General features: G+C 70.1%; 55 protein-coding genes (2 of these 55 only partly in view). 25 read left to right on the top strand and 30 right to left on the bottom strand.

The window, feature by feature from the left end:
* Together JTJ31_RS04520 and JTJ31_RS04515 are read left to right on the top strand one after the other, a co-directional pair.
* On the top strand, nucleotides 1-1174 hold the 3' portion of the coding sequence (locus JTJ31_RS04520) for an ABC transporter substrate-binding protein (RefSeq protein ID WP_236019888.1). 407 nt of this gene lie to the left of the window's left edge; only the last 1174 of its 1581 coding nucleotides appear in the window; the start codon falls outside the window, past its left edge; it ends in the stop codon at nucleotides 1172-1174.
* 25 nt (nucleotides 1175-1199) lie between these two features.
* Nucleotides 1200-2108 carry a cation diffusion facilitator family transporter gene (locus JTJ31_RS04515; protein ID WP_207537428.1) on the top strand — a complete coding sequence of 303 codons (909 nt, stop codon included), beginning with the start codon at nucleotides 1200-1202 and terminating at the stop codon, nucleotides 2106-2108.
* A gap of 4 nt (nucleotides 2109-2112) precedes the next feature.
* On the opposite strand, the gene JTJ31_RS04510 is transcribed toward JTJ31_RS04515, so the two are convergent.
* On the bottom strand, nucleotides 2113-2451 hold the full coding sequence (locus JTJ31_RS04510; RefSeq protein WP_207537427.1) for a multidrug DMT transporter permease: 339 nt from the start codon (nucleotides 2449-2451) through the stop codon (nucleotides 2113-2115).
* Nucleotides 2452-2534: 83 nt separating this feature from the next.
* Between JTJ31_RS04510 and JTJ31_RS04505 the strand changes: the two genes are divergently transcribed.
* From JTJ31_RS04505 to JTJ31_RS04495, 3 genes are all read left to right on the top strand, one after another.
* Complete coding sequence (locus JTJ31_RS04505; RefSeq protein ID WP_207537426.1) at nucleotides 2535-3380, top strand: AAA family ATPase; 846 nt, start codon at nucleotides 2535-2537, stop codon at nucleotides 3378-3380.
* A gap of 73 nt (nucleotides 3381-3453) precedes the next feature.
* Complete coding sequence (locus tag JTJ31_RS04500) at nucleotides 3454-4569, top strand: vWA domain-containing protein (RefSeq protein WP_457852399.1); 1116 nt, start codon at nucleotides 3454-3456, stop codon at nucleotides 4567-4569.
* Between the two features lie 242 nt (nucleotides 4570-4811).
* Nucleotides 4812-5438, top strand: a complete 627-nt coding sequence (locus tag JTJ31_RS04495; protein ID WP_207537425.1) for a response regulator transcription factor — start codon at nucleotides 4812-4814, stop codon at nucleotides 5436-5438.
* Here the strand turns inward: JTJ31_RS04495 and JTJ31_RS04490 are convergent.
* The 7 genes from JTJ31_RS04490 to JTJ31_RS04460 form a co-directional block, all read right to left on the bottom strand.
* Complete coding sequence (locus JTJ31_RS04490) at nucleotides 5435-6181, bottom strand: metallophosphoesterase family protein (RefSeq protein ID WP_207537424.1); 747 nt, start codon at nucleotides 6179-6181, stop codon at nucleotides 5435-5437. The genes JTJ31_RS04495 and JTJ31_RS04490 overlap by 4 nt on opposite strands.
* The gene (locus JTJ31_RS04485) at nucleotides 6178-7011 is read right to left on the bottom strand and encodes a diacylglycerol/lipid kinase family protein (protein WP_207537423.1); all 834 of its coding nucleotides are present in this window, start codon (nucleotides 7009-7011) and stop codon (nucleotides 6178-6180) included. Before JTJ31_RS04485 ends, JTJ31_RS04490 begins: the two co-directional genes overlap by 4 nt.
* Before the next feature lie 55 nt (nucleotides 7012-7066).
* Nucleotides 7067-7402 carry a hypothetical protein gene (locus JTJ31_RS04480; protein WP_236019887.1) on the bottom strand — a complete coding sequence of 112 codons (336 nt, stop codon included), beginning with the start codon at nucleotides 7400-7402 and terminating at the stop codon, nucleotides 7067-7069.
* A gap of 242 nt (nucleotides 7403-7644) precedes the next feature.
* Nucleotides 7645-8487 (bottom strand): YihY/virulence factor BrkB family protein, encoded by an 843-nt coding sequence (locus tag JTJ31_RS04475; RefSeq protein WP_207537422.1) that lies wholly within the window; start codon nucleotides 8485-8487, stop codon nucleotides 7645-7647.
* Nucleotides 8488-8561: 74 nt separating this feature from the next.
* The gene (locus tag JTJ31_RS04470) at nucleotides 8562-9353 is read right to left on the bottom strand and encodes a PRC-barrel domain-containing protein (protein WP_207537421.1); all 792 of its coding nucleotides are present in this window, start codon (nucleotides 9351-9353) and stop codon (nucleotides 8562-8564) included.
* Nucleotides 9354-9386: 33 nt separating this feature from the next.
* Nucleotides 9387-9779 (bottom strand): YtxH domain-containing protein, encoded by a 393-nt coding sequence (locus tag JTJ31_RS04465; RefSeq protein WP_207537420.1) that lies wholly within the window; start codon nucleotides 9777-9779, stop codon nucleotides 9387-9389.
* Nucleotides 9780-9832: 53 nt separating this feature from the next.
* Nucleotides 9833-10279, bottom strand: coding sequence for a Dps family protein (locus JTJ31_RS04460; protein ID WP_207537419.1), 447 nt, complete (start codon nucleotides 10277-10279; stop codon nucleotides 9833-9835).
* 84 nt (nucleotides 10280-10363) lie between these two features.
* Between JTJ31_RS04460 and JTJ31_RS04455 the strand changes: the two genes are divergently transcribed.
* A complete protein-coding gene (locus JTJ31_RS04455; protein WP_207537418.1) occupies nucleotides 10364-12070 on the top strand; it encodes an AI-2E family transporter in 1707 nt (568 codons plus the stop codon).
* A gap of 18 nt (nucleotides 12071-12088) precedes the next feature.
* Here JTJ31_RS04455 and JTJ31_RS04450 read toward each other — a convergent pair whose 3' ends face one another.
* The 3 genes from JTJ31_RS04450 to JTJ31_RS04440 are packed head-to-tail and all read right to left on the bottom strand — an operon-like array spanning nucleotide 12089 to nucleotide 16485.
* Nucleotides 12089-14518, bottom strand: a complete 2430-nt coding sequence (locus JTJ31_RS04450; protein ID WP_207537417.1) for a PAS domain-containing protein — start codon at nucleotides 14516-14518, stop codon at nucleotides 12089-12091.
* Nucleotides 14519-14578: 60 nt separating this feature from the next.
* A complete protein-coding gene (locus tag JTJ31_RS04445; protein ID WP_236019886.1) occupies nucleotides 14579-15754 on the bottom strand; it encodes a BaiN/RdsA family NAD(P)/FAD-dependent oxidoreductase in 1176 nt (391 codons plus the stop codon).
* On the bottom strand, nucleotides 15751-16485 hold the full coding sequence (locus tag JTJ31_RS04440) for a class I SAM-dependent methyltransferase (RefSeq protein WP_207537415.1): 735 nt from the start codon (nucleotides 16483-16485) through the stop codon (nucleotides 15751-15753). The genes JTJ31_RS04445 and JTJ31_RS04440 overlap by 4 nt, the downstream gene beginning before the upstream one ends.
* On the opposite strand from JTJ31_RS04440, the gene JTJ31_RS04435 reads away from it, so the two are divergent.
* From JTJ31_RS04435 to trmB, 3 genes are all read left to right on the top strand, one after another.
* Nucleotides 16447-17823, top strand: coding sequence for a D-amino acid dehydrogenase (locus tag JTJ31_RS04435; protein ID WP_207537414.1), 1377 nt, complete (start codon nucleotides 16447-16449; stop codon nucleotides 17821-17823). The genes JTJ31_RS04440 and JTJ31_RS04435 overlap by 39 nt on opposite strands.
* 108 nt (nucleotides 17824-17931) lie before the next feature.
* Nucleotides 17932-19119 (top strand): methionine adenosyltransferase, encoded by a 1188-nt coding sequence (gene metK, locus JTJ31_RS04430; RefSeq protein ID WP_207537413.1) that lies wholly within the window; start codon nucleotides 17932-17934, stop codon nucleotides 19117-19119.
* Between the two features lie 96 nt (nucleotides 19120-19215).
* Complete coding sequence (trmB, locus tag JTJ31_RS04425; RefSeq protein ID WP_207537412.1) at nucleotides 19216-19902, top strand: tRNA (guanine(46)-N(7))-methyltransferase TrmB; 687 nt, start codon at nucleotides 19216-19218, stop codon at nucleotides 19900-19902.
* A gap of 33 nt (nucleotides 19903-19935) precedes the next feature.
* Here the strand turns inward: trmB and rpsO are convergent, their stop codons facing one another.
* The 7 genes from rpsO to rimP form a co-directional block, all read right to left on the bottom strand.
* Entirely contained in the window at nucleotides 19936-20205 is a 270-nt protein-coding gene (rpsO, locus tag JTJ31_RS04420; protein WP_207537411.1) for a 30S ribosomal protein S15, read from the bottom strand.
* 46 nt (nucleotides 20206-20251) lie between these two features.
* Nucleotides 20252-21193 carry a tRNA pseudouridine(55) synthase TruB gene (gene truB, locus JTJ31_RS04415; RefSeq protein WP_207537410.1) on the bottom strand — a complete coding sequence of 314 codons (942 nt, stop codon included), beginning with the start codon at nucleotides 21191-21193 and terminating at the stop codon, nucleotides 20252-20254.
* A complete protein-coding gene (gene rbfA, locus JTJ31_RS04410; RefSeq protein ID WP_207537409.1) occupies nucleotides 21186-21608 on the bottom strand; it encodes a 30S ribosome-binding factor RbfA in 423 nt (140 codons plus the stop codon). The genes truB and rbfA overlap by 8 nt, the downstream gene beginning before the upstream one ends.
* A 159-nt stretch (nucleotides 21609-21767) precedes the next feature.
* Nucleotides 21768-24512, bottom strand: a complete 2745-nt coding sequence (gene infB, locus JTJ31_RS04405) for a translation initiation factor IF-2 (protein ID WP_207537408.1) — start codon at nucleotides 24510-24512, stop codon at nucleotides 21768-21770.
* Nucleotides 24513-24570: 58 nt separating this feature from the next.
* Nucleotides 24571-25272, bottom strand: coding sequence for an RNA-binding protein (locus JTJ31_RS04400; protein WP_207537407.1), 702 nt, complete (start codon nucleotides 25270-25272; stop codon nucleotides 24571-24573).
* On the bottom strand, nucleotides 25253-26788 hold the full coding sequence (gene nusA / locus JTJ31_RS04395) for a transcription termination factor NusA (protein ID WP_207537406.1): 1536 nt from the start codon (nucleotides 26786-26788) through the stop codon (nucleotides 25253-25255). The genes JTJ31_RS04400 and nusA overlap by 20 nt, the downstream gene beginning before the upstream one ends.
* A 1-nt stretch (nucleotide 26789) precedes the next feature.
* Nucleotides 26790-27329, bottom strand: coding sequence for a ribosome maturation factor RimP (gene rimP / locus JTJ31_RS04390; protein ID WP_207537405.1), 540 nt, complete (start codon nucleotides 27327-27329; stop codon nucleotides 26790-26792).
* Nucleotides 27330-27717: 388 nt separating this feature from the next.
* Here rimP and pnp point away from each other — a divergent pair, with 388 nt between their 5' ends.
* From pnp to JTJ31_RS04375, 3 genes are all read left to right on the top strand, one after another.
* Nucleotides 27718-29958, top strand: coding sequence for a polyribonucleotide nucleotidyltransferase (gene pnp / locus JTJ31_RS04385; RefSeq protein ID WP_207537404.1), 2241 nt, complete (start codon nucleotides 27718-27720; stop codon nucleotides 29956-29958).
* A 95-nt stretch (nucleotides 29959-30053) separates the two neighbouring features.
* Complete coding sequence (locus JTJ31_RS04380) at nucleotides 30054-31454, top strand: NAD(P)H-dependent flavin oxidoreductase (protein WP_207537403.1); 1401 nt, start codon at nucleotides 30054-30056, stop codon at nucleotides 31452-31454.
* 75 nt (nucleotides 31455-31529) lie between these two features.
* Nucleotides 31530-32114 carry a hypothetical protein gene (locus tag JTJ31_RS04375; RefSeq protein ID WP_207537402.1) on the top strand — a complete coding sequence of 195 codons (585 nt, stop codon included), beginning with the start codon at nucleotides 31530-31532 and terminating at the stop codon, nucleotides 32112-32114.
* Here JTJ31_RS04375 and JTJ31_RS04370 read toward each other — a convergent pair whose 3' ends face one another.
* The 4 genes from JTJ31_RS04370 to JTJ31_RS04355 all read right to left on the bottom strand — a co-directional run bounded on the left by JTJ31_RS04370 (nucleotide 32115) and on the right by JTJ31_RS04355 (nucleotide 35668).
* Complete coding sequence (locus JTJ31_RS04370) at nucleotides 32115-33986, bottom strand: ABC transporter ATP-binding protein/permease (protein WP_207537401.1); 1872 nt, start codon at nucleotides 33984-33986, stop codon at nucleotides 32115-32117.
* Nucleotides 33983-34624 carry a hypothetical protein gene (locus tag JTJ31_RS04365; protein ID WP_207537400.1) on the bottom strand — a complete coding sequence of 214 codons (642 nt, stop codon included), beginning with the start codon at nucleotides 34622-34624 and terminating at the stop codon, nucleotides 33983-33985. Before JTJ31_RS04365 ends, JTJ31_RS04370 begins: the two co-directional genes overlap by 4 nt.
* Entirely contained in the window at nucleotides 34621-34785 is a 165-nt protein-coding gene (locus JTJ31_RS04360) for a DUF1328 domain-containing protein (RefSeq protein WP_207537399.1), read from the bottom strand. Before JTJ31_RS04360 ends, JTJ31_RS04365 begins: the two co-directional genes overlap by 4 nt.
* A 163-nt stretch (nucleotides 34786-34948) precedes the next feature.
* On the bottom strand, nucleotides 34949-35668 hold the full coding sequence (locus tag JTJ31_RS04355) for a response regulator (RefSeq protein WP_207537398.1): 720 nt from the start codon (nucleotides 35666-35668) through the stop codon (nucleotides 34949-34951).
* A gap of 50 nt (nucleotides 35669-35718) precedes the next feature.
* Here JTJ31_RS04355 and JTJ31_RS04350 point away from each other — a divergent pair, with 50 nt between their 5' ends.
* From JTJ31_RS04350 to JTJ31_RS04340, 3 genes are all read left to right on the top strand, one after another.
* On the top strand, nucleotides 35719-36243 hold the full coding sequence (locus JTJ31_RS04350) for a sigma-70 family RNA polymerase sigma factor (RefSeq protein WP_236019884.1): 525 nt from the start codon (nucleotides 35719-35721) through the stop codon (nucleotides 36241-36243).
* 159 nt (nucleotides 36244-36402) lie between these two features.
* Nucleotides 36403-37014, top strand: a complete 612-nt coding sequence (locus JTJ31_RS04345) for a sigma-70 family RNA polymerase sigma factor (protein ID WP_207537842.1) — start codon at nucleotides 36403-36405, stop codon at nucleotides 37012-37014.
* A gap of 306 nt (nucleotides 37015-37320) precedes the next feature.
* A complete protein-coding gene (locus tag JTJ31_RS04340) occupies nucleotides 37321-38937 on the top strand; it encodes a histidine kinase dimerization/phosphoacceptor domain -containing protein (RefSeq protein ID WP_207537397.1) in 1617 nt (538 codons plus the stop codon).
* A 12-nt stretch (nucleotides 38938-38949) separates the two neighbouring features.
* Here the strand turns inward: JTJ31_RS04340 and JTJ31_RS04335 are convergent, their stop codons facing one another.
* The gene (locus JTJ31_RS04335; protein WP_207537396.1) at nucleotides 38950-39855 is read right to left on the bottom strand and encodes a 2-dehydropantoate 2-reductase; all 906 of its coding nucleotides are present in this window, start codon (nucleotides 39853-39855) and stop codon (nucleotides 38950-38952) included.
* A 63-nt stretch (nucleotides 39856-39918) separates the two neighbouring features.
* On the opposite strand from JTJ31_RS04335, the gene JTJ31_RS04330 reads away from it, so the two are divergent.
* From JTJ31_RS04330 to JTJ31_RS04320, 3 genes are read left to right on the top strand one after another with little or no spacing between them, the layout of a single operon-like run.
* Nucleotides 39919-41535 carry an efflux RND transporter periplasmic adaptor subunit gene (locus tag JTJ31_RS04330; RefSeq protein WP_207537395.1) on the top strand — a complete coding sequence of 539 codons (1617 nt, stop codon included), beginning with the start codon at nucleotides 39919-39921 and terminating at the stop codon, nucleotides 41533-41535.
* Nucleotides 41535-42260, top strand: a complete 726-nt coding sequence (locus JTJ31_RS04325; RefSeq protein ID WP_207537394.1) for an ABC transporter ATP-binding protein — start codon at nucleotides 41535-41537, stop codon at nucleotides 42258-42260. Before JTJ31_RS04330 ends, JTJ31_RS04325 begins: the two co-directional genes overlap by 1 nt.
* On the top strand, nucleotides 42257-43564 hold the full coding sequence (locus JTJ31_RS04320; protein ID WP_207537393.1) for an ABC transporter permease: 1308 nt from the start codon (nucleotides 42257-42259) through the stop codon (nucleotides 43562-43564). Before JTJ31_RS04325 ends, JTJ31_RS04320 begins: the two co-directional genes overlap by 4 nt.
* A gap of 13 nt (nucleotides 43565-43577) precedes the next feature.
* On the opposite strand, the gene bla is transcribed toward JTJ31_RS04320, so the two are convergent.
* Nucleotides 43578-44429: a class A beta-lactamase gene (bla, locus tag JTJ31_RS04315; RefSeq protein ID WP_207537392.1), complete on the bottom strand. Its 852-nt coding sequence runs from the start codon at nucleotides 44427-44429 to the stop codon at nucleotides 43578-43580.
* 103 nt (nucleotides 44430-44532) lie between these two features.
* Between bla and JTJ31_RS04310 the strand changes: the two genes are divergently transcribed.
* Nucleotides 44533-45462, top strand: coding sequence for a beta-keto acid cleavage family enzyme (locus JTJ31_RS04310; RefSeq protein ID WP_207537391.1), 930 nt, complete (start codon nucleotides 44533-44535; stop codon nucleotides 45460-45462).
* Here the strand turns inward: JTJ31_RS04310 and JTJ31_RS04305 are convergent.
* Complete coding sequence (locus tag JTJ31_RS04305) at nucleotides 45459-45932, bottom strand: DUF1203 domain-containing protein (RefSeq protein WP_207537390.1); 474 nt, start codon at nucleotides 45930-45932, stop codon at nucleotides 45459-45461. The two genes, JTJ31_RS04310 and JTJ31_RS04305, sit on opposite strands and share 4 nt — an antisense overlap.
* Nucleotides 45933-45990: 58 nt before the next feature.
* On the bottom strand, nucleotides 45991-46602 hold the full coding sequence (locus JTJ31_RS04300) for a hypothetical protein (protein ID WP_207537389.1): 612 nt from the start codon (nucleotides 46600-46602) through the stop codon (nucleotides 45991-45993).
* 39 nt (nucleotides 46603-46641) lie between these two features.
* Between JTJ31_RS04300 and JTJ31_RS04295 the strand changes: the two genes are divergently transcribed.
* The gene (locus JTJ31_RS04295) at nucleotides 46642-47472 is read left to right on the top strand and encodes an aldo/keto reductase (RefSeq protein ID WP_207537388.1); all 831 of its coding nucleotides are present in this window, start codon (nucleotides 46642-46644) and stop codon (nucleotides 47470-47472) included.
* Nucleotides 47473-47476: 4 nt separating this feature from the next.
* Here the strand turns inward: JTJ31_RS04295 and JTJ31_RS04290 are convergent, their stop codons facing one another.
* A complete protein-coding gene (locus JTJ31_RS04290; protein ID WP_207537387.1) occupies nucleotides 47477-47800 on the bottom strand; it encodes a DMT family transporter in 324 nt (107 codons plus the stop codon).
* Between the two features lie 91 nt (nucleotides 47801-47891).
* Complete coding sequence (locus JTJ31_RS04285) at nucleotides 47892-48452, bottom strand: NifU family protein (protein ID WP_207537386.1); 561 nt, start codon at nucleotides 48450-48452, stop codon at nucleotides 47892-47894.
* Between the two features lie 133 nt (nucleotides 48453-48585).
* Between JTJ31_RS04285 and JTJ31_RS04280 the strand changes: the two genes are divergently transcribed.
* Nucleotides 48586-49050 carry a hypothetical protein gene (locus tag JTJ31_RS04280; RefSeq protein ID WP_207537385.1) on the top strand — a complete coding sequence of 155 codons (465 nt, stop codon included), beginning with the start codon at nucleotides 48586-48588 and terminating at the stop codon, nucleotides 49048-49050.
* On the opposite strand, the gene JTJ31_RS04275 is transcribed toward JTJ31_RS04280, so the two are convergent.
* Nucleotides 49047-49721, bottom strand: coding sequence for a YggS family pyridoxal phosphate-dependent enzyme (locus JTJ31_RS04275; protein WP_207537384.1), 675 nt, complete (start codon nucleotides 49719-49721; stop codon nucleotides 49047-49049). The genes JTJ31_RS04280 and JTJ31_RS04275 overlap by 4 nt on opposite strands.
* Nucleotides 49722-49749: 28 nt before the next feature.
* On the opposite strand from JTJ31_RS04275, the gene JTJ31_RS04270 reads away from it, so the two are divergent.
* The 3 genes from JTJ31_RS04270 (at nucleotide 49750) to JTJ31_RS04260 (ending at nucleotide 52563) form a co-directional block, all read left to right on the top strand.
* Entirely contained in the window at nucleotides 49750-50310 is a 561-nt protein-coding gene (locus JTJ31_RS04270; protein ID WP_328805667.1) for a thiamine phosphate synthase, read from the top strand.
* Between the two features lie 202 nt (nucleotides 50311-50512).
* On the top strand, nucleotides 50513-51922 hold the full coding sequence (locus JTJ31_RS04265) for a porin (RefSeq protein WP_207537382.1): 1410 nt from the start codon (nucleotides 50513-50515) through the stop codon (nucleotides 51920-51922).
* Nucleotides 51923-52017: 95 nt separating this feature from the next.
* Entirely contained in the window at nucleotides 52018-52563 is a 546-nt protein-coding gene (locus JTJ31_RS04260; RefSeq protein WP_207537381.1) for a DUF3576 domain-containing protein, read from the top strand.
* A 9-nt stretch (nucleotides 52564-52572) separates the two neighbouring features.
* Here the strand turns inward: JTJ31_RS04260 and JTJ31_RS04255 are convergent, their stop codons facing one another.
* On the bottom strand, nucleotides 52573-53556 hold the full coding sequence (locus tag JTJ31_RS04255) for a Bug family tripartite tricarboxylate transporter substrate binding protein (protein WP_207537380.1): 984 nt from the start codon (nucleotides 53554-53556) through the stop codon (nucleotides 52573-52575).
* A gap of 122 nt (nucleotides 53557-53678) precedes the next feature.
* Here JTJ31_RS04255 and JTJ31_RS04250 point away from each other — a divergent pair, with 122 nt between their 5' ends.
* On the top strand, nucleotides 53679-54160 hold the 5' portion of the coding sequence (locus JTJ31_RS04250) for an FAD/NAD(P)-binding protein (RefSeq protein ID WP_207537379.1). The gene runs 967 nt beyond the window's last position; 482 of the gene's 1449 nt are visible here — the first part of the coding sequence; its start codon is at nucleotides 53679-53681; its stop codon lies beyond the right edge, outside the window.

Here is a 54160-nt window from a genome sequence, read left to right as displayed (position 1 = left end):
GGACCTCGTCACCGACGCGCCCAACCCGATCCTGCCGAACCAGCTGACGAGCTTCGGCGTAATGAGCAAGGCGTGGCTGGAGCGCAACAACGCCGCCCGCGTCGCCGACCTCACCTCGCGCGAGGAGAACTTCGCCACCCGCAACGCCATGGGCACCGGCCCCTTCATGCTGCAGTCGCGTGAGCCGGATCGCCGCACCGTGCTGGTGCCGAACCCGAACTGGTGGGACCGGCCGGAGCACAACCTGACCCGCGTCGAGTTCAACGTCATCGCCAATGACGCAACGCGCGTCGCCGCCCTGCTCTCCGGCGAGGTGGACATGGTCTACACCGTGCCGCCGCAGGATATGGACCGGATCCGCCGCACCAACGGCCTCCGCATCATCGAGGGGCCGGAGCTTCGCACCATCTACCTGGGCATGGACCAGCAGAGGGACGAGCTGCTGAAGAGCGACGTGCGCGGCCGTAATCCGTTCAAGGATGTGCGCGTTCGCCGCGCCATGCTGCTCGCCATCGACATGCCGGCGATCCAGAGCCGTGTGATGCGTGGCCAGGCCCGCGTCACCAACCAGATCTTCGGCCCCGGCGTGAACGGCTTCCTGGAGGAGAATGACCAGCGCCCGCGCGTGGACCTCGAAGCCGCGCGGCGCCTGCTGATCGATGCCGGCTATCCCAACGGCTTCGGCGTCACCCTCGACTGCCCCAATGACCGCTACGTAAATGACGAGGCGATCTGCACCGCCATCGTTTCCATGCTGGCGCGCGTCGGCATCCGCGTGAACCTCGCCGCGCAGACCCGCGCGCGCTACTTCGCCGAGGTCAACCCGCCCCGATACAACACCAGCTTCTACCTGCTGGGCTGGACCCCGAACACCTATGACGCGCACAACGCGCTGTACAATCTCGCCGGCACGCGGGACGGGGTGCGCGGCGTGTTCAACAACGGCGGCTACAGCAACCCGCGCTTCGACGAGCTGCTGAACCGGATCGCCGTGGAGACCGACGCGGCGCGCCGGCAGCAGCTCATCACCGAGGCCTCGCGCCTCCTGCAGGAGGACGTGGCCTATATCCCGCTGCATCAGCAGCAGGTGGTCTGGGCTGCGCGCAACACCATCCAGCTGCAGCAGCAGGCCGATAACGGCTTCCCACTGCGCTACGTGCGCGTCGGTCAGTAGCCGGAGGGCGAGGGGAGGGGCCGGCATGTCCGTGACGGTCACGCCAGCGGAGCGGTCGCGCGAGCGGTCGCTCCTCTTCGCCCTCCTCGCCGACGCCTCCATCCTCGTCGTGTTTACGACGGTGGGCGTGCTGTCCGGCTCGCTCTCCGTCCTCGCCGAGACGCTGCGTGGCGCGCTGCTCATGGTGCTGGGCTGGTACAGCCTCTACGTGATGCGGCAGGTCCATCGCGCCGCGCTGCACGACTACGACTACGGCACCGGCAAGGTCGAGCAATTCGCCAATTTCCTGGTCGCGCTTGGGCTGCTGATCGGCGCGGCTTGGCTGCTGTTTCGCGGCATCTCCAACCTCGTCTCGCCGCCCCCGCGCTCCTCCGGGCTTCTGCTGATGGGTGGCGTCGTTTCGGCGGTGAATGTCGTGCTCAACTCCGTCGCCTTCCTGGCGCTGTGGCGCAGCGGGCGGGATGGGGCCTCGGTGGTGATGCGGGGCCAGATCCGCTCGCGCCTGGGCAAGCTGATCGTCTCTGTCCTCGTCACAGTTGCCATCCTGGTCGCCGCCTTCGTCTCCGATCCCGCAGTGGCGCGCCATGCCGACGTGGCGGGCGGGTTCCTGGTGGTGGCGGTGATGGTGGTCATTGCCGCCGGCCTGTTCCGCCAGACCGTGCCCGACCTCCTGGACCGCACCTTGGCGGAGGCGCGCCAGGCCGCGATCAACCGCGTGCTGTCACGCTTCTTCGACCGCTATGACGCGCTGGGCTCCATCCGGTCCCGCCAGTCCGGCGGGCGCGTCCACGTGGAGGTGACGCTCGGCTTCCGGGGCGACCTTCCCTTTGCCGAGGTAGCGGCCACCTCGCGCGAGATTGCCGCGGCGGTGGAGGAGGAGATGCCGGGCGCCGAGGTGGTGGTGCGCCCGGTGCAGCACCCGGCGCTAGCCTAAGAGGTCAGGCCGTCCGGCTCATCAGCCAGACGGCGGCGGCCAGGAACATCCCCAGCACGGACAGGACCATGCTGATGCCGGGCCAGGAGCGGCGGGGCCCGGCCTGAAGCACCAGCGCATTGGCGGCCAGCGAGCCGACGAAGCCCGCGGCGGGCTGCCACCAGGGCAGCTTCCAGAACCCCCACAGCAGCAGCACCAGCCAGATGGTGAAGGCGAAGCGGCCCAGCATCCGGAAGGCTTGGTCGGCGGCCGGGTCGCTGGGGCGCAGCGCCGGGATGGAGGAGCGCGTTTCGATGAAGCCCGCAATGGAAAGGGCGATCAGGGCGGGGAAATAGGCGTCCATGGCGAATCCCGGCTGCGCCCGCCCGGCGCGGAACGCGTCGGGGGGGTGCTTGGCGCAGAAAGCGGGACAGGGAAAGATGCCGCATGGCCCGTTTCCAGAGCACCAGCCGCTACATCGCCTCCCGTGACCTCGAGGTCGCGGTGAATGCCGCCGTCACCCTTCAGCGCCCCCTACTGGTGAAGGGGGAGCCCGGCACGGGCAAGACCGTGCTGGCGCAGGAGATCGCGCAGGGCCTCGGCCTTCCGCTGATCGAATGGCACATCAAGAGCACCACCAAGGCGCAGCAGGGCCTCTACGAATACGACGCCGTGGCCCGCCTGCGCGACGGCCAGCTGGGCGAGGAGCGGGCGCGCGACGTCCGCAACTATATCATCCGCGGCAAGTTGTGGGAGGCCTTCACCCACGAGACGCCGGTCGTGCTGCTGATCGACGAGATCGACAAGGCCGACATCGAGTTCCCGAATGACCTCCTGCTCGAGCTCGATCGCATGCAGTTCCATGTCTACGAGACGCGGGAGACGGTCGAGGCGCGGCACCGCCCCATCGTCGTCATCACCTCCAACAACGAGAAGGAACTGCCGGACGCCTTCTTGCGCCGCTGCTTCTTCCACTTCATCCGCTTCCCCGACCGGGAGACGATGGAGCGCATCGTCCAGGCGCATTACCCGGACGTGAGGAAGGATCTGGCGAGCGAGGCGCTGAACGCCTTCTTCCTCCTCCGTGAGGTGGAGGGTCTGAAGAAGAAGCCCGCGACGAGCGAGCTTCTGGACTGGCTCAAGCTGTTGATGGCGGAGGAGATGCCCCCCGAGGCGCTGCGCACCGCCGACATGAAGGTCGCGCTGCCGCCGCTGCATGGCGCGCTGCTCAAGAACGAGCAGGACGTGCATCTGCTGGAGCGGCTGGCCTTCCTCCATCGCGGGAGGCGCTGAGATTTTCGCCACCTTCCTCCTCAAGCTGCGGGCCGCCGGCCTGCCCTGCTCCCTCACCGAGTGGCTCGCCCTGGTGGGCGCCACCAAGGCCGGGGTGGCGGAGTACAATGTGGAGGATTTCTACTTCCTCGCCCGCGCGACGCTGGTGAAGGACGAGCGGCACATGGACCGCTTCGACCGCGTCTTCGCCGAGCATTTCAAGGGCGTTCTCCCCGAGACCACCATTACCGGCGAACTCATCACCCGCGACCTGCCGGAGGAATGGCTCCGCAAGCTGGCGGAGAAGATGCTGACGGAGGAGGAGCGCGCGGCGATCGAGCGCGCGGGCGGGTTCCAGGCGCTGATGGACCTGCTGCGCCAGCGCCTGGAGGAGCAGAAGAAGCGCCACCAGGGCGGCAGCCGCATGATCGGCACCGCCGGAACGTCGCCCTTCGGTGCCTATGGCGACCACCCGGAGGGGGTACGGATCGGGCAGGAAGGCGGGCGCCGCCGTTCTGCCGTGAAGGTGTGGGACAAGCGAGAGTTCCGCGACCTCGCCGACGATGCCGAACTCGGCACCCGCGCCATGAAGCTCGCCCTGCGCCGCCTGCGCCGCTTCGCCCGCCAGGGCGAGGCGGATGAGCTGGACATGGCCGGCACCATCGGCGCCACGGCACGCAACGCCGGCACGCTGGACCTGCGGATGCAGCCGCCGCGCCGCAACGCCGTGAAGGTGCTGCTGCTGCTCGACATCGGTGGCTCGATGGACGACCACATCCGCGCGAGCGAAGAGCTCTTCTCCGCCGCGCGCTCCGAGTTCAAGCACCTCGTTCACCTCTACTTCCACAACTGCCCCTATGAGCGTCTGTGGAAGACCAATGCCCGTCGTTCCGAGAACCTGATCCGGACGGAGGAGGTGCTGCGCACCTATGGCCCCGACTGGCGCGTGGTCTTCGTCGGCGATGCGAGCATGAGCCCCTATGAGCTGATCGAGCCCGGCGGCAGCGTGGAGCACTGGAACGCGGAGGCGGGCGAGGTGTGGCTGCGCCGCATCTGCGCGCATTTCCGCCGCGTCGGCTGGATCAACCCGGTGCCTGAGGCGCACTGGAGCTACACGCGCACCGTCATGCTGATCAACCGCATCCTCGAGGACCGGATGTTCCCCATGACGCTGGACGGGCTGGACCGGATGGCGAAGGCGCTGCGCTGACCGCATGAGAAAGGGCGGCCCCCGCGAAGGGGCTCGACCAAGCGGTTGCTTTCGTGATGCGGCATCCGCTCCTGCTCCTCCCGCGTCGCGCGGGATGACCGAACTCCGTCTCGTGTCCGGCCTTCAAGTCGGGAAGTCGCGCGCCACGACGGCATCCGTAGCAGCACGGGAGAAGCGGCCGGCAACCCCTGCTTCCGTTCGGCGCTGCCGCGCGTTCGGCCTTCGACCCAACGGAGCAGCGGATGACCGGGACGTTCGGTGCCTGCTACGTGGTGGATGACGACCCGGCGGTGCGCGCATCCGTCGCGCTCCTGCTCGAGGATGCGGGCTGCCACGTCAGGACCTTTCCAGACGGAGCCGCCTTCTTGCGCCTGGCCGAGGCGCTGCTGCGCGGCTGCGTGCTGCTCGACATCCGGATGCCGGGAGCCTGCGGCCTCGGCATCCACCGCGAGATGGTGCAGCACGGCTTCCTGCATTCCGTGGTCATCATGACCGCCTATGCCTCCGTGGCCCTGGCGGTCGAGGCGGTGAAGGCCGGGGTCTGTGACCTGATCGAGAAACCCTTCTCGACCGATGCGCTGTTGCGCTGCGTCGTGGCGGCGCTCGCCCAGGGACAGGCGCATTCGGCCGGTGCGGAGGCGACGGAGGCTTCCAGTCGGCTCGGCAGGCTTTCCGCTCGGGAAGCGGAGGTGCTGCGCCATGTCGTTGGCGGGTGGCAGAACAAGGAGATCGCGCGCGAGCTGGGTCTGAGCCCACGCACCGTAGAAAGATTCCGCCTCAACGCCATGGCGAAGATCGGTGCCACGAGCCTGCCGGAGGCGGTGCGCATCGCGCTGGAAGGCGGGCTGCGCGCCCTGGATCCGCGCTAGAGGGGCCGCACCCGCCAACCTTCCTCCGTCGCCTCATGCGCCTCGATATTCAGCGGGCCGTCATCCAGGGTCAGCTTCAGCCATCCCATGGGCGACCCCTTCGTGCGCGGCGAAAGCGCGGTGGGGGCCAGCACCTGCTCCGGCTTCCCGGCGATGCGCGCTGCGATGTGGAGATGGCCCGACAGCACGGCCTCCACTCCCAGCCGTGCCAGCAATTCCAGGGCGACGTCGGCGCGGCGCGGGCGCTCCCGCCCCGTCAGCCCCATCGGGTGGCGCAGCGGATGGTGGCACAGCACCAGCCGCCGCCGCTCGCCGATCATCGCGACGCGCGCCGGAAGGGAGGCGAGCTGCGCGCGGGACACGCCACCCGCCGACCAGTCGAGATGCTTCTGCATCCGCCGCACCGTATCGAGGCCAAGGATGGCCCAGTTGCCGATCACCAGCTCGCCATCGGCCACGGGAAGCCCCGCTTCCGCCCAGGCGGCGCGGGGCGAGGTGAAACGCGCCCAGAGGTCGCCGCGCGGGATGTCGTGATTGCCCGGAACCACCAGCACAGGCCGCTCCAGCCGCGCCAGGAAGCGCTGCGCTGCCGCGAACTCGCGGGCGCGGGCGCGGCGCGTCAGGTCGCCACCCACCAGCACGGCGGCGGGATCGGCGGCGAGGAGGTCCTCCACCAGCGCCTGCTCGGCCTTCAGCGTGCCTTCGCCGAAATGCAGATCGGACAGGAAGGCCAAGCGGATCATGCGCGCGGCAGCACAGCGAGGGCGAGCGGGATGAGGCGAAAGCGCAGCGGCGGCATCAGGACTCGCATCTCCCCATCCAGCGACACGCGCAGCAGGCGTGCGCGCCCATGCACGGCGAAGCGCGACCCGTGCAGGGTGATGACGGAAGCATCCTCGGCCAGCCGGCCGCGGAACCAGCGCCAAGCCAGCCGCAGCCGCTTTCCCGGTCCGGCGGGCTGGATCAGCTGCAAGGTCAGGCTCGGCCCATCGCCGGGCGCCGGCATGGTCACCACGGCGGCGAGGCCGGTGGCGCGCGTGGCCGGGGCCAGCGGCACGATCACGTCGCGCCAGGGCGGGCGGAACAGGTTGCGGCAGACCGTGACGAGAAGCGGCCACCAGGATCCGCCGGCACGCTGCATCTCGCGGAAACGCAAGAGGCGGGCGGGGCGCCCGACGATGCTCTGGTAGAGCATCGGCTCGCCATTCACGGAACCGACATCCATTCCTTCGGGCGGAAGGGGGCGGTAGAGGCGGGCGGCCTCCACCGGATCCTCAGGCAGGCCGAGGCGCAGGCAGACCCGGTTCATTGTTCCGCCCGGCAGCAGGGCGCAGGGCAGCCGCGCCGCGATGAGCCGGGTCACGAAGGCGCGCAGCGTCCCGTCGCCGCCTGCAATGAACATGGCTTCGGCGCCGGCCTCGCGCGCGGCGTCCCATTGTTCGTCGAGCGTGCCGTCGGGAATGGGAACAGGGATGAATCCAGCCTCGTGCATTGCGGCCTCGATGGCGGCACGGGGCGCTTCCATGCGGGACAGGCGGCCAGAGAGCGGATTGAGGAGGAGTGCGGCCTTCATGCCCGTATGGGAGGATGGGACCGGGCCGGCGAGTGCCGGTCCGGCCCCGTTCGCGTCAGCGGGTGGAACGCGTCGCGCGGTTCACGGCGCGGCTCGTGGCCGTGCCGGGCGGGTTCGCCGCCGTGCCGTCGGACTGGCCAGGATAGGCACCCGAGGTGTTGGTGCCGGCAGCGCGGTCGAAGGCGCGGGTCGCCTCGGTGCCCGGCGGGTTCGCACGCGTGCCGTCCGACTGGCCAGGATAGGCGCCGGAAACGTTGGTGCCGGCTGCACGGTCGAGGGCGCGCGTCGCTTCAGTGCCCGGCGGGTTGCCCCGGGTTCCATCGCGCGTGTCGGCGCAGGCGGTGACACCGAGGGCCAGCACGGCAGCCGGCAGCAGAAGCAGGTTTCGCATCAGCTTATCCTTCCTGATGAAGTCAACCCTTTCGGGTGCCAATCGAACGCCTCCGGAAGATTGCGGTTGCGGAAACCCCGCCAGCGCAGGCGACGTTCCCGCGCCATGGGCATCCTGCCCATTCCAGCAAAGGAGACGAAGCGTGCGCGGCATCCTCTTGTGGCTGATCGGCATCCCCATCCCCATCATCATCTTGCTGTGGATCTTCGGCGTTCTGAGCTGAATCTCATGCGGCGCCGGGTTCATGCGGAGGAGCGGCTGATCTCCGCGTTCAGCTCGGCGCCGAGCAGCACGACATAAGTGCTGACATAGAACCACATCAGCAGCGCCACCGCGGCGCCTAGCGGGCCATAAGTCGCGTCGTATCCCGCGAAGTTGCTGACGTAGAAGGAGAAGAGCGCGCTCGCGATCGCCCAGAGAAGCGTCGCGGCGAAGGCTCCGGCACTGAAGAGGCGCCAACCCTCCGGCGGGTGCGCTGGGCCGAAGCGATAAAGGATGCTGACCGCGATCAGCACCGCGCCCAGCAGCAGCACCATGGAGGCGGCGCGCACCAGCAGTGCCGTGAACTCGTCGAGCCCGACGAAGTCCAGGACCTGCGGAAGTCCGACCAGCAGGGCGATGCCCACCACCACCGCGAGGATCGCGCCGAACGTGATCATCAGCGCCGTGCCGTAGAAGGCGAAGGCGCCGCGCTCCTCCGCTTGGTTATGCGCGAGGTTCAGCGCCGCCATCAGCGAGCGCACCCCGGCCGAGGCGGACCACAGCGCGATCAGCAGGCTGACGCCCAGGCCGATGCCCAGCGTGGGGCGCGGGGTCGAAACCAACTCATGCACGCGCGTGGCGATGAGGAAGAAGGTGCTCTCCGGCAGGACGCGGCGCAGGATTTCCAGCTGCGGCTCCACCGTCACCGGGTCGAAGGCCATGCCGTAGATGGAGATGGCGAGGCTGAGGGCCGGAAACAGCGCCAGCATGGCGTAGAAGGCGCAGCCCGCGGAGGTGAGCGAGATCTTGTCCGATGTCGCGACCGCATAGGCGCGGCGCAGGATACCGGGGCGGCGTTCAGCGGCGATGGCGAGGTCGGACACGGCTCACCTTCCGGGGTCGCGGACATGGAAAAGGGGCGGCGCTGACGCGCCGCCCCCATGTTAAGCCACCCCGATCAGGAGCGGCGCAGGCTGCTGTAGTCGAAGGCCGGCCGGTTCTGCAGCTGTTCCTTCGTCGCGCCGGGCAGCATGATCCGCTCGCGCTCCTGGTTCCACTGCAGGTCCGAGATCGGCACGGCCACGAGGCGGGCGCCGATGCCTAGGAAGCCGCCGACCGAGATGATCGCCGTCGGCTGGTTGCCGGTGACGACGATGTCGTCCACCTCGCCGATGCTCTCGTTGCGGTCGTTGTAAACGCGCGAGCCGATGATCTGGCTCATGCGCTGCCGCTCCGCCAGCAGCCCGCCCGCCGTGCCAAGCGCACCCGCGGCACCGGCCGCGGTGGTGGAGACGTTGGCGCGGCCATCGGTCGTGGCGCCGGGGGCCGGCGTCGCCGTGGTGCTGCTGCCCATCGTGCCCATGGCCGAGGAGCCAGTGTGGCCGTGCTGGACGGTGCCGGTGCTGCCCGTGGTGCCGGTGGTCGTGGTGTTGCGGGTACCGTCGCGCGCCGCGTCACCCGCCCGGTCCGCCGCGCGGCTGGCCGCCGTGCCCGGCGGGTTGTTCGGTGTGCCGTCCGAGTTCTGCGGGAAGGCGCCCGAGGTGTTGGTGCCGGCGGCGCGGTCCAGGGCGCGTGTGGCGGCGGTGCCCGGCGGGTTGCCCGGCGTGCCGTCCGGCTGGCGCGACATGGTGGTGTCGGGCGCGGTGCCCGGCGCCGTGGTGGACTGGTTGGCCGCTTGGCCGAAAGCCAGCATCGGCGCCACCAGGGCTCCCGCCAGGATCGTCATGCCCAGCGTGTGCTTGGTCTGCATTCCCGTGTTCCTTTCGCGTTTCCCTGTTGTCACTCAGCGACGGACCAGCGCCGCAACGATAAAGCCGGCAAGGGCCGCAAGGGCGAGGGCCAGCAGCGGCTGCTCGCGCACGCGCTCGCCGATCCGCTCGCTGCCATCCCGCAGATGCGTGCGCGCCGCGTTCATGGTTGCCTCGGCTTGGTCAGCCGCCTGGGTCAGCGCGGGCGTGACCCGTTCGCTCATCAGCGTTTCGACCTTCTCGCGAAGCGCCGCGAGCTCGGCACGGGCATCATCGGCAAGATTCTGGGCGCGGTCGCCCACGTCCCGAGCCAAGCCCTGGGCCTTCTCGGACATGTCGTTGGCCATGTCCTGCGCCTTGCCGCCCAGGTCGCGTGCCTTGTCTTCCGCGGTGTTCCGCAGGTCGCCATAGGTGGTGGGGGTGTCCATCATCCGCTTCCTTGCTTGGGTGACTTTGAAACGGGCTCGCCGCCCCAGGGGTTTCAGGTGACGTGGCTGGAGAGCAGCCATGCCGCCTTCTCATGCACCTGCACGCGCTCAGTCAGCATGTCTGCAGTGGCGAGGTCATCCGCCTCGTCGGCGTCGAGGGCGAGTTCCTTCGCCCGCTCCGCCAGGGAGCGGTTATCTGCCGTGAGGAGGCGCACTGCTTCATCCGTCGCGTGCACCTCCTTGGCCTCGTCGAGGCTGGCGAGGCCCAGCATGTCGGCCAGCGAGACCGGCGCGTCGCCGCCCAGGGCGCGGATGCGCTCCGCGATGTCGTCCACCGCCTGGAACAGCTCCTGGTATTGTTCCTCGGTCAGCTTGTGGAGGCCATAGAAGTTCTTGCCGCGCGCATTCCAGTGACAGGCCTGCGTCTTGGCGAGGAGCACGTAGGTGTCCGCCAGGAAGCCCTTCAGACCTTCGGTCACGCCTTCGTTCTTGCCGGACATCCCATGCCTCCTATGAACTGAATGTCAATTCCGGGCCAGCAACGCCCGCGCGCGGCGCCGCGTTGCAGCGAGGCCGGAGGACTCATGGCACCCTTCCAGACCCATTTTACCGTTCCATCGCGCACCGATCTTGCACAGAGGCTCCTCATCGTCGCGGGGGTCGTAGCGGTGCTGTGGCTCGGGCGGGACATCCTGGCCCCTCTGGCCCTGGCCCTGCTGCTGACCATCGCGGCCTTGCCGATCGGCAACTGGTTGGAGAAGCACGGCGTGCCGCGTGTGGTTGCCGTGCTGGCGGTCATGCTGCTGCTGCTGGGGCTGATTTCCGGCGTGCTGTGGACGGTGGTGTCGCAGGCACTGACCCTGGCGGGGGAGCTTCCCTCCTATGAAACCACGGTGCGGGAGAAGCTCGTCGCCCTGACCCAGACCTCCGGCCCGATCCAGGGGGTGATGGCGCTGTTCGAACGGCTCTCGGCTGCGCTTGCCCCACCAAGCGAGAGCCCGGCGGCCACGGTCGCCGTCGCCGCCGGAGCGTCCTCGCCCTTCGCCACCATGCTGGGTGCGCTGCACATGGTGATGGCGCCCGTCGCCACGGTGCTGATCACCCTGCTGCTGATGGCCTTCCTGCTCGTGTATCGCGAGGATCTGCGCGACCGCGTGCTGCGCCTCGCCGGGACGCATGACCTGCACCGCACCACCAACGCCATGCTGGACGCGACGGACCGCGTCGGCCGCTTCCTGCTCATGCAGGTGATGATGAACGCGGTGTTCGGCGCCTCCATGGGCATCGGGCTGTGGATGCTGGGCCTGCCGAATGCCCCGCTCTGGGGCGCGCTGTGCTTCACGCTGCGCTTCATCCCTTATCTCGGCGCGCCGCTTTCCGTGCTCTTCCCCATCATCCTCGCCTTCGCCACCACGGAAGGGTGGTGGGCGGTGTTCGGTGTGGTGGGGCTGTTCCTCATCGTGGACGGCCTCGTGACCTATGTGCTGGAGCCCTGGCTCTACGGTCACTCCATCGGCGTGACGCCGATCGCCCTCGTGCTCGCCGCCGGATTCTGGGCGGTGCTGTGGGGGCCGCTCGGCCTGATCCTCGCCCCCGCGCTGACGGCCTGCATCGTGATCGTCGGGCGCCACGTGCCGGGCTTCCGATTCCTGGACGTCCTGCTGGGCGACAGCCCGCCGCTGGAGCCGCAGGCGCGGTTCTACCAGCGCCTGCTGGCCGGCGACGCGGACGGGGCAGGAATGGTCTTCGACCGCCACGCCTCCTCGGAGAATCTGGGCGACGCGCTCAACAGGTTCGTCTTCCCCGCCATCGCCCAGGTGGAGTCGGACCGCCGGCACGAGGGCTTTGGCCCCGCCCTGGCGCTGCGCGCGTCGCGCACCTTGCTCCGGGTGCTGGAGGAGCGGGGCGAGGAGGCGGCCGATCCTCACATCGTCGTGCGTCCCATGGCCGGGGCGCTGGATCATGCCGCCGCGGCAGCAGTGGGCCTCGCCCTGGTGGAGGAGGGGCATTGCGTGACGCTGGAGCCGCGCCGTGCCGACCTCGCGGTGCTGGTGATGGCATCGGGTGCGGGAAGGCCGCGCCTCTGGCGTGCCCTGCGCGCGGCGCGGCAACTGGCGCCGCGCGCCATCCTCTTCGCCGTGACCGATGAGGCGGAGCAGGCCGTTTCCTCCGCCTCGTTGGGTCCCTGGCTGACCGAGCTGCCGCGCCTGTTGGAGGAGGCCCGCCCGTTCCTTCCGGCGGAGGACTCGGAGGAGGACGAGTCGCAGCCCAAGGCCGAGGCGGCGCAGTGACGCCGGGACGCTGACGCGTCAGCCCGCGCCCTTGTGGTCGGGCAGCGTCGCTTCGCGCGCGATCCGCAGCGTCGCGCGCAGCCCCTCCTTCTCCCAACGGAAATCCGCCTCGCCATCCAGCGGCCCGTTCACATTCGCTTCGATGAGGCGGGAGCCGAAACCGGGTGAGGGCGGCGTGCCGGACAGCTCAGGGCCCGCGCGCTCTTCCCAGGTGAGGATGACACCGCGATCCGCGCCACGCCGCCAGCGCACCAGGACCTGGCCGGTCTCGACGGAAAGCGCGCCATATTTCGCTGCGTTGGTCGCCATCTCGTGCAGGACCATCGTCAAGGGCTGTGCGGCATCGCTGGACAGGCGGATCGGCGGCCCCTCGGCCAGCGCGGCGTCGCCATAGGGCTCCAGCTCGCTGCGCACGAGTTCACCCAGCTCGGCGCCGGCCCAACGTTCGCGTGCCAGGACCGTGTGGACCCGCGCCATCGCCGAGATCCGGCCTTCCAGCGCCTCCACCACCGCCTCGGCGCTGCCATGGCGCTCGGCCAGGGACAGGCGCGCCAGGGAACGCACGACGGCCAGGGCATTCTTGGCGCGGTGGTCCACCTCTCGCAACAGGAGGCGCTCCACCTCCTCCGCGCGCTTGCGGGCGGTGATGTCCAGCACGGCGGCGGTGACGGCGGCTGCGGCCGGGCTGGTGTCATAGACGGGGCGGAAGCCGCAGAGCAGGAAGCGGCGCCCGCGCTCAGTGTCCAGCGTGACCTCCACCTCCTCATGCGCCTCGCCGCTTTCCACGACGGAGCGCAGCAGGGGCATGATCTGCGGGGCGAGGGCGAGTCCCAGCTCCTCCGGCGTATGGCCCACGTATTCGCCCGGGTCCTTGCCATCGAGCGCGGCGAGGCGGCGATTCGCCGCGATGAAGCGCAGGTCGCGATTCAGCAGGGCCAGCCCGGCAGGCGCGCTCTCATAGGTGGCGCGAAGGCGACGGGCCGCGGCTTCGGCCTGGGCCTGGGCCTCTCGGAGCTCGTGCGTGTCCACGGCGATGCCGATCCAGCCCACCGTCACGCCAGCCATGTCGCGCAGCGGGCGGGCCCGCACCACCTGCCAGCGATAGGTGCGGCTGGCGGCGTGGAAGAGGCGCTTCTCCAGGAGGAATTCCGTATCGGATGTGCCGGCCCGCGCGACGGCGGTCATCCAGGCCTCGCCGGCGCGGGAGCGGTCGTCGGGGTGGATGGGCGCGGCCCAGCCGGCGCCGAGTCCCGAGCCCTGCGGCTGGCCGGTGTATTCGTGCCAGAACCGGTTGATCCAGGTGATGTGGCCGTGGGGGTCGGCGGTGAAGACGATCTGCGGCGACAGGTCGAGCAGGGCGGAAAGGCGGCTCTCGCTTTCGGCCCGAGCGGCCTCGCGGGCCTGGACCTCGGCGGCCATGGCGTCGAAGGCGGAAGCGAGGCGAGCGAATTCCCGCCCGCCCTTGATTGGCCCGACCCGTGCATTCCAGTCCTGCCGTCCCCAGCGTCGCGCGGTGGCGAGGAGGCGCCGGACCGGACGCTGCACCGCCGCCCCGAAGGCGGCGAGGGACAGCGCGAAGGTGAGCAGGAGCGAGCCGAGGATCAGCGCCACGGAACGCCGGTCCCGCGCTGCCGCATCGCGCAGCACCCGGTCGACTTCGAGCCCCATGGTGATGAACAGGCCCTCCGGCGCCACGTGGACCGGCAGGTAGGCGGCAATGCGGCGAACCCCGTCCAGCGCCGGTGCGTCGACGATGCCCGGTTCCGGCCGGTTCAGCAGCGCCATGGCGAAGGCCGGCATGCGCCGCCCCACGAAACTCTCCGGATCGCGCGAGCGGGCCAGGATCGTTCCCTCGCGATCCGCGATGGTGGAGGAGGAGCCCTCCGGCAGTTCCAGCGACAGGAGGTCGCGGACCAGCCAATCCACCGACAGGCCCAGCACCATCACCGCCTGCACATCTCCCGCGTCGTTGAACAGAGGGGTGGCGAGATGGACGCTTGGGGCGCGGCTGGCCCGGCCCGTGCCATAGGTGCCGATCACGAAGCTCCGCGTCCGGATAACCTCATCGAAATACCAGCGGTCGCGGACGTTGACGCCCCGCATCTCCTCCGGCCAGGGCGAGCAGACCGAGTCGCCGTTCAGGTCGAAGACATTGGCGACGGTGTAGCGCGTGTAGCTTTGCAGCACGCCGCGCAGGAAGTCGTCGCATTCCTCGCTGGGCCGCAGCGCCTGCACGGCGCGGTGCGCGGCCATGGCGGCGAGAACCTGCTGCGCGCCCTCCAACGTGCGGATCTGCTGCGAGGCGACGAGGCGCACCAGGCGCATTGCCTGCTGGCCCACTTGCCCCGCCCGCGCCTCACGGGCCTCGCGCTCTATCCAGACCTGCACCAGTGCAGCCGGAATCAAGGCGACGAGCAGCAGCAGGAGGGCGCGAAGAACGAGGGGCAAAGGAGACCAGCGGTTGCGAAGGTGGGTTCCATGCACTCTCGCATGGATTGGCCCGGCGCGTCACGCCGCGAGGCCGGCCACCCGCCCGCTGCTCCACGCCCACTGGAAATTATAGCCGCCGAGCCAGCCGGTCACATCCACCGCCTCGCCGACCACGAACAGCCCTGGCACAGCGCGCGCCTGCATGTCCTTCTGCGACAATTCTGCCGTGTCCACGCCGCCCAGCGTCACCTCGGCCTTCGCATAGCCTTCGGTTCCGGAGGGAACGAGCTGCCAGTCCGACAGCCGCGCGGCCAGCGCCGCGAGGCTGCGATCAGGCAGGTCGGCGAGGCGGCCCATTCCCTCGGCCAGCGCGGCGGCGAGTCGCGCCGGCAGGCGCGTGCCGAGCAGGGTGCGCGTCTCGCTGCGCCCTTGGCTTCGCTTAGCGGAAAGCAGCCAGTCCCGCGCATCGAGTCCCGGCAGCAGGTCGAGCGCGAGCGGCATTCCTTCGCGCCAATAGGACGACACCTGCAGGATGGCGGGGCCCGACAGGCCGCGATGGGTGAAGAGCAGCGCTTCCTCGAAGCGTGCCCCGTCGCAGGCGGCGCGGACAGGCAGCGAAACGCCCGACAGGGGCTGCATGAGGTCGAGCGACGCGCCCTCGAAGCGCAGCGGCACCAGAGCCGGGCGCAGGGGGGTGACGCGCAGGCCGAAGCGCCGCGCGGCCTCGGCGGCGAATCCGGTCGCGCCCATCTTCGGGATGGAGGGGCCTCCGGTGGCGAGCACCAGGGACGGCGCCTCGAAGCTGCCGCGGTCGGTCTCCACGCGGAAGCGCTCCGCCCGCTCCAGCGCTGTAATGCGGACTCCGCAGCGCAGATTCACCCCGCCCGCCGCGCATTCGTCTAGGAGCAGGCCGAGGATGTCGCGCGCGGAGCGATCGCAGAACAACTGCCCAAGCGTCTTCTCGTGCCAGGGGATGCGGTGCCGCTCGACCAGCGCCAGGAAATCCTGTGGCGTGTGGCGGGCGAGGGCGGAGCGGGCGAAGCGCGGGTTGCCCGACAGGTAGCGTGCCGGGTCGGCGCCGTGGAGGTTGGTGAAGTTGCAGCGCCCACCGCCGGAGATCAGAATCTTCTTTCCCGGCTCCGGCGCATGGTCCAGCACCAGCACGCGCCGCCCGCGCTGCCCCGCCGTGGCAGCGCAATAAAGCCCGGCGGCGCCGGCCCCCAGCACTACCACGTCGAAGGTTTCGGGCTTCAAGCGGGCGACATCTCCGCCCATGGAGCGGGAAGGGCATCGCGCAGGGCAGGGGAGGCCCCTGGCCGGAAGGCGGCATAGAGTCCGCGCGAGGCACCGAAGATCGGGTGCGGGCGGTGCATCACCCGGTCGAACCCGGCCTGGAGCAGCAGGTGCAGGATCAGCGGCGGGTTCGGCCCCCACCAATTCGTCGCGTCGCCCACCAGCTCGTCGCCTGGATAGAAGATCATGGCCGGGCGCTTCTCCTCCAGCGCGTCCTGATGCGTCTCCAGCAGCAACACCTGCCGCGTCACCTGCCCCAGCGCCTCCACGACCGGGATCGGGTCGCGCAGGTGGTAGAAGACGCCCAGGAACAGCACGAGGTCGAAGGGTTCGAGCCCGGCCGGCAGCTCGGTCGGGTCCAGGTGCCGCGCCTCGGGCCGGAGGCCGGAGGCGGCGCAGGCGAGGTCGAAGGTCTCGCGGCCGCGGAAATGCGGCGCGTCCCAGGTGAAGCTGTCCGTCGCCAGCACGCGTCCAGCGCCGCGCCGCAGCGCCGCCAAGGAGAAGCCGCCATTCCAGGCGCCGATATCGAGCACGGAAAGCCCGGACAGGTCGAAGGAGCCCAGCAGTACCTCCTCCTCCGCCCGCATGATCTCGGGCGTCTTGAGGCCGGGCGTGACGATGCCGGGGCGCAGTTCGATGCTGTGGAACCAGAAATGCCGGGCGATCTCGGCGCAGAGGGCTTCGTCATCCATGGGCGCGTGTCTAGCGCCCTATTCGGGCCAGCGGAAACGCCTGCCACCCTGGACCTCGGCCGTGCCGCGCCGCACCATGGCACCATGCATGTCCTGGTCCTGGGCGCGGGGGTCGTGGGGCTCTCGACCGCGCATCTCCTCGCCGCCGAAGGCTGGCGCGTCACCGTGCTGGATGCGGAGCACTCCCCGGGGCGGGGCGCCTCCTTCGCCAATGGCGGGCAGCTCTCCTACTCCTATGTCGCACCCTTCGCCGGGCCGGGCGTGCTGGGCAAGGTGCCGTCCTGGCTGATGGACCCGGACGGGCCGCTGCGCTTCCGGCCGGAAGCCGATCCGCATCAATGGAAGTGGCTGCTGCAATTCATCCGCGCCTGCAATGCGGAAACGGCGGAGCAAACCACGCGACGCCTTCTGCTGCTCTCCTACCTGTCGCGCGACCTGATGCGCGAGACCGTTGCGCTTCCGGACCTGGACTTCGACTTCACGCGCGCCGGCAAGCTGGTGGTGCAGCCGGATGAAGGAGGCATGGCGGGGGCGCGGCGCCAGATGGAGCTTCAGGCGCGGCTAGGCAGCCAGCAGCGCTCCCTTTCCCGCGAGGAATGCCTGGAGGCAGAGCCGGCGCTGCGTCACATCGCCCATCGCATCGCCGGCGGCATCCTGACCGAAAGCGAGGAGGCCGGCGATGCGCGCCGATTCTCCGAGGCGCTGGCCGAGCGGCTGACGCGCGGCAACGCGGCGGTGACGCTGCGCCTCGGCATGCGCATCCGCCAGATCGTCCGTGCCGATGGGCGCATCCGTGCCGTGGCGACAGAGCAGGGGCCGATCGAGGCCGACCATTTCGTCGTCGCGCTGGGAAATGGGGCGTGGCCGCTGCTGCGGCCGCTTGGACTCGACCTGCCGATCTACCCGCTCAAGGGCTATTCCCTCACCCTCGACGTGGTGGACGAATCGGAAGCCCCGCGTCTTTCCATCACCGACAGCGCGGCCAAGGTGGTCTATGCGCGCCTCGGCAAGCGGCTGCGCGTGGCCGGGATGGCCGATCTGGTCGGCCATGATCGCCGCATCGAGGAAAGCCGGCTGACGACCCTGCTGCGCCAAGCCCGGGCCGCCTTCCCGGGCGCCAGCGACTGGGGCGAGATCCGCCCCTGGGCGGGGCTACGCCCCTCCACCCCCACCGGGCTGCCGATTCTCGGCCCGACACGGGCGGCGCCCAATCTCTGGCTGAACGTTGGACATGGCTCGCTGGGCTTCACCCTGGCCATGGGCAGCGCCGCCGTGGTGGCCGCGATGATGGCGGGCCGTCGGACTCCGATTCCCACGGAAGGATTCACCCTGCCTTGACCCCCGGGCCGCACCCTGCCAAGGGGTGCGGCGCGCCGCCATCGGCAGGCGCTCCGACCGGGGGTGTCCGGTTCCACCCAACAAAGCGACAAGAGGCAGAACCACGCCATGCGCGACAAGGGCGAGTACCTGTTCACCTCGGAGAGCGTCTCCGAGGGCCACCCCGATAAGGTGGCCGACCGCATTAGCGACACCGTGCTGGACACCTTCCTCGAGGCAGACCCCTATGCGCGCGTGGCCTGCGAGACGCTGGTCACCACCAACCGCATCGTCATCGCCGGCGAGACGCGCGGCCCGGGCTCCATTACGCCTGAGCTGCTGATGCACAAGGCCCGCATGGCCGTGGCCGATATCGGCTACGAGCAGGAAGGCTTCGACTGGCGCCACGCCGACCTCGAGTGCCATCTGCACGCCCAGTCCGCCCACATTGCCCAGGGCGTGGACGCCGCCGGCAACAAGGACGAGGGCGCGGGCGACCAGGGCATCATGTTCGGCTATGCCTGCACCGAGACGCCGGACCTCATGCCGGCGCCGCTCTACTACGCGCACCTGATCCTGCGCCGCATCAGCGAGATGCGCCGCGCCAACGACGTGGCGGTGCGCGGCCTGCTGCCCGACGCCAAGTCGCAGATCACGCTGCGCTACGTGGATGGCAAGCCGGTCGGCGCCACCTCCGTCGTGCTCTCGACCCAGCATGTCGAGGGGATGGACCAGGCGCAGATCAAGGCGATGGTGAAGCCCATCATCGAGAGCAGCCTGCCCAAGGGCTGGATGTGCCCGGATGCCGAGCTCTACGTGAACCCGACTGGCACCTTCGTGATCGGCGGGCCGGACGGTGATTGCGGCCTGACGGGGCGCAAGATCATCGTGGACACCTATGGCGGCGCGGCCCCGCATGGCGGCGGCGCCTTCTCGGGCAAGGATCCGACCAAGGTGGACCGCTCGGCCGCCTATGCCGCGCGCTACGTGGCGAAGAACGTGGTCGCCGCCGGCCTCGCGGAGAAGTGCACCATCCAGGTCTCCTACGCGATCGGCGTGTCCAAGCCGCTTTCGGTCTATTTCGACCTGCACGGCACGGGCAAAGACGTGGACGAGACGAAGCTTTCGAAGGTGATCGACGGGCTCGTGAACCTGTCGCCGCGCGGCATTCGCGAGCACCTGCACCTGAACCGTCCGATCTACGTGCCGACCGCGGCCTACGGCCATTTCGGCCGCACGCCGGACGCGGAGAAGGGCACCTTCACCTGGGAGAAGACCGACCTGGTGGACGAGCTGAAGCGCGCCTTCGGCCGCTGAGGCCGCAGCGTTCCTGCTGACCCGGCGTTGTGCCGGCTGGTGTTGGAGGGCGGGACCCCGGTTCCGCCCTTCGCTTATTTTGGGGAGAGAAGCCGGATGACCCTGCCCGAAGGCGTCCCGCTGCGGCTCTATGGCCGCCGGCGCGGCCACCCGTTGCGGCCGCGTCAGGAAAGGCTGCTGGCCGAAACCCTGCCCCGGCTGCGCTTCGACCCGTCGCAACGCCCCTTGCCCGATCCGCTCTGGCTGGAAGTCGGGTTCGGCGGCGGCGAGCACGCGCTGGCGCAGCGCGAGGCGCATCCCGAGGTGACGCTGGTGGCGAGCGAGGTGTTCGAGAACGGAATATGCTCGCTCCTGTCCCGCCTCGTGCCCGATGGGGAGGAAGCGTCGGCGCCGCTGCCGCCGCGCCTGTTCCTGTGGCCGCAGGATGCGCGCGATTTGATCGCGGCCTTGCCGGACGCGTCGCTGTCGCGTCTCTTCCTGATGTTCCCGGACCCATGGCCCAAGGCGCGCCATGCCAAGCGTCGCTTCGTCCATCCAGCCATGCTGCCGGTGGTCGCGCGGGTGCTAAAGCCCGGCGCCGAATGGCGCATCGCCAGCGACGATCCGACCTATCAGGACTGGGTGATGGAGACGTTCCGCGACCAGCGGCATTTCGAGCAGGTCAGCTGCGTCGCTCTGCGGCCCGAATGCTGGCCGCCGACGCGCTACGAGCAGAAGGCGCTGCGGGAAGGGCGGACGCCCTTCTACTGGGTGTTCCGGCGCGCCAGAAAAAAGGGGGCCTAAGCCCCCTTTTCCCGTCCCTTCAGGGAAGACGCCTTAGCGGCGCAGGCCGAGACGGCCGATCAGAGCCTCGTAGCGGCCCTGGTCCTTCTTCTTCAGGTAGTCCAGTAGGCCACGGCGCTGGCCGACCAGGACCAGCAGGCCACGGCGCGAATGGAAATCCTTCGCGTGGGTCTTCAGGTGCTCGGTCAGGTTGGAGATCCGCTCGGAGAGCAGGGCGACCTGCACTTCGGGGCTGCCCGTGTCGCCGGGCTTGGTGGCGTAGTCGGAGATGAGCGCCGTGCGGCGCTCCGCAGTGATCGACATCGGGTGTGTCCCTTGCGTCTGGAGTGCGAAACCGGTCCGTCGCGCTTCAGGCCTGGGCCATCAGCCGCTCGGGGCGCAGCCGCCCTTCCTCCAGGCGACAAAGACCCACGAACCGCCCCGCCGCCGTCACGCGCACCAAGCCCCCATCGGGGTTGGCTGCGTCCGGAACGCGCCCCATGAAATCCACCAGGCTCAGATCCTGGCCGAAGCCGAGACGCGCGGCCTCCCCTTCCGACACGGCCAGTGCCGGGATGTCGGCCAGCGCGGTCGCGAGCGGGAGAAGGAGGTCCAGCGAAGGAGGCGGGGTATCGCCCGAAGCGGCGATCTTGTCCAGCGGCACGGCGTCCTTCTCGTGGAAGGGGCCGACGCGCGTGCGGCGCAGGGCGGCAATATGGCCCACCGTGCCGACAGCCCGCGCGAGGTCGCGCGCCAGGGAGCGCATATAGACGCCCTTGCCCGACTGCACCTCGAAGATGGCGGTGTCCGCGTCCGGCCGCTCGATCAACTCATAGCGGTCCACCCGCGCCGGACGGGGATCCAGCTCCACCGCCACGCCGTCACGCGCCAGGTCATAGGCCCGCTCTCCGTTCACCTTGATGGCGGAGAAGATCGGCGGGACCTGCATGATGTCGCCGCGGAAGGCGGGCAGGGCGGCCTGGATCGCCTCGTCCGTCGGGCGCGCGTCGCTTGTCTCGGTCACCACCCCATCAGCGTCGTCGCTGTCGCGTGCCTCGCCGAAGCGCAAGGTGAAGCGATAGACCTTGGTGCCGTCCATCACATAGGGGACGGTCTTGGTCGCGGCCCCGAACGCCACGGGCAGGAGTCCGGTGGCCAGCGGGTCCAGCGTCCCGCCATGCCCCGCCTTCTGCGCCTGGAAGCCGCGCTTGGCGATGTTCACCACCTCGGTCGAGCCGACGCCCGAGGGCTTGTCCACGATCAGCCAGCCATCGATGGGGCGGCCCTTGGGCTTGCGGCGGAAGTTACGCATCCCCGTCCTCGTCTTTCTTTTGAAGGTCGCGCGCGATTTCGGGCTGACGCATCAGCGCACTCATCCGCACCGCGTGGTCCAGCGCCGTGTCGGGCTGGAAATGGATCTCGGGCGCGAATTTCAGCCGCACCCGCCGCGCCACCTGCTGGCGCAGCCAGGGGGCGTTCGCCTTGAGCGCCGCCATCTTGTCGGGCGCGAGGTCACGGCCGAGGCCGGAGACGAAGGCCGTCATGTGCTTGAGGTCCGGCGAGGCACGGACCTCGGTGACCGTGATGGGAACGCCCCACAGCGCCTCGTCCTGCCAGTCGCCGCGCTCGATCACGGAGGCGAGGGCGTGGCGCACCTCCTCCGCCACGCGAAGCTGGCGCTGGGACGGGCCCTGGGAGGGATCGTGATGGGGGCGCTTATTGGCCATGGGAACTCCTTCCGGGGATTGGGACCCCGCTGTGAGAATCCGGCCGCACAGCGGCCGGCGCGCCCAGGCTGAACGCGCCGCGCACGGAACCGTGGCGGCGCGAAAGCCCAGGCGGCGAAGCCGCCGCCCGGCATCTGAGGGTGGGAAAACTGCTGCGGCTTAAGCCGCGGCGACGGTCTCCGTCTCGAAGCACTCGATCTGGTCGCCGACGCGGATGTCGTCGTAGTTCCGGAAGCCCATGCCACATTCGTAGCCGTTGGTGACTTCCTTCACGTCATCCTTGAAGCGGCGCAGCGTCGAAAGCTCGCCCTCGTGGATCACGACGCCCTCGCGGATCAGGCGCACGCCGCAGCCGCGCTTCACCACGCCCTCGGTCACGCGGCAGCCGGCGACCTTGCCGAGGCGCTTGACCTCGAAGACCTGCAGGATGGACGCGTAGCCGATGAAGTTCTCGCGCTGCACCGGGGCGAGGCGGGACTTGTAGAGCGCCTCGATGTCGTCCTGCACCTGGTAGATGATCGAGTAGTAGCGGATGTCCACGCCGTCGCGCTGCGCCATCTCCCGCGCCTGCGCCGTGGCGCGGACGTTGAAGGCGACGACCACGGCGTTGGACGCCTTGGCCAGCTGCACGTCGGATTCCGTGATCTGGCCGACCGCCGAGTGCAGCACGCGCACGCGCACCTCCTCGTTGCCGAGCTTGGACAGGGTGGCGTTGATCGCCTCTGCCGAGCCCTGCACGTCCGCCTTGACCACGACGGCCACTTCCTTCTGCTGCCCCGCCTGGATGCGGGCCAGCATGTCGGAGAGGGTGCCGCGGCCGGCACTCATCGCCGCCGCCGCCTTCTCACGCGCCTTGCGCTGGCGGAACTCGCTCACCTCGCGGGCGCGGGCCTCGCTTTCCACGGCCAGCACGGTCTCGCCCGCGCCCGGCACGCCGGACAGACCGAGCACTTCCACTGGGGCGGAGGGGCCGGCGACCTTGGCGGGGCGGCCCTTGTCGTCCACCAGCGCGCGCACGCGGCCCCACTCGGAACCGGCGACGACGATGTCACCGGTGCTGAGCGTGCCTTTCTGCACCAGTACGGTGGCCACCGGGCCGCGGCCGCGGTCCAGCTTGCTCTCGATCACCGTGCCTTCGCCGGCGCGGGCCGGATTGGCGCGCAGGTCCAGGATCTCGGCCTGCAGCAGGATGGCTTCCAGCAGCTTGTCGAGGTTGGTGCCCTTGAGCGCGCTGACCTGGATCTCCTGCACGTCGCCGCCCAGGCTTTCTACCACGACCTCGTGCTGCAGCAGCTCGTTGCGCACGCGGTCCAGGTTCACGCCTGGCTTGTCGATCTTGTTCACCGCGACGATCAGCGGGACATCGGCCGCGCGGGCGTGCTTGATGGCCTCGACCGTCTGCGGCATCACGCCGTCATCCGCCGCCACGACCAGCACCACCATGTCGGTGACGGAGGCACCGCGGGCGCGCATCGCCGTGAAGGCCTCGTGGCCCGGCGTGTCCAGGAAGGTCACGCGGCCGCCCGGCACCTCAACTTGGTAGGCGCCGATGTGCTGGGTGATGCCGCCGGCCTCCTTCGCCGCCACGTCCGTCTTGCGGAGCGCGTCGAGCAGCGAGGTCTTGCCGTGGTCGACGTGGCCCATGATGGTCACGACAGGCGGGCGGGGGAGCATCTCCCCTTCCTCGTCCACCGCGCCTTCCAGACCCGTCTCGATGTCGTCCTCGGCGACGCGCTTCACGCGATGGCCGAATTCCTGCGCCACCAGCTCCGCCGTGTCGGCGTCAATGCTCTGCGTAAGGGTCGCCATCACGCCCATGCGGAACAGGGCCTTCACCACCTCGCCGCCACGGGCGGCCATGCGGTTCGCCAGTTCCTGCACGGTAATGGTCTCGGGGATCACCACGTCGCGCACAACGCGCTCCTGGCCCGAGCGCAGCCGGGCCAGCTCGGCCTGCCGCCGCTCGCGCTCGCGGGCGCGGCGGATGGAGGCGATGGAGCGCGAACGATCGTCCTCGCCCTCCAGCGCGGCGTTGACGTCGATCCGGCCCTCGCGGCGCGGGCCGGCGAGGGGGGTCTTCTTCGGCGGCGGGCCCGCCGGACGGCGCGCACCGGCCGGGCCGCCGGGGCCACCACCCGGACGGCGCGCGGGACCGCGCCGGTCATCATCCTCGCCTTCACGGGCGCGGGGCGTCAGGGACAGGCGAGAGGACGGGCCGGAGGGCGCGGGCGTCTGGCGCAGCGGCGCCATCTGCGCACGGGCCGCGAGCGGCGTCACGCGCGGGCGCGCGGGCTCGGCCGGCGCGGGGGCAGGAGCCGCCGGAGCAGCTGGCGCGGCAGCGGCGGGCTTGGGCGCGGGCTGCGGCGCGGGGGGCTGGCGCGCCTCAGCCTCGGCCTCACGCTTCGCGCGCTCGGCGGCCTTGGCCGCAGCCTCCGCTTCGGCGCGGGCCTGCGCTTCCTCTTCCTCGCGGCGGCGCGTCTCTTCCTCGCGGCGTGCGGCCTCCTCGGCGGCGGAGCGCAGCATCAGAGCCTGCTGCTCGCGCTGCTCGCGCTCGCGCTGGGCCTCCAGGCGGCGCTGCTCCTCCAGCACGCGCTGGCGCGTCGCCAACTCGGCCGCGGTCAGCGGACGGCCGCCGGGACCCGCGGGACGGGAAGGGGGCTGGGCCTTGCCGCCGGGCGGCACGGCGCGTGGGGAGCCGCCGGGCGGGCGCGCACCGCCGGTCGGGGCGGGGGCCGCGCCCGGGGTGCGCTTCTTCACCACCTCGACCTGCACCACCTTGGAGCGGCCATGGCTGAAGCTCTGCCGGACGCTGCCCGCGTCAACGGTCTTGTTCAGCTCCAGGCGGCCCGCCGGGCGAAGGCTCAACCGGCCCTTGGCCGCATCCTGATCGTTCTGGTCGCTCATCCGCCGTTCCGAACCACATTCCCTTGCGGCCGGTTCCTGGGAACCGGCTCAAAACCTATCAATCGAGGCCCGGATTCGCGTCCGCGGCCCCTGCCGCCGGCGCATCCGGCCCAAACTCCTGCGGCCGGGACCCTCGCCCCGCGGCTTCCGCCGCGGGCGATCCCGGCCCTGCGGGCAAGAGGCCAGCCAGTCGCGCCGCCTCTGCCTGCAATGAACCCGCCAGGCGTCCCGGCAACACCGCGACGTGAACGGCGCGGTCCCTGCCGAAGACGGACCCCAGCTCGGCACCGGTGAGGGGGGTGTAGACCGGGATGTCCCGCTTGCCCACCAGCCGATCCCGTTCCGCCGGGCTGCCGTCCGAAGCCTGGAGCAGGAACGCGACCTCGCGCGTCCTGAGCCACTCCAGCACCGCCTCCCGTCCGGCCACCGCCTCCCCGCCGCGGCGAGCAAAACCGAGGAAGTCGCGGATGCGGGCCTGGAGCATCCGGACCACCAGCGCTGCCAGTTGGTCCGGGACCTGGACCGGCCCCCGCGCCGCCTTCGAGAAGGCGCCTGTCTTCAGGGCCTTCAGGAGAACCTCGTCCTGCGCCATCAACCATAGTCCCCGGCCAGGCAAACGTCCACCCGGATCAGGAACCAACTCGCGTGACGGTCCCAGCGCGAAGCGGATCATCTCCTCCTTCGGGCGGGTTTCGCGCGTGACGATGCAGCGGCGGAGCGGACCCCGCTCGCGGTCGGGGTCATCCGTTCTGGGATTCACCCTCTTCCCCGAACCAGTGGGCGCGCGCGGCCATGATGATCGCGTTCGCCGTCTCCTCGTCCATCTGGTCCTCGCCGAGCATTTCCACAAGCTCGTCGGAGGCGAGATCGGCAAGATCGTCGAGCGTCTTCACGCCCTTCTCGCCCAGCGTCACCAGCATGGCGGCGGAGAAGGAGCCCAGCTCCACCAGCTCGTCCGAGACGCCGAGCTCCACGCGCTTCTGGTCGGCCTCGACTTCCTTCTGCTCCAGGAAGGCAACGGCGCGGCGCTTCAGCTCGGCGGCGATGTTCTCGTCGAAGCCCTCGATGGAGGCCAGTTCCTCGTCATCGACCTCCACGATTTCCTCGATCGAGCCATAGCCCTCCGTCACCAGAAGGCCCGCGATCACGTCATCCACGTCCAGCCCCTCGACGAACAGGCCGGAGCGCTTGCGGAAGTCCTCCTGCCGGCGTTCGCTCTCGCCCGCCTCGGTCAGGATGTCGATGTCGTAGCGCGTCAGCTGGGAGGCAAGGCGCACATTCTGGCCACGGCGCCCGATGGCGAGGGAGAGCTGCTCATCCGGCACCACCACCTCGACGCGCTTGCCCTCGTCGTCCAGCACCACCTTGCTGACCTCGGCCGGCGCCATCGCGTTCACGATGAAGGTGGCGATGTCGGAGGACCAGGGGATGATGTCGATCTTCTCGCCCTGAAGCTCCGCCACGACCGCCTGCACGCGCGAGCCGCGCATGCCGACACAGGCGCCGACGGGGTCGATCGAGGCATCGCGCGAGATCACCGCCATCTTGGCGCGGGAGCCGGGATCGCGGGCCACGGCCTTGATCTCGATGATGCCCTCGTAGATCTCGGGCACTTCCTGGGCGAAGAGCTTGGCGAGGAAGCCCGGATGGGTGCGGGACAGGAAAATCTGCGGCCCGCGCGGCTCCTCCCGCACGTCATAGATATAGGCGCGCACGCGGTCGCCATTCTTGAAGGCCTCGCGCGGGATGGTCTCGTCGCGGCGCAGTAGCGCCTCGGCGCGGCCGCCCAGCTCCACCATCAGGTTGCCGTACTCGGTGCGCTTCACCGTGCCGTTGATGATCTCGCCGACGCGGTCCTTGAACTCCTCGAACTGCTTCTTGCGCTCCACCTCGCGCACGCGCTGCACGATGACCTGCTTCGCGGTCTGCGCGCCGATGCGGCCGAAATCGATGGGCGGCAGCGGGTCCACGATGTACTCGCCGACCTGGATGCCGGGCTTCACCTTCTGCGCGATGCGCAGCGGCATCTGCGTCTCCTCGTCCTCCACCGCGTCGTCCTCGACGACCAGCGTCCAGCGGGAGAGCTTCACGGCGCCGTTCTTGCGGTCGATCTCGGCGCGGATGTCCTTGTTGATGCCGTAGGTCTGGCGGCCGGCCCGGCCCATGGCCAGCTCCATCGCCTCCAGCACCTCCTCCTTCTCGATCATCTTCTCGCGCGCGACGGCTTCGGCGACCTGGAGGAACTCCGGGCGCGGAGGCGCGATCTCGAGGGCCATGTCAGTTCTTCCCTTGGGTCTGCGCCGCGGCCGCGGCGATGAGTTCGTCGGTGAGCACGAGCTTCGCGCGGCGCATGCCGGCGCGGGGGAGGGTGATGTCGCCGCCCTCGTCCAGGCGGAGTCGCGCATTCTCAGAATCCGCGCCCAGCACGATGCCGCGGAAGCGCTTGCGCCCGTCCAGCGGCACCAGCATCTCCACCGTCGCGACGTGGCCGGCGAAGCGCTCCCAGTCCTTCGCGCGGGTCAGCGGGCGGTCGATGCCGGGCGAGGACACTTCGAGCGTCCATTCGGCCTTGATGGGGTCGGCCACGTCCAGCACGGCGCCGACCGCATGGCTGATCTGCTCGCAGTCTTCCACGGTGAAGGGCGTGCCGTCGGCGCGGTCGGCCATGATCTGGACGACCGGGCGTTCCTTGCCGCTGACCTGCACGCGCACGAGCTCGTAGCCCATGTGCTCGATCGTCGGGGCGACGAGGTCGGCGATGCGGGCGTCGAGCCCTTCGTGCCGGGGACGTTCGACTGGGGGGCGTTCGGGCGTCATGATGTTTCGATCGGGCAAACAAAAAGGGCGGCCCCGGAAGGCCACCCCCCTAAGGACCGGGTTGTGTTCAGGCCGGATTTATGGGGGCTTCCGGGCCGCGATGCAAGGCCCGGTGCGCTTTCCCCTTTTCCCGGCGGCCCATCCGGTCCATATACCCGCCGCCGACCGGCGTGCCCGGCGGCGCAACCCCGCGATCGCGGCGGGTTCGCAGAGCCTCCAGGCACTCCCCTTCCGGTAACGGGTCTGGCGGCGTTTCCGGCCACATGGCACCCGCCGCGGCGCTTGCGCCCGGCCCCCCATGCGCCCCGAGACGCCGAGAGCCTCCCAACCGGGGCGGGCCGCGTCCGGACTGCCACCTTGCCGTGCGTCGCGAAGATTGGGACGACGCATGTTCGACAACTACTTCCGCAAGGAAATTCCCTGGGGCGGCCAGATCCTGACGCTGGAGACCGGCAAGGTCGCGCGCCAGGCCGATGGTGCCGTGATGGCGCGCCTGGGCGATACCATCGTGCTCTGCACCGTGGTCGGCGCCCGCAGCGTGAAGCCGGGCCAGGATTTCTTCCCTCTGACCGTGAACTACCAGGAGAAGGCCTTCGCCGCGGGCAAGATCCCCGGCGGCTTCTTCAAGCGCGAGGGCCGGCCCTCCGAGCACGAGACCCTCGTCTCCCGCCTCATCGACCGTCCGATTCGCCCGCTCTTCCCCGAGGGGTTCCGGAACGAGGTTCAGGTCATCGCGACCGTGCTGTCGCATGACGGCGAGAACGACCCCGACATGGTGGCGATGGTCGGCTGCTCCGCCGCGCTGACGCTCTCGGGCATTCCCTTCTTCGGCCCGATCGGCGGCGCCCGCGTCGGCTACGTGGACGGCCAGTACGTGCTGAACCCGACCCTGCCGCAGCGCAAGCTGTCGCAGCTCGACCTCGTGGTCGCCGGCACGGCCGAGGGCGTGCTGATGGTCGAGTCCGAGGCGCAGGAGCTCTCCGAGGAGGTGATGCTCGGCGCCGTGGAGTTCGGCCATAAGGGCTTCCAGCCGGTGATCGAGGGCATCATCGCCCTGGCCGAGGTGGCCGCGAAGGATGCGTGGACGCTGCCGGAGGAGGATCCGGCCGTCGCGACGCTGAAGGCCCGCATCTCCGAGCTGGGCCGCTCCTCCATGGCCGAGGCCTACAAGGAGACGCAGAAGCTGGTTCGCCAGGGCAAGGTGGGCGAGGCCAAGAAGGCCGTCGTCGCCGCGCTCGAGGCCGAGGGGCTGGATGCCGCCGCTGCCAAGGGTATGCTGAAGGATCTCGAGGCCGACGTCGTCCGCAATGCCATCCTCGACACGGGGCTGCGCATCGACGGCCGCGACACCAAGACCGTGCGCCCGATCATGGCCGAGGTCGGCGTGCTGCCGCGTGCTCACGGCTCCTCGCTCTTCACCCGTGGCGAGACGCAGGCCTTCTGCGTCGCGACCCTGGGTACGGGCCAGGACGAGCAGGTGATCGACGCGCTGGTGGGCGAGTACCGCGAGCGCTTCATGCTGCACTACAACTTCCCGCCCTACTCGGTGAACGAGACGGGCCGCATGGGCAGCCCCGGCCGTCGCGAGATCGGCCACGGCAAGCTGGCCTGGCGCGCCATCCGCCCCGTGCTGCCGGCGCCAGAGAAGTTCCCCTACACGCTGCGCGTCGTCTCGGAGATCACGGAGTCCAACGGCTCCTCCTCCATGGCGACGGTGTGCGGCACCTCGCTCTCGCTGATGGACGCTGGCTGCCCGCTGCTGCGGCCGGTGGCGGGCATCGCCATGGGCCTCATCAAGGAGGACCGGGACTTCGCCGTGCTGTCCGACATCCTGGGCGACGAGGACCACCTCGGCGACATGGACTTCAAGGTGGCCGGGACCGAGCAGGGCATCACCGCGCTGCAGATGGACATCAAGATCACCTCCATTACCTTTGACATCATGCGCACCGCGCTGGGTCAGGCGAAGGACGGGCGGCTGCACATCCTGGGCGAGATGGCGAAGGCCATCAGCGGCGCCCGCGGCGAGATGGCGGCCACGGCGCCGCGCATCACCGTGATCAATGTCCCCAAGGACAAGATCCGCGAGGTGATCGGCACGGGCGGCAAGGTGATCCGCGAGATCGTCGAGCAGACCGGCACCAAGATCGACATCGAGGATGACGGGACGATCAAGATCGCCTCGACCAGCCAGGACGCCACCCAGGCCGCGATCGACAAGATCCGCGGCATCGTGGCCGAGCCGGAGGTGGGCGTGATCTACAACGGCAAGGTGGTGAAGACCGCCGAGTTCGGCGCCTTCGTGAACTTCCTGGGCGCGAAGGATGGCCTCGTCCACATCAGCGAACTGGCCAATGAGCGCGTCAACCGCACCACGGACGTGGTGAAGGAAGGCGACGCGGTGAAGGTGAAGGTCATCGGCTTCGATGACCGCGGCAAGGTGAAGCTGTCCATGCGCGTCGTGGACCAGCAGACCGGCGCCGACATTACCGAGCAGGTCGGCGAGCGCCGCCCGCGCGAGCCGCGCGAGGGTGACGGCGAGGACCGGCCCCGCCGCGAGCGTGGCGACCGTGACCGCGGTGACCGCGATCGGGGCGACCGCCCCCGCCGCGAGCGCCGCGACGACTGACCTCGCATGAAAATCCGGGACCGAGGCATTCCTGGCCTTGGTCCCGGTCATGCGAGTGACATATACCGAAACATGACACGGCAAGGCTTGGCGAAGTGAAGGCGATCAACGCGATCCGGATGGGCGGTGTGGACGTCCTCCCCCTGGTGGAAGGCGGCAAGGGCGTCGCCGTTTCGAACGGCCTCACCGCCGGTGCCTGGGCGGCCGCGGGCGGCGTCGGCACCTTCAGCGCCGTCAACGCCGACAGCTACGATGCCGAGGGCCGGACGATCCGGCAGGTCTATCACGGCAAGACCCGCCGGGACCGGCAGGAGGAGCTGGTGGCCTACGGCATCGCCGGCGGCATCGCGCAGGCCAAGGAGGCCCGCGACGTCGGCGGCCCCAAGGCGCGCATCCACGCCAACATCCTGTGGGAGATGGGTGGGGCGGAGCGGGTGATCCGCGGCGTGCTGGAGGGGGCCAAGGGCATCATCAACGGCATCACCTGCGGTGCTGGCATGCCTTACAAGCTGGCCGAGATCGCGCGCGACTTCGGCGTGCACTACTACCCCATCGTCTCCTCCGCCCGTGCCTTCAGCGCGCTGTGGAAGCGCTCCTACAGCAAGGTGAGCGAGTGGCTGGGTGGCGTGGTCTACGAGGATCCCTGGCTGGCGGGCGGCCATAACGGCCTGTCCAACAGCGAGGACCCCCGCAAGCCCGAGGCTCCCTATGAGCGCGTCCGCAAGCTGCGTGAGCAGATGCGCGCCTTCGGCCTGGACGACACCCCCATCATCATGGCCGGCGGCGTCTGGTGGCTGGAGGAATGGGAGGACTGGATCGATAACCCGGAGCTCGGGCCGATCGCCTTCCAGTTTGGCACCCGCCCGCTGCTCACCCGTGAATCCCCGATCAGCGATGCGTGGAAGCGCAAGCTGACCGAGCTGAAGCCCGGCGACGTGCTGCTGCAGCCCTTCTCGCCGACCGGCTTCTACTCCTCCGCCGTCCGCAACGACTTCCTGCGGGAGCTCGAGGCGCGCAGCGAGCGGCAGGTCGCCTATTCTTCCGAGAAGGTGGGAGAGCACACGGCCGAGTTCGGCATCGGCCCCCGCAAGCGCCTCGTCTGGCTGGCCCCGGCGGATCGCGAGCGGGCGCAGGCCTGGACCGAGGCCGGCTTCACCGAGGCGATGCGGACTCCGGATTCCACCCTGATCTTCGTGACGCCGGAAAAGTCGCGCGAGATCCTGGCGGACCAGGTGGCCTGCATGGGCTGCCTCAGCCAGTGCCGCTTCTCCAACTGGTCGCAGCACGAGCCGAATTACGATAACGGCAAGAAGGCCGACCCGCGCTCCTTCTGCATCCAGAAGACGCTCCAGGACATCGCCCATGACGGCAGCCTGGAGGACAATTTGATGTTCGCGGGGCACAACGCCTACCGCTTCGGGTCCGACCCCTTCTACTCCAACGGCTTCGTGCCGACGGTGAAGCAGCTGGTCGAGCGGATCATGACCGGGCGCTGAGCGCGCTTTCCCTTGCAGCACCGGCGTGCCGGTGCTTCCCTTTTCGGAAGGATGTTCCGACGGAAAGGGCGCCGCATGCGTGCTGGCTTCTTCTTCGCCTTCCTTCTCTGCGCGACTGCCATGCCGGCGGCCGCGCAGCCTGACCCGATGATCGAGCAGCGCTGCGTCTGGTCATGCCTTGCCCAGTCCAACGGTGCCGACGACCCGCGCTACCGGGCCTGCGTCGAGCAGATGTGCAGCGGGCTGGGCGTGCGGCCTCGTTCGGCGCCGCGTCGCGCCGAGCCGGTTCGTGCCCTGGACCCCGCCTGGCGCGTCAAGCCGCAATCCGGGCGCCCGACGGCCGCCGGAATCTGCGTGCCAGAAGGAATGTGCCTTGAGATCGCCTGTGCCGCCCCGGGCGCGGTGAGGCTGCGCCTCGATCCGGCAAGTGAGCGCTTCCCGCCGAGCCACCTGCTGCTGCTGCGCGTGGACGGGCAGGATTTCCACCTCACCGCGCCGCCCCCAGATCGCGATGGCCTGCTGGCCTGGGAGGCGACGCCGCCGCTGCTGGCGGCGCTGCGGAACGGCGCCAGCCTGGAATTGCTGACCGGGCGCGGCCGCGTGCCGTTCAGCCTGCGTGGCAGCGCCGCCGCGGTCTCGACCGTGGAGCGGCGCTGCTGATCACACCGGCACGCGCGGCCGGCGCTTCAGCGGGTTCTTCAGGCCCGGAATCTTCCAGCGCGGCTGCTGCCGCGGCGGGCGCGGCGGACGGGTAAGGCGGGCCCCTCCCTCGGCCTTCTGCAGCTTCAGCGTGCGCGTGTGGAAGGCTTCCAGCCCCGGCCGGTGACCGATGGAGACCAGCGCGCTCTCTGGCAGCTCGTCCAGCACCATCTGCATCATCGCGTCCTGGTTACGCTCATCCAGCGCCGCCGTTGCCTCATCCATGAAGATCCAGGCCGGGCGGTGCAGCAGCAGCCGCGCGAAGGCGAGGCGCTGCTGCTCGCCGAGGCTGAGAACGCGGTCCCAGCGTTCCTCGTCGTGCAGGCGTTCGGGCAGGCGCACCAGACCGACGCGCTCGAGCGCCTTGCGGCAATCCTCGTCGTCATACTTGTCCGGCCCGGCCGGATAGCAGAGCGACTCCTTGAGCGTGCCCAGCGGCAGGTAGGGTCGCTGCGGCATGAACATCATCGTCTCGCGCGGCGGGGTGATGATCTCGCCCGCGCCCCAGGGCCATAGCCCGCCAATGACGCGGAACAGCGTGCTCTTGCCGGTGCCGCTCTCGCCCTGGATCAGGACGCGCTCGCCGGCCTGGATCTCGGCGGTGGCGTCCTGGATGACGGTGGTGCCGTTGGCGAAGGCGACCTCGATCCCGTTGAAGACCAGCCTGTCGGGGTCGCCCTCCGTGACCGTGATGGTGGGCTGGCTGGGGTCGGCCACCAGTGCGTCCAGCTCCTCCACCACCTCGCGGAAATTGACCATGCGGTTCACCGCCGCACGCCACTCGGCGATGCGCGGGAAGCTATCGACGAGCCAGGAGAGGGAGCTTTGCACCTGCCCGAAGGCGGCACCGATCTGCATCAGCCCGCCCAGCGTGATCGCGCCTGAGAAGTACGCCGGCGAGGCCACGATGGTCGGGAAGATCATCGCCAGCGAATGATAGCCGCTGGTGAGATACATCAGGTTGCGCTGCGATCGCATGAGGCGCCGCACCGCGCCCCGCACATTGCCGAAGAGCTTCTCCAGCCCCCGCCGCTCATCCGCCTCACCACGGATCAGGGCGATGCCCTCGCCGGATTCCCGGGCGCGGGTCAGGCCGAAGCGGAAATCCGCCTCCGCCGCCACGCGCGCAAAGTTGTGCCCCACCATGGGCCGCCCCACCAGCAGGGTAAGGGTGGTGCCGATGATGGCGTATGTGAGCGCCGCCCAAACCATGTAGCCGGGAATCGAGGCGTCGATGCCGATGAAGCCCAGATGCAGCGGGCCCGAGATGGTCCAGAGGATGCCGACGAAGGCCGCGAGCATCATGGAGCAGGTCAGAAGCCCGCCCACGAAGTCCACCGCGAGGTCTACGGAGACGCGGATATCCTCGGCGATGCGCTGGTCGGGGTTGTCGGCCGAGGCGCCGGCCATCTCCAGCTGGTACTGGCGCCCTTCGTGCAGCCAGGATTCCAAGATTCGCTTGGTGAGCCACTCGCGCCAAGCCAGCTGGATGAGCTGCTTGGTGTAGAGCTGGTACACCGCCACGGCCATGGCCGCGACGGCGAGCATCAGGAACACCACCATCTGCCAGCGGAAGGCCGCGAAGTCGCGATTCTCCAGCGCGTTGAAGAAGTCGCGGTTCCAGATGTTGAGGCGGATCTGCACCGCGACCTGTCCCACCGTCAGCAGGACGAGGGCGAAGATGAGCCAACGGGCATTGCCCCGGTCCGGTGCGGTGAGCCAGGCCTTGGTGAGCTTCCAGAAGGCGGCCATCGGCCGCTTGACGAGTTCTGCCTCTGGAAGAGCGCCGGTCTTGGTCTCGTCCTGGTCCGCTGGCGTGCGGGCTTCACTCACTGGCGGTTTTCCTCCGGCAAGGGTTCGAGCTTGTCGGGTTCCCTCCCCAGCCGCACGGCATCGAGGGCGACCGTCTCGCCGCGCCGCGTTCCAAGGCCGGCCGCAGCCACGGCCTCGCCGGGCCGCAGCCAGTCGATGCGGTCATTCATGCCCACGGGCAGGCGGACGATGTGGCCTTCCTCCGTGATGACGCCCATCGGCTCTCCCTGGGGGGAGAGGAGCGGCGCCCGGATCCGGCCCTGAACCGACAATTCCTCCGAGCCGCGGCGGTCGGAGGCGAACCAGGACGGGTTGGCGACGAAATTCGCCGGCTCCCGGTCGTTGCGCGCCCAGGCGAGCATGATGACCACGGGGGCGGTGCGGGCGCGCACGCCATAGGCGGTCAGGGTATGGTCCTGCTGGATCGCGCCCATCAGTGCCTCTGCCTCCGAGGCGGGGAAGATGATCTGCGTCCCTTCGCGCAGCAGGGCGCGCGTCACCTCGCCGGCAGGATCCATCAGCCAGCGCTCAAGCCTCCCGGTGTAGGAAGGAAGCTGCGTCGGGTCGAACCAGAGGCCGCGCGGCGAGCGCGCGATTGCGGGGGAGGCGGCCAGCGCCGCGAAGCCCGCGAGGAGAAAGGAGCGTCTGAGCATGGTCAAGCGGCGAAGCCGCGCCCAGTGAGCAGGGACACGGCGAACAGCACCAGGAAGACGAAGAACAAGACCCGCGCGATGCCCCCGGCTGTCGAGGAAATGCCGCCGAAACCCAGCACGCCCGCAACGATGGCCACCACGAGGAAGACGAGCGACCAGTACAACATCTGCCTTCTCCTCACGGGAATTCCGTGCCGGCGGAACGCTGCGCCGCGAGGAGAGGTTGATCGGGCCCCGTCCCAAATTGCCGGAAACCGGAAGGAAGGCGGCCCCCGCGGGGGCCGCCTGCCAATTCACGAAGCCTTGGTCAGAAACCGGCCGAGGTCACCCTCAGTCGATGGGCATATGGCCGGCCGTCACCGCCTGATAGGTGGAGATGGCGAGGGTGAGCGGATCGAAGGGCTTCGACATGATGAAGGCCGGCTCCACCTCCTCGGCGGTGAGAAGCCGCTCGGGATAGGCGGTGACGAAGATCACCGGCACCTTCACGCTCTGCATGATGCGACGGACCGCGTTGATGCCGTCGCCGCCGCGGCCGAGATTCACGTCCGCGAGGATGAGGCCGGTCGGGCGCTCATTCGCGAGCCGCACGGCCTCCGTCTCGCTTGATGCCACGCCGACGACGCGGTGGCCGCAGCGCTGCACCAGCATCCGCAAGTCCATGGCGATCACCGGCTCGTCCTCGATGATCAGAACATCCGTCGCCGTCGCCTGACGCAGGTTCTGGCGCGCCTGCTCCAGCAGGCGCTGCGCCTCCGCTTCCTCGATGCCCACGACCCGCGCCGCCTCGCCCACTTCCAGCTCCTCCAGCGAGGTGAGGAGCAGAAGCTGCCGCTCCAGCGCTGACAGGCGGCCGGGCGGCGCCTCTGTCCCGGCGAGGCGTGTCACCCCCGCATAGAGGGCAAGCCGCCCGGGCAGCTCGGGGAGACCGGCGCGCAGGGCACCGGCCACCATCGCATCCCCCGCGGCTTGGCTGCCGGCGAGGGCGCGGGCGTAGCGGCGGGCATAGGGAAGGGCCTGCATCAGCTCGGCATCGGGCAGGGAAGTCATAGGTGGGGGGACTCCTGAAACGGCAATCGGTGAGAGATATTAGACGGCGAATGGATTCCTTCTCCATCCGCCCAGAACTGCCCCGGCTTCTGCCGGCGCTGCGCGCCTATGGCCGGACGCTGGCGCGCAGCGCCGCCGCGGCGGATGACCTCGTGCAGGAGACGATCCTTCGCGCGCTCCGCGCCGAATCGCAATTCCAGCCGGGGACGGAGCTGCGGGCTTGGCTCTTCACCATTCTCCGCAATGTGTGGCTCGGCCAAGCGCGCAAGGCGGGGCGCGAGCGCCGCGCGTTGGAGGCGCAGCGTCCGGAGGAAAGCCGCCCGGCGAGCCAGGGTGACCGGCTGGAGCTGGACGAGCTGGCGCGCGCCATGGCGAGCCTCCCACTGGCCCAGCGCGAGGCGCTGATGCTGGTGGGCGTGCAGGGAATGACCACGGCGCAAGCGGCGGAAGTCGTGGGAGTGGCGGAAGGCACCATCAAGGCGCGCGTCAGCCGTGCCCGCTCTGCCTTGCGGGCCGCGCTGGTCCACCGGGCCGGGCCGGGCTTGAACGAGTCGAACATGCATTCCTCCTCCTAATTGGGAGGCTTAAGGGGGGTTTCATCGTTGGATGAAAAGATCGGAAATTTTCTTCCCGCTGCGTCGCAACGATCCTCCAGCCATCGGTATTTCCCTGACATGAGAACGGAGAGGACTATCCCGATGCGCGACCCGAAGGCCCCTACCGTGATGGACCAGATGGGCGCCACCGACCCCGGCACCCCCTTCCATGAATTGATGGTCCAGGCCCTTCCGGCCCTTCGGCAGCAGGCCTTTGCCCTCACGCGCAACCGGGCTGACGCGGATGACCTGGTTCAGGCCGCCGTCACCAACGCCCTGGCGGCGCAGCACTCCTTCACCCCCGGTACCAACTTCAAGGCTTGGATGAGCCGCATCCTGCGGAACCGCTTCCTGTCCGACATGCGTCGCCGCCGCGAGACGGTGGAGGTCGAGGAGGCGCCGGCGGATGCCTTCGCCCGTGCCGCTGGCCAGGAAGACAGCATCGCCCTGCAGGAGCTCCGCCATGCCCTGGCGAAGCTGCCGGCCGATCAGCGCCTCGCGCTGATGATGGTGACGGTGCAGGGCATGTCCTACGAGGAAGTGTCGGAGCAGCTGGGCGTCGCGGTCGGTACGCTGAAGTGCCGCGTCTTCCGCGCCCGCAAGCAGCTCCAGGCTTGGCTGCTCGGCGAGGAGCCGGCGGCGCAGCGCCCGGGTGCAGGGCAGCGGCCTTCCGTCGGCCGGACCGCTTCCCCACGTTCCCCTCAGCGTCGTATGTTGTCCGGTGATGAGCGGCGCAGCGGCGCGGTGTAAGGGAGCGTTGGTGAGCGAGACGCCACAGAAGCCAGCACGGTCACACTCAGAAATGGGGCCCGATGGCAAGCCGAACGGGCGGGGGCGGAGGTCCTCGCCCGACGCCGCGTTTGACCTGTGGCTTCAACGAGGTCTTCACTCGCTCTTCGACGATGTCGCGAAAGAACCGATTCCGCCTGAGATTCTTGCGTTGATCGAGCGCGACCAAGCCAAGAGCAAATAGAACAGGAGCCGTCCCGGCCCGGACGGAGTGCCGCATTGGGCTGGATGATTTTTTCCGGCATCAGGTCAAGGCTGGTTGCGCTTGTGCTGGTCGCCGGAATCCCGGTGGCGATCATCGCCGGGGCCAACGCTTGGCAGAAATACGAGTATTCACTCGCGACCATCGCCGAGAGGGCAGCGGTCATTGGCGAGGCCGACGCGGTGCGTCACGCCCTCGCCCTCAATGACCTCGAGAACCTCGTCCGCGGTCTGGCCCGCTTCCAGAATTTCGGCAGCCTCAGCATCGGGGATTGCGCCCGCATCCTGGGGCGGATGCGTGGCATGTTCGACGGGCGCTACACCGACCTTTGGTTCCTCGACCCGGATGGGCGGCTGCTCTGCAACTCGCACGGCACGCAGGGCAGCGAGGCGGTGAACACCAACTTCCTGCGGCGCGTGCAGCAAGAACGCGGCTATGTCCTCGGCAAGTTCGAACGTGGTCCCGTATCGGGCCGCGTCGTGTTGCCGGCCGCGGCACCGCTGCTGGAAGGCGACTCACTGATCGCGGTGGCGGGCGCCTCCATCCGCGCCGACTGGTTCACCGCCGAGAGTGGCGAGGAGGCGGCGCGGCACCACACCTGGCTGCTCGATTCCGCCTACAACTCCTACCCGCCGCAGAATGAGGGGCAGGGCGGCCGGCTGCCCGAGGCATCGCTGATGACGGCGCTGGGCGACGCGCCGGGGCGGCTGACGCGGGTCGGCATGAGCACGGCGGGCGATGCCTTTGCCTATTCCATCTCGCCGCCCGATCGGGGAATGCGGGTGCTGGTCGCCGTGCCGGCCACAGAGGCGCAGCGCGAGGCGCGGAACCAGCTCTTCACCCGCCTCACCGAGTTGACCTTCTTCCTCCTGACCTGCCTGTTCATCGTCCTGGCCGGGACGGAGCTGTCCTGCGCCCGGCCGCTGCGCCGCCTGGCCCATGCGGTGCGCGCCTGGCGCCCCGAGACGGCCTTTGCCCCGCCCACCACCGCCTGGGACCCGGCCGAGGTGTCGGATGTCGGCTCGGCCCTCGCCTCCGCATCCCGTGCCATCGCGCGACGCGAGGCGGATCTGCGCAAGGCCCTGAGCCAGCGCGACCGCCTCCTCTCCGAGATTCACCACCGGGTGAAGAACAACCTGCAGATCGTCGCCTCCCTGCTGAACATGCAGTGCGACCGCATCGGGGAGCCGGCGCTGCGCGGCGAGTTCGAGACGGCACGCGACCGGGTGCAGGCCCTCGCCACGCTGCACCGCCACCTGGACACGGAAGGGGCCGGCACCGTCGTGCTCGTGGCGCCGCTGCTCCGCGAACTGGCCAACCAGCTGGTCGCCGGAGCGGAAACCGTCGTGGATGCGGAGACCGTGATCCTGCCGGCGGAACAGGCCACCTCGCTCGCCCTCCTCGTGACCGAGGCGCTGCTGAATGTGGCCCGCCATGCCTTCGCAGAAGGCGAGACAGGGCACGTCGACATCACGTTGCGGCGCAAGGACGGGCTGGCCGTGCTGGAGGTGCGCGACGACGGGCGTGGCCTGCCCAAGACCCAGGAGGAGGGCATGGGGCTTTCGCTGATCCGTGGCTTCGCGGCGCATCTGGGTGGCACGTCGCAGTTGAAGCAGTGCAACGGCACGGTCCTGCGCGTGGAATTCCCATTGCCCGACCTCGCCCCCGGAGAGGCGACCTAGCCGGGCGGGAAGTCAGCCCGGTTGCTGCACCCTTGCGTGCAGTAGCGCCGCCTCGTGAATCTCGTCCGGCACGCCGGCGCGCCGCGCCGCCTCCAGCAGGAAGCCGAGCACCGCCTCGCCCTCGTTGCGCGCGCCGCGTTCGATGTCGCGCAGCATGGAGGTGGCGTAGGCGCTGCCCGCGTCGCTGAACAGGGCGCGGTATTCGGTCATGAAGGCATCGGTCACCGGGTGGCCGTGATGGGCGGCGATGGCGGCGTTGCGCTCAAGCACGCGCTGCAGCAGCGGGGACCCTCCGGCACGCACGATGCGCCCCACGTCCCCGCGCATCAGCACCGTGCCGATGGCCGAGGTGCCGAGATGGACGATCTTCTCCCACAGCCGGCGCTCCATGTCCGGCACTTGCTTCGCCACCACACCCTTCGCCGGGGCAAAGGCCTCCTCCAGCGCCGCCGAGACGGGGCAGGGGGCGCCGTCCAGCCGGCCAAAGAACAGCCAGCGCCAGTCATTGAAGTGGCGCACCGTGCCGTCGGGCGTCAGCGTCGCCTGGATCTTGGCCAGCCCGCCCAGCACGCGCCCCGGCCCGAAGGCCTCCTGCAGGGCACCGATATGGGACATGCCGTTCAGCACTGGCACGACCAGCGCGCCCGCCTCCACGGCGGGCCGCACCGCCTCGATGGCGCCGGGTAGATCGTAGTTCTTGCAGGTGAGCAGCACGACGTCGAAGCCGGACCCGGGCTCGGTCGTCACGCGGACGGGAAGGTGCGCGTCGCCATAGGGGCTCTCGATCCGCAGCCCGTCCCGGCGCAGCGCCTCGGCGCGAGCGGGGCGGACCAGGAAGGTCACGTCGCCACCGGCCTCGTGCAGTCTGCCCCCGTAATACCCCCCCAGGGCGCCCGCACCCAGAACCAGGAGACGCATGTCACCTTCCTTCCCTGTCCAGCAACACGATTGTTACAACGGTCACCCTATATGCGGGGCACGATGCGCCGGCCACTCGCCCTTCTCCTGATCCTGCCGCTCCTTGGGGGTGGTGCCTATCTGTGGGGTGCCCCCGCTTTGGGAGCGCTCGGCCTGGGTGCCTCCGCAGAGGCGGGGCCGCGCCTGCGCCTCGCCGAGGCGGATCGTGGGACGATCACCGCTGTGGTCAGCGCCACCGGCACGGTGAACCCGGTGAACAGCGTCATCGTCGGCTCCCAGCTTTCCGGCCAGATCCGGGAGCTGATGGCCGACTGGAACACCCGCGTCACCGCCGGCCAGCCCCTCGCGCGGCTGGACACCCAGCAGCTGGAGGCCAGCCGCGCCGCCGCCCAGGCCGACCTCCTGGCCGCCCGCGCCGCCGTGGCGGTGGCCCGCGCCCAGGCAGAGCGCGCGGCGGCCGATGCCGGCCAAGCCCGCGCCGCCGTTTCCGCCGCCCGGGCCGAGGTGCAGCGCGCGGAGGCGCAGCTTCGCGACGCGGAGTTCGAGCGCAACCGGACGGAGGAGCTTCGCCGCTCCGGCGTCGGCGCCGTGCGCGACGCCGCCCGCGCCGGCTTCACCGCCGAAGGCGCGCGCGCCACCCTGGCGAACCAGCGCGCCCAGGCCGAGCAGGCCGAGGCCAACCAGCTGAGCGCCGAGGCCGCCGCCCGCACCGCCGCCGCCCAGGTCGAAACCGCCGAGGCCCAGGCCGAGCAGCGTGCCGCGGTGCTGCGTCAGGTCGAGGTGAATCTCTCCTTCTCCATGATCCGCTCGCCGATCGACGGCATCGTCGTGTCGCGCTCGGTGGATCTGGGCCAGACCGTTGCCGCCTCGCTCCAGGCGCCGACCTTGTTCACCATCGCCGCCAATCTGGACGAGATGGAGGTCTGGGCCACGGTGGACGAAGCCGACATTGGCCGCATCCGCCCCGGACAGAACGTCACCTTCACCGTGGCGGCGCACCCGCAGCTGAATCTCCGCGGCAGGGTGAAGGATATCCGCCTGACCCCGGCCACGGTGAACAACGTCGTCACCTACACCGTCATCATCGCCGCTCCGAACAATGATGGCCGCATGCTGCCCGGCATGACCGCGACGCTGCGCATCGTGGCGGATGAGCGGCGCGACGTGTTGCGCGTGCCCAACGCGGCGCTGCGCTGGCGCCCCGCCGGCCAATCCGCCGCGACCGCCAGCGCGGCGCCGGAAAGCCCGATGGCCGCCGCGCTGCGCCAGATGGACGATTTGACCCCTACCCAGCGGCAGGAGGTGGAGGCCGCGCTGGCCGAGATGCGCGAGCGCATGGCGGCGATGCCCGGCGACCCCGAGGCGCGGCGCCAGGGGATGCAGGCGGCGCGGCAGCGCCTCCAGTCCCGGCTGAACGCCGTGCTGACGCCAGAGCAGCGCGCACGTCTCGCCGCCGCGCGCGGGGGCAGTGGCGGGCGCGGCGGCGCCGCCGGCACGGTCTGGGTGGCGGAGCGCGACGGCTCCGCGCCGCGCGCCGTCCCGGTCCGCACCGGGCTGACCGACGGCAGCGTCACCGAGATCCTGTCCGGCGAGATCGCCGAGGGCGCGCAGGTCGTGATCGGAACGGAGCGCGCCTCGGGCTCCGCCGGCCGCCCCGCACCGGTGCGGAACCTCTTCTGATGGACGCACTGATCGAGACGCGCGACCTAACGCGCCACTACCCCTCGGGCGAGGGCGTGGTGGCAGCGCTGGAGGGCGTGAACGTCTCCATGCGGCAGGGCGAGTTCGTCGCCGCCATGGGCCCCTCCGGCTCGGGCAAGAGCACCTTCCTGAACCTGATCGGCTGCCTGGACCAGCCGACGCGCGGCTCCTACCGCCTGGCGGGGGAGGAGGTGGGCACTCTCTCGCCCGAGCGCCTGGCGGCGCTGCGCGGCGAGAAGATCGGCTTCGTCTTCCAGTCCTTCCACCTACTGCCGCGCTCCGACGCGCTCAGCAACGTGATGATGCCTATGCTGTATCGCGGCATTCCGCCGAAGATCCGGCGCGAGCGGGCGGAGATGGCGCTGGAGCGCGTCGGCCTCGCCTCACGCATGCATCACACACCGAGCCAATTGTCGGGCGGGCAACAGCAGCGCGTCGCCATCGCGCGGGCGCTTGTCTGTGGTCCGGAGCTTCTGCTGGCAGACGAGCCGACCGGCGCGCTGGACAGCCGCACCGGGCTCGAGATCATGGCGCTGTTCCAGGCGCTCAACCGCTCGGGCGTGTCCATCCTCTGCGTCACCCATGACCCGGACGTGGCGGCCTTCGCCGGGCGCACGCTGCGCTTCCGTGACGGGCGCCTCTTCGAGGACGAGACGCACTCGCCCGTGGACGCGGCGGCGATGATTGGGGTGCCCTTCGCATGAACGTCATCACACGGGACACCGCGCGCCCCGTCGCCACGCCGCTTCCGCCGCTGCCGCCCGGCCGCGCCGGGCTTTCCTTCGCCGAGGCTGGACTGGCGGCGCTGTCGGCGCTCGCGGCCAACAAGCTGCGCGCGGCGCTCACCGCGCTGGGCATCTTCATCGGCGTGGCGGCGGTGATCGTCACCGTGGCGGTGGGCGCGGGGGCGCGGCAGCAGGTGCTGTCGCAGATCCAGTCGCTCGGCGCGAATCTGCTGCTGGTCTGGGGGTCGAACGTGCGGATGGGCGGCGTCTCGCTCGGCGCCGGGCAGCGGCCCAACATGTCCTGGGACGATGCCCAGGCCATCCCGCGCGAGATCCCGGCCGTGGAGGCGGCGGCCGGCACGATCCGCCAACAATTGCAGATCGTCTACGGCAACCAGAACTGGTCCACCTGGGTAAACGGCACCGACCTGGACTGGTTCGTCGCCCATGAATGGGTGGTGGCGGAAGGCCGCTTCTTCACGGAGGAGGAAGCCAACTCGGGCCGCAAGGTCGCCCTGATCGGCCAGACCGTGGCGGAGAACCTGTTCGGCGACGAGAACCCGGTGGGGCGCGAGATTCGCATCCGCGCCACGCCCTTTGAGGTGATTGGCGTGCTGGGCCGCAAGGGGCAGAACCCCATGGGCCAGGACCAGGATGACGTGGTGGTGACGCCCTACTGGACGGCGCGCCGCTCCGTCATGGGGGCGAGCCGCGCCTTTGCCCGCTCCGTCGGCTCCATCTCCGTGAAGGTGGCGGAGGGCGAGGACATGGCGGAGGTGGAAGACCAGCTGCGCGCCTTCTTCCGCCAGCGCCACCGCGTCGCCGCCAACGAGCCGGACACGGTGAACATCCGCAACTTGAGCGAGATCGCGGCGACGCGCGACGCCTCGGCCCGCACCCTGTCCCTGCTGCTGGCCGCCGTGGCCGCGGTATCGCTGCTGGTGGGCGGCATTGGCGTGATGAACATCATGCTGGTCAGCGTGACCGAGCGCACGCGCGAGATCGGACTGCGCCTCGCCGTCGGTGCGCGGCGGCAGGACATCCTGCGGCAATTCCTGCTGGAGGCGGTGCTGCTGGCCCTGCTGGGCGGAGCAGCCGGCGTGGCGGTGGGCATCGCGCTGGCGCACACGCTGGGGGCCTTTGGCGGGTGGCCGGTGCTGATCCAGTGGGATGCGGTGGCGCTGGCCGTCGCGGTGTCGGGGCTGACCGGGTTGTTCTTCGGCTACTGGCCGGCGCGCCGCGCGGCGCGGCTCGACCCCATCCAGGCGTTGCGACACGAGTGACGGCGAAAGGCGCTTAGACCCAGGCTTCCGCCACTGCCCTTCCGACTGAAGCCAGCGCGGCGTCGCGCTGCGCGAGGGGCAGGGCGGTTTCCGTGAGGTAGGCGGCGACCAGGACCGGCGCGCGTCCCGGCGGCCAGAGGATGGCGACGCAGTTATTCGTGCCGTGCCCGCCGCCCCCGGTGCGGTCGCCGCAGCGCCAACCGGTGGGCAGCCCGGCACGGATCTTTGCGTCCCCTGTGCGGCAGGCGACCATCCAGCCGGTGAGGCGATCGCGCCCCTCCGGCGGCAGCGCGTCGTCCAGCAACAGGCGCTGCATCGTGCCCAGCATGGCGGCAGGGGTGGTGGTGTCGCGCGGGTCGCCCGGCGTCGCCTGGTTCAGCGCCGTCTCGATCCGGTCCAGCCGGAATGCGGGATCGCCTAAATTGCGCGCGAAGGCTGTCAGACCAGCCGGGCCGCCAGCCATGGGCAGCAGCAGGTTGGCGGCTGGATTGTCGCTCCACACCATCGTCGCCTCGCACAGCGCTTCGACCGTCATGGTTCCGCCGACCGCTCGCTCCGTCACCGGCGCGTGCGGCACCATGTCGGCGGCGGAAACGGGGATGGCGCGGTCGAGTGATGCGCGGCCTTGCGCGACGGCGGCGAGCACAGCGCTCGCCAGCACCATCTTGAAGGTGCTGGCGAAGGGGAAGCGCTCCTCCGCGCGATGCACGGCGCGGCGCCTGCTGCCGGTGTCCAGCGCCGCCACGCCGAGCCGCCCACCGCCCAGCGCCTCGGCCTCGCGGAAGGCGCCCGGGAGAGGGGAAGCGGCCAAGGCGGGCGATGCCAGCCCGGTGGCGAGGAGCAGGGCGCGGCGTCCGGTCGTCATCGCGGCGGGGTGTCACGCGCTGCCCAGCGCGTCAACGCGGCCCTTCGCAACCGCCCCGCCCCGCGCCACCATGCGCGGAGGAAACGCAAAGGGAGAGGCGACCATGGCCCGCAAGATCATCATCACCTGCGCCGTCACGGGGGCGATCCACACCCCGTCCATGTCGCCGCACCTGCCCATCACCCCGGCGGAGATCGCCCAGGCCAGCATCGAAGCCGCGGAAGCAGGCGCCTCCATCATCCACCTGCATGCGCGCGACCCGCAGACCGGCGAGCCCAGCCCCGACCCGGCGCTGTTCATGCAGTTCCTGCCCGTCATCAAGCAGAGCACGGATGCGGTGATGAACATCACCACGGGCGGCGGGCTGAACATGACGCTGGACGATCGCCTCGCCGCGCCGCTCCAGGCGAAGCCGGAGATGGCGAGCCTCAACATGGGCTCGATGAACTTCAACATCTCCGGCAGCGCGGCGCGCGTGAAGGAGTGGAAGCATGACTGGGAGAAGCCCTATCTGGAGCGGACAGTGAACCACATCTTCCGCAACACCTTCCAGGACATCGAGCAGATCGTGGAGCGGCTGGGCAAGGGTCACGGCACTCGCTTCGAGTTCGAGTGCTACGACGTGGGCCACCTCTACAACCTCGCGCACATGCTGGATCGCGGCGTGGTGGAGGGACCGCTCTTCGTGCAGACCATCTTCGGCATCCTGGGTGGCATCGGGCCGGAGCCGCGCAACCTGATGTTCATGAAGGAGACGGCGGACCGTCTCTTCGGCGACCAGTATGTGTGGTCTGTGCTGGCGGCGGGACGCCACCAAATGAATTTCACCACCATGGCCGGGATGCTGGGCGGCAATGTGCGCGTGGGGCTGGAGGACAGCCTCTGGATCTCGCCGGGCAAGCAGGCCACCAGCAACGCGCAGCAGGTGGCGAAGATCCGCCGTATCCTGGAGGAGCTGGGCTACGAGATCGCCTCCCCCAACGAAGCTCGGCAGATGCTGAAGCTGAAGGGCGGCGATCTTGTCGGTTTTTAGACGCGCTCCACGCCGGCCAGCCAGCATCCCGGTCGCGCCGTGTGGATGTTGACGAAGCTGACGCGCGGATCGGCGAGGCGCTCGCGCAGCGGCGCCTCCGCCTCCGCGCCCGGCAGTACGAGGCCAAGGTCGTAGAGGCACATCCCCTCGGCATCGTAATGGCGCAGGGACACGAGCGGGTTCGCCAGCACGGTTTCCGGCAGCGCATCCTCCGTCGCGCCGGGCTCGCAATCCTGCGAGTGGAGGAAGACCGGCGAGGGCGTCCAGTAGGGGCCCAGCGGGCGCGGCAGGTCCCAGCTCAGCAGCAGCATCTCCTCGCCCGGCCGGGCGAGGCGCAGGCAGCGCCGGCAGGGAAAGCCGGGGCCGTCCGCGACGCGGGATAGGGCGGTGCCGCCACGATCGTCGCGGCGTGTGGCGCGGAAGCGCCGGGCGGAGGGAGCATCCATCGGGACGCAGCGGAAGCGTGTCATGCCGCGATCATGCGCGGGGCGGCGGACACGTCGCCTCCCGTCCGTTGCGGCGGCACGATTACATGAAAAGGCTGCGCAGCCGCATCAGGATGTCGCGCAGGTCTAGGCCGGGCTCAGGCGGGGGCGGCGCGCTGCCCGGCGGCTGCTGACGGCGGAAGCGCTCCAGCGCCGAGGCGGTGTTGGCAAGGCGCAACTCGGCCGGTTCGGCGCCCGGCGTGGCGCCGCTGCCCATCCCGCCCATGCGGATCAGGGCACGCGAGGCAGCGGCCAGTTCCTCCGCCGCGCGTGGCGCGTCGGCGGAGCGGGGCGCGCAGATCAGCGAACGCCCCTCCAGCCCGCAGGGCAGTTCCATCATCGGGTGTGAGTCAAAGCGAAGCTGAGCCGTGCCGGTGAGGGCCAGAAGGCCGCGCGCCGCCCCATCCAGGGTCAGGTCGCGCGCCGTGACGGCGGGGACGAGGCGTCCGTGCCGCTCCACTACCTCCAGTGCCAGCCCGGGCTGCACCGCCGGGCGCTCCACCCAGTCGCGGTGGCGCATGGAACAGGCGACGCGGTCCGTCATCCGGTCATTGAAGCAGAGGAGGCGCCAGGAGCCGATCTCCTCCCCCTGCGGCTGCGCCAGCGCGGGCGAGGCGAGCAGGGCCAGGAGGCCCAGGGTGCGGAGCAGCGTCATGCGTGCGAGGATAGCCCAGGCGGAGAAGCGGCGGGAACCATGCGAAACATCACCTTTCCGGATGGGCGCGAAGTGCCGGCGCTGGGCCAGGGCACTTGGCGCATGGGCGAGGACCGGGCGCGGCGGCAGGAGGAGGTGGCGAGCCTGCGCGAAGGCATCGAGCGCGGCTTCTCCCTGATCGACACGGCCGAGATGTATGGCGAGGGCGAGAGCGAGCGCGTGGTGGGCGAGGCCATCGCCGGGCTGCGCGACCGCGTCTTCCTGGTCAGCAAGTTCTATCCCTGGAACGCTTCCCGCCGCGCCGTGCCGCAAGCCTGCGCGCGCTCGCTGAAGCGACTCGGTGTGGAGCGGCTGGACCTCTACCTGCTGCACTGGCGCGGCGACACGCCGTTGGAGGAGACGGTGGAGGCGCTGGAGAAGCTGCGCGCGGCGGGCGACATCGCCGCCTGGGGCGTCAGCAACCTCGATGTGGACGATCTGGAGGAGCTTGGTCCCGACCTTGCGAACTGCGCCACCGATCAGGTGCTGCTGAACCTGGAGCATCGCGGCGCGGAGTTCGACCTGCTGCCCTTCTGCCGAGAGCAGGGCATGCCAGTCATGGCCTATTCACCCGTGGGACAGGGCGCAAGGCTGCTGCGCCACAAGGCGCTGCGCGCGGTGGCCGTGGCGCGCGGCGCCACCCCGGCGCAGGTGGCGCTGGCCTGGGTGCTGGGGCACGAGGGGGTGATCGCCATCCCCAAGGCCACCGGCCTCGATCACCTGCGGGAGAATGCGGAGGCCGTGGCCATGGTGCTGAGACCGGAGGAGCGGGCGGCCCTGGACGCCGCCTTCCCGCCACCCCGGCGCAAGCAATCCCTGGCGATGCTCTGAGGCATCACCCCTCGGACGAGGATAATTTCAGCACGACGATCCCCGCCAGGATCAGCGCGGCGCCCGCGATGCGGCCCGGCGTTGCCGCCTCGCCCAGGACCAGGATGCCGAGCAGGAAGGCACCGGCCGCGCCGATGCCGGTCCAGACCGCGTAGGCGGTGCCGAGCTGCAGCGTCCGCATCGCGATGGCCAGCAGCACGAAGCTGGCGGCCATCGCCACCAGCATGACTCCGGTGTCGAAGAGGCGGGTGAAGCCCTCCGACCGCTTCATGGAAAAAGCCCACAGGATCTCCAGCAGACCCGCGAGCACCAACCAGATCCAGGCCATCTCGGCCCTCCTTGCGAAAGGGCCGGGCCGTCCCGGACATCAGGACCCGCGCGAGCGGCGCGGGTGGGGGACGTGGCCCCCTGTTAGGCGGTCAGGCTTCGACCTGCTCCACCGCCAGGACCTCGGGGATGTAGTGGCGGAGCATGTTCTCCACCCCGTGCTTCAGCGTGGCGCGGGAGGAGGGGCAGCCGGAGCAGGCGCCCTGCATCTTCAGCCGCACGACGCCGTCGCGGAAGCCGCGGAATACGATGTCGCCGCCATCGCCAGCCACGGCAGGGCGCACGCGGGTGTCGAGCAGCTCCTTGATCTGGGCCACGGCCTCGGCATCGGCTGGGTCGAAATCCTCCTCGCCCGCCTCATCGGCGCCCTCGATCACGGGCAGCCCGGCCATGAAATGCTCCATGATCGCGCCCAGCACCTGCGGGCGCAGGGTCTGCCAGTCGCTGTCATCCGACTTGGTCACGGTGACGAAGTCCGCGCCCAGGAAGACGCGCGCCACGCCCGGCAGAGCGAGCAGGCGATGCGCCAGGAAGGACCGCGAGGTGTCGTCGCCCGTCACGAAATCAGCCGTGCCGGCGGCGCCCATCACGTCCCGGCCGGGCAGGAACTTCAGAGTCGCGGGGTTGGGGGTGCCTTCGGTCTCGATAAACATGGCGCGTCCTCGGCTGGCTGCTTCCTTCGGGACCGATGTGGTCCGCTTTGCGCCGGGGTGCAAGCCGCGCCTCGGTCGCCTCTGGCATGAGGCTTGCGAGGCCCTCTGACGCACGATGCCGAGGGCCCCGCGCATGATCTTTCCTGTCACCGACCCCATACGCCTGGCCTTTCGCCCGGCTGGCAGCGCCGACCTGCCCGCGCCCGCCGATGGGGGGCCGCCGCTCGACCCGGACCAGGCCATCCCCATTCCTGGCGAGATCACCTTCGACGAGGTGGTGCAGGGGCTGAACCCGCTGCACCACCTGCCGGGGGTGGGCATGATCTACCGGGCGGCGACCGGGGCGCAGATCCACCCGCTGATGCGCGTCCTGGGCGGCGCAGTCACGGGCGGACCGCTCGGCATGGCGATGGCGGGGGTGATGGGTTTCGTGGAGATGAGCCGCCCGCTGGACCGCATCCGCGCCGGGCTGGAAGGGCGGCCTGACCCTTGGCTGGACCCGCTGCCCGCCACCGCCCCGGCTTCCGCCCGCAATGCGACCGAGGCCCATGCGAGATGGGCGCGCGACCATGCCGCGCCGCAGACCGCCCTGGCCTAGAGGGGGATCCGCGACCCGAAGATGGCGGAGCCGACGCGCACATGCGTCGCCCCTTCCTCGATCGCCGCCTCGAAATCGCCGCTCATGCCCATGGAGAGCACCGGCAGGCCGAACTGGTCTCCCAAAGCGGCCAGGGTGCGGAAATGCGGGCGGGGCTCCTCCTCCACCGGGGGGATGCACATCAGGCCGCGCACCGGCAGGCGCCATTCCTCTAGGCAGCGGCGGATGAAATCCGGTGCCTCCGCCAGTGCCACCCCTGATTTCTGCGGCTCGTCGCCGGTGTTCACCTGCACGAGGAGGTCGGGCCGGCGTCCTTCCTTTTCCATGGCCTCAGCCAGCGCCTCGGCGAGGCGGGGGCGGTCCAGGCTTTCGATTACGTCGGCGACGCGCACGGCGTCGCGCGCCTTGTTGGTCTGCAGGCCACCGATGATGTGGAGGCGCAGGTCTGGACGCGCCCCGCGCAGCGCCGGGAACTTGTTCTGGGCCTCCTGCACCCGGTTCTCGCCGAAGATGCGCTGTCCTTCCGCCAGCGCCTCCTCCACGGCCGAGGCGGGATGGGTCTTGGACACGGCGACCAGGGTGACGCTGCCCGGGGCGCGGCCGGCCCGTGCAGTGGCGGCCTCGATTCGCTCGCGCAGCCGGGCCAGATTGGCGCGGATGGATTCGGTCATGCGCAGGAGGATAGGGCAGGGCGGGGCGGTGCCGCGAATCTGGCTGCTCACCGACCCTGTGCGCCTGCCCGACCCGACGGAGGCTATCCACCGCCTGCCGCGTGGGGCGGCGGTCCTGCTGCGCGGCATAGACCCGGAAGCGGCGGCCCGCGTGGCCCGGCTGTGCCGGGCGTGCCGGCTGCGCGTCCTGGTGCAAGGGGATGGGCGCCTCGCCCTCGCGCTGCGGGCAGGGCTGCACCTGCCGGACCGGCGCGCTCCGCGTCACATCCTTCCCTTTCTGCTGAACCGGCCTGGGCACCTGCTTTCCGTCGCGGTCCATGGCCGGACCGGGGTGGCGCGGGCGCGGCGGCTGCGCGCGGATTCGGCGCTGCTCTCCCCCGCCTTCCCGACGCAAAGCCATCCGGGCGCGCCGGCGCTCGGGCCGCTGCGCTGGCGGGTCCTGGCCCGGGCGCTGCCCTGTCCCGCCATCGCGCTGGGCGGCATGGATGCCCGGCGCTTCAGCCGTCTCCGGCCACAGGCGGCAGGCTGGGCGGCGATCGGTGCCTGGGGACCCGATAGGGCTCTGTGTTCTCTCCGCCACAGTGTGTGACGGATGTCGCGCCACCCTCGGAAACCCCGTTGCCGCCTCCCGCTGCCGGAACGCATAGTCACCCTGGATCCAGGTGATGGCCGGCTTGCCATCGCGCTCCGCTTCTGGGCGGGGGCGGGCATCGTCGGGGTCACCGCCCATCCGTCGGATGGGGGGTCAGGGGAACAAGCCGGGCGTGCCCGGCGCGTGAGGAGAGTGTAACATGCGCAAGATTTTGCTGGGCACGACGGCGGTCGTCTCGGCGGTCGTCGGCGCCGCCGTCATGGCGCCGGAGGCCTCCGCCCAACAGGCCCCGACGGTCCGCATCGGCGGGTCGATCCAGGCTTACTGGGGCTACATTCAGCAGAGCGGCCAGCAGTCTGATCCCGGCTGGTCGCCCACGACGCCGATCGGCGTGCCGGGTGGCACGGGTGGCGGCGCGGCTTCGGCCCCGACCGGCGTGAACGGCTCGTTCGGCCGCCTCGGCAAGCACGACTTCGTGACAATTCCGCAGTTCAGCGTCATCGTGACCGGCAAGCTCGCCAACGGCATCACCTACGGCGGCAACATCGACCTGACCTTCAACAACCAGGAAGGCCGTGCGGTCATCAACCGCAACGTCGGCGTGTCGCGCTCCGCCCCGGCGGTTGACGAGGCCTACGTGTTCATCGCCCACCCGCGCCTCGGCCAGGTTCGCTTCGGCGACGAGGACGGCGTCATGGGCGGCCTGATGAACTCGGGCTGGATCACGGGCTTCGGCACGGGCGGTGTGTTCGGCGTGTGGGAGAACTTCCAGACCCGCCAGAACGCCAACCGTACGCAGACGGCGCCGGGTGGTCTCGGCGACAACTCCAAGATCGTCTACATGACCCCGCAGTTCTTCGGGTTCGACTTCGGTGCGTCCTATGCCCCGAACTTCGGCTCGATGGGTCAGCACGGCTGTATCTCTGACGCCGTCAACACCTTCTGCGATCGCGCCTATGCGTTCCGTGGCGCCACCGACGCCGCCATCCCGGTTCGTGGTGGTGAGCTCGCGGCCCGCCGCAACGAGTGGCAGGTGGCGGCGCGTTGGCGCGGCAACCTGGCGGGCGTCGGCCTGTCGGCCACCGCGGGCTACATCGGCTCCGGCACCGCGCTCGACATGACGCAGACCAACCGCCAAGTCCGCACCCTGAATGGGCTGGACGTGTGGCAGGTCGGCGTGCAGGCCTCGTACATGGGCTTCACGGCTGGTGCGTCCTACCTCTGGGGTGACCTCAACTACTTCTGGGGCAACACGATCCGCGGCTCCCGCACGGGCGAGCAGCTGACGGCCGGTCTCTCCTACACCGCCGGTCCGCTGACCGTTGGCGCGAACTTCATGAGCGGCCTGTTCGAGGGTAATGCCCCGAGCACGTTCGACGTGAACACGGGCAACGTGACGCAGAACGCCACGGCGGGCCGTTCGCGCATGCGTCGCTGGGGCCTCGGCGTCGGCGCCAACTACACGCTGGCTCCGGGCCTGAGCCTGATCGCCGAGTACGTGCACCACTCGATCCGCGAGCAGGGCACGGACCAGGACGTGGGTCGCGCCGGCGCGCAGAACCGCGGCTTCGCGAACGTCTTCATCCTCGGCACGCGCCTGGCCTTCTGAGCCAGGCGCTCCGGGAACGGAGTATCTCCGGGGGCGGCGAGGGTTTCCTCGCCGCCCCTTTTCTTTTTCCGCCAGCGCCTCTAACCAGGGGCGCCATGTCGCACATCCGCAAGAATGCCCTCGCGCTCACCGCCGTCGCGGCGCTGCTCGCCGCCTGCAGCAACAGCCGCTTCGTCGGAAACGAGGAATACGGCACCGACAACCAGCGCGAGTTGATCCTGCGCCAGACCGGCGGCGACCCTAGCGCCTCGGGCCTCGTCGTCTTCGGGGTGGACCGTTCGCGGCAGAACCAGGCGGCTGCCGGCGGCGGCTCGGGCATGACGGTGAACGCCTTCCTGTGGCGTGCCACGCTCGACACCTTGTCCTTCATGCCGCTGGCCAGCGCCGACCCGTTCGGTGGCGTCATCATCACCGACTGGTACACGCCGCCCGCCGCCGATGGTGAGCGCTTCAAGGCCACCGCCTATGTCACGACGCGGCAGCTTCGCTCCGACGGCGTCCGGGTGCAGGTGTTCCGGCAGGTGAACCAGCGTGGAGCCTGGGTGGATGCCCCCACCTCCGCCGCCACGAACTCCGAACTGGAGGACCGCGTCCTTGCCCGCGCGCGGGAGCTGCGCTCCCAGTCCGCCGGTCTGCGCTAGGCCAGGGCCTCACTCCACCCGCACGCCGGAGAAGCGCACCAGTTCCGCATGGCGCGCCAGCTCGGCATCAAGCAGCGTGGCGAGCCGCTCCGGTTCGCCGCCGATGATGTCGAGCCCCTGCGCCTCCAGCCGCGCTCGGCTTTCCGGCATGGTCAGGATCTCGTTCACCAGCCGGTTCATCGTCGCCACGATCGGTGCCGGGGTACCGCGCGGCGCCATGATGCAGAACCAGGAACCGAATTCGAGGCCGGGCATCCCCAGCTCCGCCGTGGTCGGCACGTCGGGCAGCACGGAGGACCGGCGGTCCGACAGAATGGCGATGGGCGTCACCTGCCCGCCGCGCACCTGCGGTGCCGCCCCCGTCACCAGGTTGAACATCAGCTGGATGCGACCGGTGAACAGGTCGGTGAAGCCCTGCTGGATCGTGGCATAGGGCACGTGGGACATCTCGGTCCCGGTGCGCTGGCGGTACAGCTCCCCCGCGAGGTGCATGGATGAGCCATTGCCCGAGGAGCCGAAGGACAGCGCCCCCGGCTCCCGCCGCAGCCGTTCCGTCAACTCCGCCAGCGTGCGGACGCGGAGCCCGTTGGTGACGACGAGGATGTTGGGTACGTTGCCGAGCAGGATCGCCGGCTCGAAGTCTCGCTTCGGGTCGAAGCTCAGTTCGCGATAGAGCGCCGGGCTGGTCGCCAGCGTCCCGGACCAGGAGAAGAGGAAGGTGTGGCCGTCCGGCGCGGCGCGGGCCACGGCCGTGGCACCGACATTCCCATTGGCGCCGGGTCGGTTCTCCACCAGCGTACGCTGCGGCAGGCGCCGGTCCAGTTCGATGGCCAGGAGGCGTGCGATGGTGTCCGCCGTTCCCGCGCCACCGGCCGCCGGCACCACAAGGCGGATGGGGCGATCGGGCCAGCCGGCCGGGAGGGTCTGCGCCGCGGCAGCGGCCGGCAGCGCAGCGAAGCCGGCGAGGAGGTGGCGGCGGGAGGGGAAGGGCATCGCGCTTCCTTTCGAGGGATTTGCTCTGCATGCTGCCGCGCCGCCGCTCCCCGCGCCACCGATTTGCGGCGCCGCAGCGCGAATGACAGGATGCCTGTCCCTTTACCCCTCAGGGACCCGCGATGGATCACGCCGCCCACCCCGCCCCGCCGCCCGGCCTGCTCGCCCTGGAGCGCCGCGTGGCTGCGGATCTGGAAGCGCTGATGCTGCCGCCCAAGCCCTGGGTGCCGCGGCTGGAACGCGACGGCGAGGCGGTGCTGGACGTGGCCGTGGTGGGCGCCGGGATGAACGGCATCGCCGCCGCCGGATCGCTGATCTTCAAGGGCATCGGCCACGTCGCCGTGCTGGACGAGAACCCGCCGGGGCTAGAGGGGCCCTGGGTGGCCTGGGCGCGCATGGACACACTGCGGTCGCCCAAGACCCTGCCTGGCCCCTGCTTCGGCATTCCGAGCCTGACCTTCCGCGCCTGGTGCACGGCGGCGCAGGGCGAGGCGGCGTGGGAGGCGTTGTACAAGATCCCGAATGCGGTCTGGCAGGACTACCTCTCCTGGCTGCAGCGCGTGCTGGCCCTGCCGGTGCGGCACCGGACGAAGGTGGCGCGGAT

The sequence above is a fragment of the Sabulicella rubraurantiaca genome (assembly GCF_017355885.1).
Taxonomy (GTDB): Bacteria; Pseudomonadota; Alphaproteobacteria; order Acetobacterales; family Acetobacteraceae; genus Roseococcus; species Roseococcus rubraurantiacus.
This window is presented reverse-complemented; position numbering and strand designations above follow the sequence as displayed.

Bases quoted from the DNA above. Each gene is read 5' to 3' on its own strand.
- JTJ31_RS04515 (WP_207537428.1), top strand. From the start codon at position 1,200: ATGTCCGTGACGGTCACGCCAGCGGAGCGGTCGCGCGAGCGGTCGCTC.
- JTJ31_RS04510 (WP_207537427.1), bottom strand. From the start codon at position 2,451: ATGGACGCCTATTTCCCCGCCCTGATCGCCCTTTCCATTGCGGGCTTC.
- JTJ31_RS04505 (WP_207537426.1), top strand. From the start codon at position 2,535: ATGGCCCGTTTCCAGAGCACCAGCCGCTACATCGCCTCCCGTGACCTC.
- JTJ31_RS04495 (WP_207537425.1), top strand. From the start codon at position 4,812: ATGACCGGGACGTTCGGTGCCTGCTACGTGGTGGATGACGACCCGGCG.
- JTJ31_RS04490 (WP_207537424.1), bottom strand. From the start codon at position 6,181: ATGATCCGCTTGGCCTTCCTGTCCGATCTGCATTTCGGCGAAGGCACG.
- JTJ31_RS04485 (WP_207537423.1), bottom strand. From the start codon at position 7,011: ATGAAGGCCGCACTCCTCCTCAATCCGCTCTCTGGCCGCCTGTCCCGC.
- JTJ31_RS04480 (WP_236019887.1), bottom strand. From the start codon at position 7,402: ATGCGAAACCTGCTTCTGCTGCCGGCTGCCGTGCTGGCCCTCGGTGTC.
- JTJ31_RS04470 (WP_207537421.1), bottom strand. From the start codon at position 9,353: ATGCAGACCAAGCACACGCTGGGCATGACGATCCTGGCGGGAGCCCTG.
- JTJ31_RS04465 (WP_207537420.1), bottom strand. From the start codon at position 9,779: ATGGACACCCCCACCACCTATGGCGACCTGCGGAACACCGCGGAAGAC.
- JTJ31_RS04460 (WP_207537419.1), bottom strand. From the start codon at position 10,279: ATGTCCGGCAAGAACGAAGGCGTGACCGAAGGTCTGAAGGGCTTCCTG.
- JTJ31_RS04455 (WP_207537418.1), top strand. From the start codon at position 10,364: ATGGCACCCTTCCAGACCCATTTTACCGTTCCATCGCGCACCGATCTT.
- JTJ31_RS04435 (WP_207537414.1), top strand. From the start codon at position 16,447: ATGCCGGGCGATCTCGGCGCAGAGGGCTTCGTCATCCATGGGCGCGTG.
- JTJ31_RS04440 (WP_207537415.1), bottom strand. From the start codon at position 16,485: ATGGATGACGAAGCCCTCTGCGCCGAGATCGCCCGGCATTTCTGGTTC.
- metK (WP_207537413.1), top strand. From the start codon at position 17,932: ATGCGCGACAAGGGCGAGTACCTGTTCACCTCGGAGAGCGTCTCCGAG.
- trmB (WP_207537412.1), top strand. From the start codon at position 19,216: ATGACCCTGCCCGAAGGCGTCCCGCTGCGGCTCTATGGCCGCCGGCGC.
- rpsO (WP_207537411.1), bottom strand. From the start codon at position 20,205: ATGTCGATCACTGCGGAGCGCCGCACGGCGCTCATCTCCGACTACGCC.
- truB (WP_207537410.1), bottom strand. From the start codon at position 21,193: ATGCGTAACTTCCGCCGCAAGCCCAAGGGCCGCCCCATCGATGGCTGG.
- rbfA (WP_207537409.1), bottom strand. From the start codon at position 21,608: ATGGCCAATAAGCGCCCCCATCACGATCCCTCCCAGGGCCCGTCCCAG.
- infB (WP_207537408.1), bottom strand. From the start codon at position 24,512: ATGAGCGACCAGAACGATCAGGATGCGGCCAAGGGCCGGTTGAGCCTT.
- nusA (WP_207537406.1), bottom strand. From the start codon at position 26,788: ATGGCCCTCGAGATCGCGCCTCCGCGCCCGGAGTTCCTCCAGGTCGCC.
- rimP (WP_207537405.1), bottom strand. From the start codon at position 27,329: ATGACGCCCGAACGCCCCCCAGTCGAACGTCCCCGGCACGAAGGGCTC.
- pnp (WP_207537404.1), top strand. From the start codon at position 27,718: ATGTTCGACAACTACTTCCGCAAGGAAATTCCCTGGGGCGGCCAGATC.
- JTJ31_RS04375 (WP_207537402.1), top strand. From the start codon at position 31,530: ATGCGTGCTGGCTTCTTCTTCGCCTTCCTTCTCTGCGCGACTGCCATG.
- JTJ31_RS04360 (WP_207537399.1), bottom strand. From the start codon at position 34,785: ATGTTGTACTGGTCGCTCGTCTTCCTCGTGGTGGCCATCGTTGCGGGC.
- JTJ31_RS04355 (WP_207537398.1), bottom strand. From the start codon at position 35,668: ATGACTTCCCTGCCCGATGCCGAGCTGATGCAGGCCCTTCCCTATGCC.
- JTJ31_RS04350 (WP_236019884.1), top strand. From the start codon at position 35,719: ATGGATTCCTTCTCCATCCGCCCAGAACTGCCCCGGCTTCTGCCGGCG.
- JTJ31_RS04345 (WP_207537842.1), top strand. From the start codon at position 36,403: ATGGGCGCCACCGACCCCGGCACCCCCTTCCATGAATTGATGGTCCAG.
- JTJ31_RS04335 (WP_207537396.1), bottom strand. From the start codon at position 39,855: ATGCGTCTCCTGGTTCTGGGTGCGGGCGCCCTGGGGGGGTATTACGGG.
- JTJ31_RS04330 (WP_207537395.1), top strand. From the start codon at position 39,919: ATGCGCCGGCCACTCGCCCTTCTCCTGATCCTGCCGCTCCTTGGGGGT.
- JTJ31_RS04325 (WP_207537394.1), top strand. From the start codon at position 41,535: ATGGACGCACTGATCGAGACGCGCGACCTAACGCGCCACTACCCCTCG.
- JTJ31_RS04320 (WP_207537393.1), top strand. From the start codon at position 42,257: ATGAACGTCATCACACGGGACACCGCGCGCCCCGTCGCCACGCCGCTT.
- bla (WP_207537392.1), bottom strand. From the start codon at position 44,429: ATGACGACCGGACGCCGCGCCCTGCTCCTCGCCACCGGGCTGGCATCG.
- JTJ31_RS04310 (WP_207537391.1), top strand. From the start codon at position 44,533: ATGGCCCGCAAGATCATCATCACCTGCGCCGTCACGGGGGCGATCCAC.
- JTJ31_RS04305 (WP_207537390.1), bottom strand. From the start codon at position 45,932: ATGACACGCTTCCGCTGCGTCCCGATGGATGCTCCCTCCGCCCGGCGC.
- JTJ31_RS04300 (WP_207537389.1), bottom strand. From the start codon at position 46,602: ATGACGCTGCTCCGCACCCTGGGCCTCCTGGCCCTGCTCGCCTCGCCC.
- JTJ31_RS04295 (WP_207537388.1), top strand. From the start codon at position 46,642: ATGCGAAACATCACCTTTCCGGATGGGCGCGAAGTGCCGGCGCTGGGC.
- JTJ31_RS04290 (WP_207537387.1), bottom strand. From the start codon at position 47,800: ATGGCCTGGATCTGGTTGGTGCTCGCGGGTCTGCTGGAGATCCTGTGG.
- JTJ31_RS04285 (WP_207537386.1), bottom strand. From the start codon at position 48,452: ATGTTTATCGAGACCGAAGGCACCCCCAACCCCGCGACTCTGAAGTTC.
- JTJ31_RS04280 (WP_207537385.1), top strand. From the start codon at position 48,586: ATGATCTTTCCTGTCACCGACCCCATACGCCTGGCCTTTCGCCCGGCT.
- JTJ31_RS04275 (WP_207537384.1), bottom strand. From the start codon at position 49,721: ATGACCGAATCCATCCGCGCCAATCTGGCCCGGCTGCGCGAGCGAATC.
- JTJ31_RS04265 (WP_207537382.1), top strand. From the start codon at position 50,513: ATGCGCAAGATTTTGCTGGGCACGACGGCGGTCGTCTCGGCGGTCGTC.
- JTJ31_RS04260 (WP_207537381.1), top strand. From the start codon at position 52,018: ATGTCGCACATCCGCAAGAATGCCCTCGCGCTCACCGCCGTCGCGGCG.
- JTJ31_RS04255 (WP_207537380.1), bottom strand. From the start codon at position 53,556: ATGCCCTTCCCCTCCCGCCGCCACCTCCTCGCCGGCTTCGCTGCGCTG.